Source organism: Citrobacter sp. CRE-46 (assembly GCF_059615875.1).
This window is the reverse complement of record NZ_CM184341.1, coordinates 3,160,569-3,217,281: the sequence shown is the minus strand read 5'-3', so window position 1 is coordinate 3,217,281 and position 56,713 is coordinate 3,160,569. Positions and strand designations below refer to the sequence as shown.

Genomic DNA, 56,713 nt, shown 5'->3' with positions numbered 1-56,713 from the left:
ATGCTATACATGGGGTACGTGGGTTTTTCCGTCGCCTTTGCTTTTGCCATCGCCTCGTTAATGACCGGGCGTCTGGACAGCGCCTGGGCGCGCTGGTCGCGTCCGTGGACGCTGGCGGCGTGGAGCTTCCTGACGTTGGGCATTGTGTTAGGTTCTGCCTGGGCATACTACGAGCTGGGCTGGGGCGGTTGGTGGTTCTGGGATCCGGTCGAAAACGCCTCGCTGATGCCGTGGCTGGCCGGCACGGCGCTGATTCACTCACTGTCAGTAACGGAGAAGCGGGGTAGCTTCAAGTCCTGGACCGTGCTGCTGGCAATCCTCGCCTTTTCGCTCTGCCTGCTCGGCACCTTCCTGGTGCGTTCCGGGGTGCTCATCTCTGTACACTCATTCGCCTCCGATCCGACGCGCGGCCTGTTTATTTTGGCGCTGCTGGTGATCACCATCGGCGGTTCGCTGCTGTTGTTTGCCATTAAAGGCGGGAAGGTGCGCTCTCGGGTACGCCATGAGCTGTGGTCGCGCGAGTCGCTGCTGTTGGGGAATAACGTCCTGCTGATCGCCGCGATGTTGGTGGTGCTGTTGGGCACACTACTGCCGCTGATTCATAAATTATTGGGGCTGGGTAGTATCTCAATTGGTGAACCATTCTTTAATTCGCTGTTTATCGTGCTGATGATTCCCTTCTCGCTACTGTTGGGGATTGGGCCGCTGGTGCGCTGGCGGCGCGATGAATTGCATAAGCTGCGTAAGCGGCTGCTGGTTGCGGCGCTGGTGTCGATTGTGCTGGCCGTGGTGCTGCCGTGGCTGATGCAGGACCGTATTAAGGCGATGACCGTGCTTGGTCTGCTGATGTCGCTGTGGGCGTTGGTTCTGACAGTGATGGAGGTAGTGGAACGCGCTACCGATCGCCATACCTTCTGGCGCGGGCTAACTCGCCTGGGGCGCAGCCACTGGGGGATGGTGGCTGGGCATGTCGGGCTGGTGGTGACGGTGATTGGCATCGCCTTTAGCCAGAATTATAGCATTGAGCGCGATGTGCGTATGAAGCCGGGCGATAGCGTCGATATTCATCAATATCACTTTGTCTTCCGCGACGTTCAGGACATTACAGGTCCGAACTATTTTGGCGGTGAAGCGGTGATTGACGTCTCGCAGGACGGGCGGCATATCAGCACGCTGCGGGCAGAAAAACGCGTCTACAGCAGCAGCCGGATGGAGATGACCGAAGCCGCCATCGACGGCGGGTTGGTGCGCGATCTGTATGCCGCGCTGGGTGAAGAACTGGATGACGGCAGTTGGGCGGTGCGCCTGTACTACAAACCGTTTGTTCGCTGGATCTGGTTTGGCGGAATGTTAATGGCGCTTGGTGGCGTATTGTGCATTCTGGACCCGCGCTACCGCTTACGTAAATCGCTGCCGGAGAACGCACAATGAACCGCAAAGTCCTTTATCTGCCGCTGGTTATCTTTCTGGTTCTGGTGGCAGCGCTAATGTGGCAACTGCTGCGCAATAGCGACGGCGATGACCCGACGGCGCTGGAGTCGGCGCTGGTTGGCAAACCGCTCCCCGCGTTTCATCTGGCGTCGCTGGAGAAGCCTGACATGATGCTGGACGCGTCCAGTATTATCAACGGTAAGCCGGTGCTGCTTAACGTCTGGGCGACCTGGTGTCCAACCTGCCGCGCGGAGCACCAATACCTGCGTTCCCTCGCGGCGCAGGGTATTCGCATCGTGGGCATTAACTATAAAGACGATCGCCAGAAGGCGCTGGACTGGCTGCAGGAGCTGGGTAATCCGTACGCGCAGGGGGTGTTTGATGGTGATGGTATGCTGGGATTGGATCTCGGTGTCTATGGTGCGCCGGAAACCTTTCTTATCGACGGCAAAGGCATTATTCGCTACCGCCATGCAGGCGATCTGAACGAACAGGTATGGCAGCAGGAAATCCTGCCGTTGTGGAATAAATACAGTCGGGAGGGCAGCGCGTGAGATTTTTGCTAATGACGTTGCTGACGGCGCTGCTATCGTTTCAGGCGCTGGCGGCGATTGACACTTATCCGTTTAAAAATGAGGCTCAGGAGCAACAGTTCCGCCAACTGACCGCGCAACTGCGCTGCCCGAAATGCCAAAACAACAGTATTGCCGACTCCAATTCGATGATTGCCGCCGATATGCGTAAAAAAGTCTGGCAACTGATGGAGGAGGGACAAAGCAATCAGCAAATTACCGATTATATGGTGGCGCGCTACGGTAACTTCGTCACCTATGAGCCGCCGGTAACGTTGGCGACGCTGATCCTCTGGCTGTTGCCCGCCTGTTTTGTACTGGGCGGCGCGCTGGTCATTTTCCGTTTAAGCCGTCGCCCGCGGGCAGCGCGGGAAACGGAACTTAGTCCGCATGAGCAGGCGCGTTTGCAAGCGCTTCTCGATGAAAACAAAAGGACCCTGAAATGATCGTCGCTTTTCTTATCATGATGATTTTACTGCTGGGGACGGCGGCACTGCTGTTTATTCCCTGGTCAGGCAGACAGCGCGTTGATCGTAACACGATGAATCATATGATTTTTCGTGCGCGTCTTCAGGAGCTTGATGAAGACATTTCTCCGGTAAATGCGGCTCAGCAACAGCAGTTGGTTGACGATTTACGCTTGAATTTATTGGAAGATTTGCCTGAGTCGCCAAAAACGGATAACAAAAATAGTAGCTATTGGATGTATATTCTCGGGGTTATTATACTAACCTCTTTATGCGTAGGGGTATTCGTCCGAACGAGTTACGTCCCCCGTGTAATTGAGTGGCAGCAGGTCGTGCAGCAAACGCCGCAACTGATGCAGCGCGTGATGGATCCCCAGGGGAAACCGCTGTCGGAAGAAGAGCTGTTTCGCCTGGCGCTGGGGCTACGTACTCGTCTGCAGCAATATCCGGCAGACCAGCTAAGCTGGACGATGCTCGGTAGGCTACAACTGGTGCTGAATAACCCCGGGGCTGCGTTACAGGCATTTGATAAAGCGCGACAGTTGGCGCCGGGAAATGCGGATGCGCAACTGGGCTATACCGAAGCATTGCTGCACTCTACGGATCCGAATGATAGCCGTGAAGCCCAGCAGTTGCTTGATACGTTGCTTAAAAATAACCATAACGATGTACGGGTACTCAGCCTTGTGGCGTTTAACGCCTTTGAGCATCAACAATATGATAAAGCGATAGCAGCATGGCAACTGATGCTGAAACTGTTACCGCCGGACGATAACCAACGAGAGATCATTATTCGTAGTATCGACCGCGCGAAAAAAGAACAAATCGCTACACTGAAATAATCAAAATATATCAACATTTGCGCGAAGGTTTGTTCGATTTGCAATGTGATACCACGCTGAAATTATCGGCTAATCAACCTCTGATGATTAGCCCGCAGAATCAAACTTCCATAAGCATTGTTGGAGTAGAAGATGACGGTAATCGCTATAAATATTTTTATATAGCGATTGTCATGTGGCAAGGACTATTGCGTCTTTATTTTAGGAAAAGGGTTAAATAATAAGATGAGAAAACTTTCACTGGAACGTTCAGGTAGGCGAAAAATTATATTTATCGCCCTGCTGGTTGGGATCATTATTGGTGTCGTGCTGCTGGCGGGTACGGCAACTATCATGCATAAAACCAGCGACACTGAATTCTGCGTGTCGTGTCATACCATGCAACAACCTCTGGCGGAATATCAGGGCAGTGTGCATTTCCAGAACAATAAAGGTATTCGCGCCGAGTGTGCCGATTGCCACGTTCCCCACCAACCGATCGATTATATGCTGACCAAAATTGGCGCCCTGAAAGATGTCTGGGGTGAAATGACCGGCAAAATCGATACCCCAGAAAAATACGAGGCACATAAGCTCGCGATGGCCCAGAGCGTCTGGGATGGGTTGAAGAAGAACGACTCGGCAACCTGTCGTTCCTGCCACGACTACAAAGCGATGGATATACTGGCGCAAACGCCTGAAGCCCGTAAGCAGCACCCGGTGGCGATCAAAGAGGGCCAAACCTGTATCGATTGTCATAAAGGCGTCGCGCACATTCTGCCAAACATGAGTGGCCTGGCGGCAGCAGGGGCGAGCGAACTGGCGAATGCGGCAGCGAAAACGCCGGCAACGGCGACCACGTTGTACACCATTCAAACCCAACCGTTCTGGCTTAGTGAGAAAACAACCGATCATAACGACGGTAACCTGATGGCTTCCACCGAAGTGCAGGTAGTGAAACGTGACGGTGATATGGTACTGGCTGACGTTAAAGGCTGGCAGCAGGATGGCGTCACCGAGGCGTTCTACGCCGCGCGTGGTAAACGCATCATGAGCGCCCTGCTGGGTGAGGAAGCGCGTAAGGCGTTGAAAGTGAACAGCACGGTAACCGATGAAGAGACGAAACAGGTCTGGCATGAAGTCGATCTGCAGGTCTGGCTGCCTGCGAAAAGTCTGATTGGCGATCAACAAAAAATCTGGAGCTACGCCTCCGAACTCATGGCTAACAACTGTACCGGTTGCCACGGTCTTACCGAGTTGAATCGCTTTAACGCCAACCAGTGGATTGGGGTGGTTAAAGGCATGTCCGGTCGTACGTCGCTGACGCAGGAACAGGTTCGTCTTCTGACCCAGTACGTACAAAAACACGCGAGCGACATGCCCGCAGCAGCCGATCAGGACAAAAAATAAGGAGCCATGATGAAAAAGAATAATGACCATGACATGGCGGAGCAGAGCCAGGAAGCAGGTATGAATCTGACTCGTCGCCGTTTTCTGGCTGGTGCCGGAGCTTTAATGGCGGCACCGCTGCTGGCGGGAATGTGGCCACGCTCGGCGCTGGCCGAAGCGATAAGCCAGGCGCTGCCGCAGTTTGTAGCGTTACGCCAGGCGGAAAGCGGCATTCTGACCGGCGCCCACTGGGGCGCGTTTGAAGCGATTATCCGCGATGGCAAAATGGTTGATGTTCGTCCGGTGAAAGACGATCCGTATCCGAACGAACTGATTACCATGGCACCTTATCAGGTGTATGCCGAAAACCGCATCAAGTACCCGATGGTGCGTAAAAGCTGGCTGGAAGGCGGCGCGAAAGACTGTAAACCAGAGCTGCGTGGCCGCGATGAGTGGGTGCGCGTGAGATGGGATAAGGCGCTGCATCTGGTGGCCGGTGAAATCAGCCGTCTGCAGAAAGAGCACGGACCGTCCTCTATCTATGCGGGCTCTTATGGCTGGAAAAGCGTGGGGATGTTCCACAACCCAAGAACGCTACTGCAGCGCATGATGAACCTGGCAGGCGGTTTTGTCGGCTACTCCGGCGACTACTCGACCGGTGCCGCACAGGTAATTATGCCGCATGTGGTGGGCTCTGTTGAGGTTTACGAGCAGCAGACCGCATGGCCGAACGTCATTGAAAACACCGAGCTGGTGGTGATGATTGGCTGTAACCCTATGATCACGCTTAAAAACAGCTGGAACCTGCCGGATCACGTCAGCCAGACTGGTTTTGAAGCGCTGAAGAAAAAAGGCACCCGGATGATCTGTATCGATCCGGTGCACAGCGACAGCGCCCGTATGCTGGGTGCCGAGTGGATTGGCCCGCACAGCTATACCGACTGTGCGCTGATGGCGGGGATTGCCCATACGCTGTTGGTGGAAAAACTGCATAACGCTGACTTCCTGAAAACCTATACCGTCGGCTTCGATAAGTTTGAAGCCTACCTGACCGGTCAGGACGACGGTATTGTGAAAGACGCCAATTGGGCGGCGGACATCAGTGGTGTGGACGCCGAGGTGATCAAACAGCTGGCGCGCGATATGGCAAAACACCGCACCATGATCATGGGCGGCTGGGGCATTCAGCGCCAACATCACGGCGAGCAGGCGCACTGGATGATGGTGACCCTGGCGTCGATGCTGGGGCAGATTGGTCTGCCTGGCGGCGGCTTCGGCTTTAGCTATCACTACTCTTCCGGCGGTAGTCCGACCGCGCGCGGCGGCATTCTTGCCGGGATTTCGGCGGGTAGCCCAACCTCTCCGGCGGCAAAAGACATTACACCGTTCCCGGTAGCGCGTATTGCCGATGCGCTGGCGAACCCTGGCAAGACCATTGATTATAACGGCACGAAAGTGACCTACCCGGATATTAAAATGGTCTACGTGGCGGGGGGGAATACCTTCCACCAGCATCAGGATACCAATAACCTGGTCAAAGCCTGGCAGAACCCGGAGACCGTGGTCGTCAACGAACCTTACTGGACGGCAACGGCGAAACATGCCGATATCGTGCTGCCGGTTACCACGACCTATGAACGTAACGATTTGGACATGGGCGGCGACTACTCGCAGCTCTACGTCTTCCCGCTACGCCAGTGTGTGCCGCCGCAGCATGAAGCGAAAAATGACTTTGACGTCTTTGCCGGTATTGCCGAGATCCTCGGCGTACACGACGCCTTTACCGAAGGTAAAGATGAGATGTTATGGTTAAAAGGCATGTATGACGACATGAAAGCCCAGGCGCGTAACGCACGCGTGGCGCTGCCGCCGTTTGATATGTTCTGGGCGTCCAACAACTATATCCGCTTCCCGATTCCGGAAGAGAATAAACAGTGGGTACGCTTTGCTGATTTCCGCGAGAACCCGCTGCTTAATCCTCTGGGTACCCCGTCCGGCAAAATCGAAATCTATTCTGATGCCATTGCCAAAATGGGCTACGAGGACTGTAAAGCGATCCCGACCTGGATGCCGCCTCACGAGTGGTATCGCGGGCCGGAAGCAGCGAAATACCCGCTGTCGCTGAATACCGGTCACCCGATTAACCGTCTACACTCTCAGCTCGACAACACGCCGCTACGTAAGAAGTATGCAGTAGCCGACCGTGAGGCTATCTGGATCCATCCGAAGGATGCCAGCGCACGTGGCATTAGTGCGGGCGATCTGGTTCGTGCCTTTAACGATCGCGGGCAGATCCTGGTTGGGGCAGTGATTACCGATAACGTCCGTGAAGGGGTGGTGCGGATCAGCGAAGGGGCGTGGTTTGACCCGGCCGATCCGTCACAGCCTGGTTCGCTGTGTAAGAACGGTAACGTCAACTGCCTGACCTTTGACGTCGGTTCCTCCAGCCTGGCGCAGGGGAACTGCGGGCAGATGTCACAGTTGCAGATCGAGAAATATACCGGACCGGTGCTGCAAAACACCGCGCATAATGTGCCAGTAGGCGCATAATCGACAGCCGGTTATAACGAACGGCCCCTCTTGCCAGTGGTGAGAGGGGCCGTTTCTTTTAATCCTCACTACGCCAGCAGTCGAACCCCACGGGCGTGCAATATGCGAAAAAAAAGCCCGTACTTGCGTACGAGCTCTTCTTAAAATATGGCGGTGAGGGGGGGGATTGACTCGCTTTGCTCGCCCCTTCGGGGCAGCCCGTTCGCGATGCTCCCGGTCTGTCCAACTGGCTACGCCAGTAGTCGAACCCCGGTCGGGGCTTCTCATCCCCCCGCAGGCGAGCAATATGCGAAAAAAAAGCCCGTACTTGCGTACGAGCTCTTCTTAAAATATGGCGGTGAGGGGGGGATTGACTCGCTTTGCTCGCCCCTTCGGGGCAGCCCGTTCGCGATGCTCCCGGTCTGTCCAGCTGGCTGCGCCAGCAGTCGAACCCCGGTCGGGGCTTCTCATCCCCCCGCAGACGTGCAACATGCGAAAAAAAAGCCCGTACTTGCGTACGAGCTCTTCTTAAAATATGGCGGTGAGGGGGGGGATTGACTCGCTTTGCTCGCCCCTTCGGGGCAGCCCGTTCGCGATGCTCCCGGTCTGTCCAACTGGCTACGCCAGTAGTCGAACCCCGGTCGGGGCTTCTCATCCCCCCGCAGGCGAGCAATATGCGAAAAAAAAGCCCGTACTTGCGTACGAGCTCTTCTTAAAATATGGCGGTGAGGGGGGGATTGACTCGCTTTGCTCGCCCCTTCGGGGCAGCCCGTTCGCGATGCTCCCGGTCTGTCCAGCTGGCTGCGCCAGCAGTCGAACCCCGGTCGGGGCTTCTCATCCCCCCGCAGACGTGCAACATGCGAAAAAAAAGCCCGTACTTGCGTACGAGCTCTTCTTAAAATATGGCGGTGAGGGGGGGATTCGAACCCCCGATACGTTGCCGTATACACACTTTCCAGGCGTGCTCCTTCAGCCACTCGGACACCTCACCATATTGTTGTTCCTGTGCTACCGGAACGGGCGCTAATTTAGGGAAATACCGTCCCGGCGTCAATCAACTTTTTGAAAAAAACGTGCATTTACACAAACTTCAAACAATCTGGAGCTTAAATAAGCGGGAATTGTTTTTTTTGCCAGCATCCTAAAATTTGCTACTCTGAGGATCCCTCGAAAAATGATGATAATAAGTGCGAGAAAGTTCCGCATAGCAATGCTCAGGAGACAAAATGGATATAATTTTTTATCACCCAACATTCGAAACAACCTGGTGGATTAATGCGCTGGCAAAAGCAATACCAGGCGCGAACGTCCGTGAGTGGAAAGCGGGTGATAATGCGCATGCTGACTATGCGCTGGTTTGGCATCCGCCGGTTGAAATGCTCGCGGGACGAAAATTAAAAGCCGTATTTGCGCTGGGTGCTGGCGTCGATTCCATTCTCAGTAAGCTAAACGCTCACCCGGAAATGTTGGATACCTCGATCCCGCTTTTCCGTCTGGAAGATACGGGTATGGGCCTGCAAATGCAGGAATATGCGGTAAGTCAGGTGTTGCACTGGTTTCGTCGCTTTGATGATTACCAGGCGTTAAAAAATCAGGCGAAATGGCAACCATTGCCAGAGTATACCCGCGATGAGTTCACCATCGGGATCATGGGGGCCGGGGTCCTGGGTGCGAAAGTTGCCGAGAGTTTGCAGTCATGGGGGTTCCCGCTACGCTGCTGGAGTCGTACGCGTAAATCCTGGCCTGGCGTGGAAAGCTTTGCCGGTACCGAAGAGCTGGGTGCGTTTTTGAGTCAAACTCGCGTGCTTATCAATCTTCTACCCAATACGGCAGAAACTGTGGGCATCATTAACGCTGGTTTACTTAGCCAGTTACAGGATGGCGCTTATGTGCTGAACCTGGCGCGTGGCGTTCATCTCAATGAAGACGATCTTCTGGCATCGCTGGACAGCGGCAAGGTGAAAGGCGCCATGCTGGATGTCTATAGCCGTGAACCGCTGCCGGAAACCAGCCCGCTTTGGAAACATCCACGGGTGGCCATGACGCCGCACATCGCCGCCGTTACCCGTCCGGCGGAAGCGGTGGATTATATCTCCCGTACAATTTTCAATCTGGAAAGTGGCAAAGCCGTTACGGGTCAGGTCGATCGCGTACGGGGATACTAATGCCAACCCGGCATCTGCCGGGTTTCAGCTAATAAATGGCGGCGATACCTGCTATCCTTGACGGAAAATGACTACAGGAGAGAGTTATGTATCCCGTTGACCTGCATATGCATACCGTCGCCAGCACCCACGCCTACAGCACCTTAAGTGATTACATCGCTGAAGCTCGTCGCAAAGGCATCAAGCTGTTTGCCATTACCGATCATGGACCGGACATGGCGGATGCGCCTCACCACTGGCACTTTATTAATATGCGCATTTGGCCTCGTGTCGTGGACGGCATAGGGATCCTGCGCGGAATTGAAGCGAATATTAAAAATATTGAAGGCGAAATTGACTGTTCAGGTCCGATGTTCACTTCCCTGGATCTGATTATCGCAGGCTTTCATGAGCCGGTTTTTGCGCCACACGATAAAGAAACGAATACGCAGGCGATGATAGCCACTATGGCCAGTGGCAACGTCCATATCATCAGCCACCCGGGTAACCCCAAATATCCCGTCGATATTACTGCGATTGCTCAGGCAGCGGCAAAATACCAGGTTGCGTTGGAAATCAACAACTCTTCGTTTTTGCATTCGCGTAAGGGCAGTGAGGACAATTGCCGCGCTGTTGCTGCGGCTGTGCGTGATGCCGGCGGCTGGGTCGCGTTAGGGTCAGATTCACATACCGCTTTCACCTTAGGAGATTTCGGTGAATGTCGTAAAATACTGGATGATGTGAATTTCCCGGAAGACCGAATTTTAAACGTTACGCCAAAGCGCTTGCTGACGTTTCTGGAATCGCGAGGCATGGAGCCGATCGCGGAATTTGCTGAACTGTAATTGTTACTAACTGGAATATATTAATGAACGAGTTTTCTATCCTGTGTCGTGTACTGGGCTCGCTGTTTTACCGCCAACCGCAGGACCCTTTACTGGTTCCTCTGTTTACCCTGATTAGCGAAGGTAAACTTTCCGCCAACTGGCCGCTGGAACAGGACGAATTGCTGGCTCGTCTGCAGAAGAGCTGCGATATGCCTCAGTTGGCTGCGGATTACAACGCGTTATTTGTGGGAGACGATTGCGCGGTGCCGCCTTATCGCAGCGCCTGGGTAGAAGGGGCTAAAGAAACGGATGTGCGTGCATTCCTTTCTGCTCGGGGAATGCCGTTGGCAGATACGCCGGCAGATCATATTGGCACGCTGTTGCTGGCGGCTTCATGGCTTGAAGACCAGTCTGCGGAAGATGAAAGCGAAGCGCTTGAAACCTTGTTTGTGGACTACTTGTTACCCTGGTGCGGCACGTTTCTGGGTAAAGTTGAAGCGCATGCGAATACGCCATTCTGGCGTACTATTGCGCCCCTGACACGTGATGCGATTGGTGCGATGTGGGACGAATTACAGGAAGAGACAGACGAATAAATGTGATTTAAATCACGCTAAACTGCAACGCAATTTATCAACTTGCATAATTTGTGTGCGCGATCTCATTCCAATGCCGTTTTTCTGCTAAGATGCGCGGCATGAACATACTTCTCTCAATTGCAATCACAACGGGCATTCTCTCCGGGATCTGGGGATGGGTGGCCGTTTCTCTCGGTTTACTCAGCTGGGCTGGGTTTCTGGGCTGCACTGCCTACTTTGCCTGTCCGCAAGGTGGGCTGAAAGGGCTGTGGATCTCGGCGTGTACGCTGCTAAGCGGTGTGGTGTGGGCGTTGGTGATTATTAACGGCAGTGCGCTTGCCCCGCATATGGATATTGTCGGCTATGTCATGACGGGAATTGTCGCGTTTTTGATGTGTATTCAGGCAAAGCAATGGTTGCTTTCATTCGTGCCGGGCACGTTTATTGGGGCTTGTGCAACGTTTGCAGGGCAGGGGGACTGGCGACTGGTCGTGCCATCTTTGGCGCTGGGTCTGGTATTTGGCTATGCGATGAAAAATAGCGGCTTGTGGCTGGCGTCACGCCGTGAAAACAGGATATCGCCAACCCCGACCAGTAAATAAAACAAGCGTGAGGCTTCCCTCACGCTTTTTATGCTGTAACGACCCATCAGGATTCTGGCGGTACCGACATATGGCGGTATTTAACCAGGATGTCATTATCAACTTGTTTCTTATCCTGCAAATCCCACAACCCGCGATCTATTCCGTCATTAATCAGGAAGATAACGCCGGTTTCAATTGCTGACATCAGACAAAGCATAACCGGTTCGTTAGAGGTATAACCAATTTCCCCCTCCAACAGACGCTGGTAGTCAATGAAGCGGAAAACCCCTGCCTGCACTTCATAAGACAGAATGGTTTTGCTGGTATTCACCGATGAGAGGATCTCACCGGTACTGACGTTAACCACACGCAGGTTTACCGCTATCTGGTCAAGCTGGTATTGCGTATCGGCGCCTATACCGAAATAGCGCGCGCCGACACCACCTGATTTAACGTTGCTTTCATAACCAATAATTGACCCTTCCACCATGACGTTTGCGGCGGTCAGAGACTGGAGCGGGATCCGGTTGTTAATGGCAACCGTACCGTTTTCCTGAGCCGCACGAATGATTTTTCGTTCGTTAAGCAAGTTCTGTAACCCCTGACGTTCCAGCGGGACGAACCAACGAGAATCCTTCAATGCGGTGACGAGCATAGCCGTGGCGCTTTGCGGGACGGCGGTAGAGAAGTTACTTGCCGGGTAAGGCTTAAACTGGCCAGTCTCATCCTGAATGTTGTATACCGACACAAATATCTTACCTGTAGGCATGGGTAGATGCGTCAAATCTTTATAGCTTTGGGCTCGGGGCATTAATGTCGGCTTAGCGGCCTCTTGAGGCGGGGCGGTTAAGCATCCGCTGAGTAAAATTACTGCCACCATGATAAGTAAGCGCTGCATGATATTTTCCTTTCGTGGCTCTCATTTAGAAATCGGTTGACTGGTTTTGTAAACCTGACACTTCAATAGTCGAAGTTCTTCCCGTTTTCCTGTCAGTGACATTCAATTGCAGTTGCCCATCCCGGTTGGCGATATCAACGATAAAGTCACTGGTTACCATCCTCCCCGGCTTACCTGTATTGATATTGGTGAGTAAGCCGCCGAGTATTTGCGACTGAATTGCCTGGGTAAAGTTATCCAGTGCTGTTGGGGTTTCGATCCCGTAGTCGCCAGCGCTCGGATCTTTATATGAGTTTTGCGCCTGAGCGCTATTTAATAAAAAAGAGCCGTTGTTTGGGTTGCCACCAAAGTTAGGGTTGCGGAACTGGAACGTCATGTTTCCGGCCCAACTTAATGGCGAAATTAGCATGAGCAAAACCACAGCATGTTTGACACGCATGAAAGCCTCCGGACAAAATCATGTTTTAGAATTCATCACGCGCTAAATCGCTTGTGCTTAATAGTGTTTGATCTATTTGCCGGCGATTTAATGCTTCCTCAGTTTCTGCCAATGCGAAGACCACTATTTTGTCGAAGTCTCTTTTCGTCGGGAATAAAAAGGTCTGGAAGATAACGTCCTGATTAACCGTTATCGTAATCCAACTTCCCCAACGTGCACTGGGCCTTTCATTAATGGTTAAGTTTCCTGTGTACTTGCTTTCCCACTTGTCACTAAAGGCGCGATAAAAATCATGGCCAATGGAAGAGACAGTGTGGTCAGTTAACAGTCCGGGAACCTCCACCTCTACAGCCGCGTGTAGATTCCCGGCAGCAAAGAACAAATTTGCTGCCACAATCCAGTTCAAATAGCGTTTCATGGCTTTATCGCCTGAGGTTATCATTGGCCCACGAGACCGCCTGCGTACGATTTTTGACAGCTATCTTTTTGAAAAGATTATAAAGGTGCGTTTTCACGGTATTTTCACTGATAAACAGCGAACGCGCGATTTCAATATTTGAGGCACCGATACGCAGTTTATTAAGGATCTCTTTTTCACGGTGAGTGAGTAGTGCCGACTCCGTGCTGTTATAGCGGTAATTTCCGGAATGCGTGATCAGGTAGCTGGCGAGCTTTTGCGAAAAGTAGCATTCACCGCGCAACACACCTTGCAAGCCGCTGACTACACGTTGTTCATCTTCGGTTGCGTAAAATACACCATTGATATGCGGCCAGTTTTCAATATCCCGATAGGGATAATCATCAGGGGTATTCAACAATAAAGTCTTTATATTGTTGTTTTTTCTGCTTAAATTATCTTGCCAGTAATGGATCAGTTTTTTATCTGCCTCCATCATATCCATTAAAACAATGCAGCCGGAGGAAATATCATCCAGAGAACGTTGAATATTATGTAGTTTTCCGGTTAACGCCAGTGATTGCTTTAAATGTTGTAATAACGCAGTTGCCTGCAGAGAAGGTTTAGTGATCAACAATAATGTATGACCATGAATACTATGGACTTCATTAAACATGATGAAACTCCACTTTTTAGTCGCACACCTGACAGCTGCCGCTACTAAAATAGAGGCACCAGAAGTACTGACAGATGTTGCACTGCTGTGTAGAAATAAAATATCAACCCAACGGGGTGAAAATATTAAAACAAATGGACTTCAACTGTTTTCAATCTAGCTATTACAAATCTTAAAGCAAGTGTTAAACATGTTACATAATGTAAATTTATATATTAAAATGTGATTTTTGGGTTTTAATTGAGTTTAGATTTGATAGTAAAGTTGTACATTTCAGCATTATTGCATAGATTTAAAAAATCATACAAATTATGCTATCGCATTGATATCAAATAAATAAATTTATGGTTTGTTAGTTTTACATTCCTAATGAATTCGGATTGTTTCGCCTGGATTCAACTTGGACAATTTTAGATAGAAAAAAATGATGCTTGTCACGACTTGTACCGATGCTTATCGCAGCACTAAGCTGGGAGGCGCGGAAATCGCGGGAAATGCACTTTTTTGTTACTGCATAGAAATTCACTTGCAGGGTTAAAAAAGAAATAGAACCTGCTGTCGCAACCGTGTTTTTTACTGTTAATTAATACTTTGGTGTGAATCAGGATATAAAAATACCACTGGCGGGTGAGTTATTTAAAATGTTTCAACGGACATACTCTTCATCGTAACGTGACGTTAACAAATGTAAGTCATGTTAACAACAATTTGAGTGGTAACTAATTTAACTTCATGTACGACCAGGTCCAGGGTGACAACATGAAAAACAAGTTGTTATTTATGATGTTTACAATACTGGGTGTGCCTGGGATTGCATCCGCAACAAGTTATGATTTAGCTAATTCAGAATATAACTTTGCGGTAAATGAATTAAGTAAGTCTTCATTTAATCAGGCAGCCATTATTGGTCAGGTTGGCACTGCGAACAGTGCAAATACTCGTCAGGGGGGCTCGAAGCTATTGTCGGTCATTTCGCAAGAAGGTTCTGGTAACCGGGCGAAAACGGACCAGACGGGATCATATAACTTTGCATATATTGATCAGGTGGGTAGTTCCAATGACGCGAGTATTAAACAAGGTTCTTATGGTAATACAGCTGTAATTATCCAGAAAGGCTCTGGTAATAAAGCGAATATTACCCAGTATGGTACACAAAAAACAGCAGTTGTGGTGCAGAGACAGTCGCAAATGGCAATTCGCGTAACTCAACGCTAATCCATGATCGACGTTTAAATCAATCCGATGGGGGTTTACCATGAAACTTTTAAAAGTGGCAGCATTCGCAGCAATCGTCGTTTCTGGCAGTGCTCTGGCTGGTGTTGTTCCGCAATGGGGCGGTAATCATCATGGCGGCGGTAGCAACTATGGCCCAGACTCTTCGCTGAGTATCTACCAATATGGTTCAAACAACGCTGCGAATGCTCTGCAAAGCGATGCGCGTAAATCAGATGTCACCATCACCCAACATGGGCGTGGTAATGGCGCGGTCGTAGGCCAGGGGGCTGATGACAGTACTATTAGCCTGAAACAGACTGGCTTCCAGAACAATGCCACCATCGATCAGTGGAATGCAAAAAATGCTGATATTAGCGTGACCCAGTTCGGTGGCCGCAACGGCGCGCTGGTTAATCAGACTGCTTCTGACTCCAATGTGCTGATTCAGCAAGTTGGTTTTGGCAACAATGCAACAGCTAACCAACACTAATTCAGTTTTCTGACTGATAATAAACAGGGCGTGAGCCCTGTTTTTTTTTCGGGAGAATATGATGCATACATTATTACTCATTGCCGCGCTGACAAATCAAATAACATTCAATACGACCCAACAAGGCGATATGTACACCATTATTCCTCAGGTGACGTTAGCCCAACCCTGCGTTTGTGAGGTCCAGGTCCTTACCGTTCGTAAGGGGGAGGGAGGACAAAGCCAATCGCAGCAGAAAACAAGCCTTTCGGTCCCCGCTAATCGGCCGATTGAACTAACCAAACTGAGCTTTAATATTTCACCGGGGGATTCGGTCAAAATTATCGTTACCGTTTCGGACGGGCAGTCTCTGCATTTGTCACAACAATGGCCTGACTCAACCAGTCAGCCATAATTTTTGCTGTATTTGCATTAAGGGTGTGGCTGGGAATGCGGCGCTGTTCTATGAATATAGAAACGTACAGCGTTTTTATTTGATCGTAACTCGCAGTGGTGAAGGATCATTCAGATCCCTCAAGGATGACTAATCATTGAGGAACCCTTATGTGCACATTTTTTAAACGTATTTTTAGCGCCAGTTTATGTACGTTATCTCTTTTCACTTTTCCCATAATGGCGCAACAGATCTCGCCCGGCGGCGTTATCCATTTTCGCGGCGCAATAGTTGAAGCGCCCTGCGACGTTAACACCCAACAACAACAGATCGAATTGTCTTGTATGCGCAATGGCACCACCCGTAATAGTCTCTATAATCATCAACAGGTCACGGCTGCCCCTCAGAATGTGCAGCAAATTGCTACTGTGAAAATGCATTACCTCAATGAACAGAAAAACATGGCGATCCTTAACATTGAATATAAATGAACCATTCTGGCTTAGACATGCAAACTTGTGGTTAAAAAGTGAGATTTCAAGGAAATCCCTGCTGTACACTTGATGAATCGTGTTTTGTCAGGGGGAATTTATGCATTCACGCGTGCATGTGTTACACGGCGATATTACGACGATCGCTGTTGATGTGATCGTCAACGCGGCGAATTCATCGCTACTGGGAGGTGGTGGTGTTGATGGCGCAATCCATCGCGCCGCCGGCCCCGCATTGCTGGAGGCCTGCAAACAGGTTATCCAGCAACAGGGAGAATGCCCGACCGGGCATGCCGTTATCACGCTGGCGGGGGCGCTTCCGGCAAAAGCGGTCATTCATACCGTAGGGCCTGTCTGGCAAGGTGGAGGTCATCATGAGGCTGAACGTCTTGAAGACGCCTATCTGAATTCGCTGCAACTGGCCCTGGCCAATGGGTATCAATCCATTGCTTTTCCGGCGATCAGTACCGGAGTCTACGGGTATCCCCGCGCCGCAGCGGCAGAAATAGCGGTAAATACGGTGTTAAAATTTATTACCCGTCGTACGCTTCCCGATCAAATATACTTTGTTTGTTTTGACGAAGAAAACGCTCAACTCTACAAGAGACTACTTTCCCGGCAAGGTGACAAGAACACGGATTGATATGACGCGACTTGAGCGGGCCATCACGCCACTTTGTGCTAACCATCCTGGAGATTGCGGCATTCTTACGTTGGATGACAGCCTGGATGCCTTTGCTGCTCGCTATCGACTAACAGAAATGGCGGAACGTACACTGGATGTGCAGTACTACATCTGGGAGAACGACATGTCCGGTCTGTTGCTGTTTTCAGTTCTGTTGGCGGCGGCGAAACGTGGAGTGAAGGTCCGCTTGCTGTTGGATGACAACAACACGCCGGGTCTTGATGACACGCTGCGGCTGCTGGATAGCCATCCTAATATAGAAATTCGTCTGTTTAATCCCTTTTCCTTTCGCATTCTGCGCGCCCTGGGCTATTTGACCGATTTTGCCCGGCTAAATCGGCGAATGCACAATAAAAGTTATACCGCTGACGGCGTGGTGACCATCGTGGGCGGGCGTAATATTGGTGATGCCTATTTTGGGGCGGGTGAGCAACCGCTGTTTTCCGATCTGGACGTCATGGCTATTGGTCCCGTTGTCAAAGATGTTGCGGATGATTTTGAGCGTTACTGGCACTGCCGCTCTGTTTCAACGTTACAGAACGTACTTGAGATGTCGGAGTCAGATTCTTCGCAGCGTATCGAGCTGCCTGAATCCTGGTATAACGATGATATTACTCGTCGTTATCTGCATAAGCTGGAAACCAGCCAGTTTATGACCAGCCTCGATCAGCAGTCGCTGCCGCTGATTTGGGCGAAAACGCGTTTGCTGAGTGATGATCCTGTCAAAGGTGAAGGGAAAGCGCCGCGCCATTCGTTATTACCGCAGCGTTTGTTTGATGTGATGGGGTCGCCGGGCGAACGCATTGATATTATTTCCGCCTACTTTGTGCCGACTCGGGCTGGGGTGGCGCAGTTGTTGAGAATGGTAAGGAAAGGCGTCAAGATTGCGATTTTAACCAATTCGCTGGCGGCAAATGATGTGGCTATCGTTCATGCGGGCTATGCGCGATGGCGAAAAAAACTGCTGCGTTACGGGGTAGAATTATACGAACTTAAACCTACCCGCGAACGCGTTTCGGTGGTCCACGATCGCGGATTAACCGGTAATTCAGGTTCCAGCCTGCATGCTAAAACCTTCAGTATTGACGGTCGAAAAGTATTTATCGGCTCGCTTAATTTTGATCCCCGTTCAACGCTGCTTAATACGGAAATGGGGTTTGTGATTGAGAGTGAAGTGCTGGCTGAAGTGATCCATAAACGTTTTATGCAGAGCCAGCGTGACATGGCCTGGCAACTGCGCCTCGACCGCTGGGGTAGAATTAATTGGGTGGATCGCGTTTCCGGCAGCGAACAGGTACTGAAAAAAGAACCCGCCACAGGATTCTGGAAGCGGGTTCTGGTGAAGCTTGCGTCGGTGTTACCCATTGAGTGGCTGCTCTGAACCACGCAATGAGAGAAAAATTAACCAGCGACAGCTTTATTTTTATCTTGCTTAACGGCCGGTTTACCCGAAAAGAGAAACTTCAGCACCGGTATGCGCAAATGGAGTTCGTACAGTATCACCGCAATCCCCACCACAAACAGCAGGCCGCACAAAAAGCCCAGTAGATTCGATGAGATATGCGGTGTGATATACGCGCCAAAAAACAGCGTCAAAGGGTGGTGCACTAAATAGATAAACAGTGACGCGTTGACAAAATAGGTCACGCGGGCCGACTGGAAATTCAGCAAACGGTGGCCAAGCGAAAAGACGACGTTCACCATCCACAGTCCCATGACCATGGTGATGACATATTCGGTTTCATACATCCAGGCATCGCCATTGCCATAACGTTGATTGAGCAGGTAAGCGACAAACGCCAATGCGGCGCCTATCGTGCAGCCACGCGATGACCTGGTAAACAGCGCTTTCAGATTAGGGTTGATAAACGCCAGCGCGCCGAGCATAAAGAAAGGTATATAGAACAGCGTTTGCATAACAATAAAATTAAACATGCCATCGCTGAGAATTGAAGGGTAGAGGATGAAAATCGTCCTTCTGACGGCGGCATAACCGACACCCAATAAAATAAAAATCAGCGTTAATTTGGTCATCGACACCGCAGAGGGGTTGGCACCTTCGCTACGCATCGTCTTATTTTTCATCTGGGTAAATACCCACATGCTTACGGTCGTTAACACCACCAGAACCAGTAAAAACCACAGATGGGAAATAAGCTCCCAAGCCAGCGTGTTGTACTTTTCGTACCCGCTGAGAGTATGCCAGCTGTCTGCTTTGCCCTTCACGTATTGCAGCATGATAAATTGCGGCAGCGTAAGCAATGGAATCGCCGTCAGCATCGGGATTCCCACGCGTTCGACACGCACCTTCCACCACCGCTTTAGCGGATAGCGCAAAAATAACATGTACGAAAAGTAACCCGAAATAACAAAGAAGACCTGCATGCGAAATGCATGGATAAAATCGTTAAAAAGGGTCAACCACCATGACGGCTCTGCGCTGTTCACATGCCAGGTATGAGTGGAGTAGATCAAAGAAATATGGAAGGGGATCCCTAACAACATTAGCCAGGCACGGATGGAGTCAAGAAAATATTCACGTGGTGGTGATACAGGGCTCATAGACAGTTACGTATTCTCAGACTTTTCGTCTTATCCCTAAGACGAATAATGGTTACATTCGAGGCCAACCCTACACGAAGTCCAACAACCTGTCTCCAGGATAAGCACGCAAAGTGAAAACAGCAGACAAAGCTGCTTAAAGCATGAGCCAGCGCGCGAACAATACAGGGATTCAGTTGTCGGAATACCCGATTATCCATTAAAATGGATCGGATCAATATAAGCACACAAAGGGGGAAGTGCTTACTAATTATGAAACATAAACTACAAATGATGAAAATGCGTTGGTTGGGTGCAGCAGTCATGTTAACGCTGTACACATCATCGAGCTGGGCGTTCAGCATTGATGATGTTGCAAAACAAGCTCAATCCTTAGCCGGTAAAGGCTATGAGGCGCCAAAAAGTAACTTGCCCTCCGTTTTCCGCGACATGAAATATGCGGATTATCAGCAGATCCAGTTTAATCGCGATAAAGCCTACTGGAGCAATCTCAAGACCCCATTTAAGCTCGAATTCTACCACCAGGGTATGTACTTCGACACGCCGGTCAAAATCAACGAAGTTACCGCAACTGCGGTGAAAAGAATCAAATATAGCCCGGATTACTTTAATTTTGGCGATGTTCAGCATGATAAAGACACGGTAAAAGATCTCGGTTTCGCCGGGTTCAAAGTGCTGTATCCGATCAACAGCAAAGATAAAAACGATGAAATCGTCAGCATGCTCGGGGCCAGCTATTTCCGCGTTCTCGGCGCAGGCCAGGTCTACGGTCTGTCTGCGCGCGGTCTCGCGATCGATACCGCTCTCCCTTCTGGTGAAGAATTTCCCCGCTTCCGTGAGTTTTGGATCGAACGTCCGAAACCGACTGACAAACGTTTAACCATATACGCCTTGCTGGACTCTCCGCGCGCAACCGGAGCGTATCGCTTTGTCATTATTCCGGGTCGCGACACGGTTGTTGATGTTCAGTCCAAAGTTTACCTGCGCGACAAAGTGGGCAAGCTGGGCGTGGCGCCGTTAACCAGTATGTTCCTGTTCGGCCCAAATCAGCCTTCTCCGGCAACGAATTATCGTCCGGAACTGCATGACTCTAATGGTTTGTCTATCCACGCTGGCAACGGCGAATGGATTTGGCGGCCGCTGAACAACCCGAAACATCTCGCGGTGAGCAGCTTTGCCATGGAAAACCCGCAAGGTTTCGGTCTGTTGCAGCGTGGCCGTCAGTTCTCGCGTTTTGAAGATATTGACGATCGTTACGACCTGCGTCCAAGCGCCTGGATCACGCCAAAAGGTGACTGGGGCAAAGGTAAAATTGAGTTAGTTGAAATTCCGACTAACGATGAAACGAACGATAACATCGTTGCGTACTGGACGCCGGATCAACTGCCTGAAGCGGGCAAAGAGATGAACTTCAAGTACTCCCTGACGTTCACGCGTGATGAAGACAAGCTTCATGCGCCGGAAAATGCCTGGGTACAACAGACTCGTCGTTCTACGGGTGATGTTAAACAATCCAATCTGATTCGTCAGCCAGACGGTACTATCGCGTTTGTGGTGGATTTTACCGGCGCAGACATGAAAAAGCTGCCACAGGATACCCCGGTTACCGCACAAACCAGCATTGGCGACAACGGCGAGATCGTTGAAAACACCGTGCGTTACAACCCGGTCACTAAAGGTTGGCGTTTGATGCTGCGCGTGAAGGTGAAAGACGTGAAGAAAACCACTGAAATGCGAGCAGCCCTGGTCAATGCCGATCAGACGTTGAGTGAAACCTGGAGCTACCAGTTACCTGCCAATGAATAAGACTACTGAGTATATTGACGCAATGCCGCTTTCGGATATCGAAAAAGCGGCTCTGCCGAAAACTGACATCCGCGCCGTTCATCAGGCGCTGGATGCCGAGCATCGTACTTACTCGCGCGAAGATGATTCACCGCAGGGTTCTGTGAAAGCTCGTCTTGAGCAAGCATGGCCAGATTCTCTGGCGAAAGAGCAGTTGGTTAAAGACGATGAAGGACGCGATCAGCTTCAGGCAATGCCTAAAGCAACGCGTACCTCGATGTTCCCCGATCCCTGGCGTACCAACCCGGTTGGTCGTTTTTGGGATCGTCTGCGTGGACGTGATGTGACTCCGCGTTATCTTTCGCGTTTGACGAAAGAAGAACAAGAGAGCGAGCAAAAGTGGCGTACCGTTGGCACAATCCGCCGCTATACGCTGTTGATCTTAACGCTGGCGCAAACGGTGGTAGCAACCTGGTATATGAAGACGATTCTTCCGTATCAGGGTTGGGCATTCATAAATCCGGTCGACATGATGGGGCAGGACCTGTGGGTCTCCTTTATGCAATTGCTGCCCTATATGCTACAGACCGGGATTCTGATTTTGTTTGCCGTGCTTTTCTGTTGGGTCTCTGCAGGGTTCTGGACTGCGCTGATGGGCTTCCTGCAACTGCTGATTGGGCGAGATAAGTACAGTATCTCCGCCTCAACGGTCGGGGACGAACCACTGAATCCTGAACACCGTACCGCACTGATTATGCCTATCTGTAACGAGGACGTTGACCGCGTATTCGCGGGGCTGCGCGCCACGTGGGAGTCAGTTAAAGCCACGGGCAACGCCGAGCATTTTGATGTTTACATCCTGAGCGACAGCTACAATCCTGATATCTGCGTAGCGGAACAAAAAGCGTGGATGGAACTGATTGCCGAAGTGCAGGGCGAAGGGCAGATTTTCTACCGTCGTCGTCGTCGTCGTGTGAAGCGCAAAAGCGGCAACATCGATGACTTCTGCCGCCGCTGGGGGAATCAGTACAGCTATATGGTGGTGCTGGATGCTGACTCCGTGATGAGCGGCGACTGTCTGAGCGGTCTGGTTCGTCTGATGGAAGCGAATCCGAACGCCGGGATTATCCAGTCTTCACCGAAGGCTTCCGGTATGGATACGCTGTATGCGCGTTGCCAGCAGTTCGCGACCCGTGTTTATGGCCCGTTGTTTACCGCCGGGCTTCACTTCTGGCAGTTGGGTGAATCGCACTACTGGGGTCATAACGCCATCATTCGCGTGAAGCCGTTTATTGAGCACTGTGCGCTTGCGCCGTTACCTGGCGAAGGCTCATTTGCAGGCTCGATCCTCTCCCATGACTTCGTGGAAGCGGCATTAATGCGTCGTGCCGGCTGGGGCGTATGGATCGCTTACGATCTGCCGGGTTCTTATGAAGAGCTGCCGCCAAACCTGTTGGATGAGCTCAAGCGTGACCGTCGCTGGTGTCATGGCAACCTGATGAACTTCCGTCTGTTCCTGGTTAAGGGGATGCATCCGGTTCACCGCGCGGTGTTCCTCACCGGCGTTATGTCCTATCTGTCAGCGCCGTTGTGGTTCATGTTCCTCGCGTTGTCTACCGCATTGCAGGTAGTCCATGCGTTGACGGAACCGCAGTACTTCCTGCAACCGCGGCAGCTATTCCCGGTCTGGCCGCAGTGGCGTCCTGAACTGGCGATCGCGCTGTTTGCTTCCACCATGGTGCTGCTGTTCCTGCCGAAGCTGCTGAGTATTTTGCTTATCTGGTGTAAAGGGACGAAAGAGTACGGCGGATTTATTCGCGTCACGCTGTCGTTGCTGCTGGAGGTTCTGTTCTCCGTGCTGCTGGCGCCGGTGCGTATGCTGTTCCATACCGTTTTCGTGGTGAGCGCATTCCTCGGTTGGGAAGTGGTGTGGAATTCGCCGCAGCGTGATGACGATTCCACCCCGTGGGGGGAAGCGTTTATGCGTCACGGTTCTCAGCTCTTGCTGGGGCTGGTGTGGGCTGTGGGTATGGCCTGGCTGGATCTGCGTTTTCTGTTCTGGCTGGCGCCGATTGTCTTCTCGCTGATCCTCTCGCCGTTTGTTTCCGTAATTTCCAGTCGTTCTACGGTTGGGTTACGAACCAAACGCTGGAAGCTGTTCCTGATCCCGGAAGAGTACTCTCCGCCGCAGGTGCTGGTGGATACAGATACCTATCTGGTAATGAACCGTAATCGTACGCTGGACGACGGTTTTATGCATGCGGTGTTTAACCCGTCGTTTAACGCGCTGGCTACGGCAATGGCGACTGCTCGCCACCGTGTGAGTAACGTACTTGAGATTGCACGCGACCGTCATGTGGAGCAGGCGCTGAACGAAACGCCGGAGAAACTGAATCGCGATCGTCGCCTTGTGCTGTTAAGCGATCCGGTGACCATGGCGCGTTTGCATTATCGCGTCTGGAATTCACCTGATAAGTATTCTTCGTGGGTGAATTACTATCAGGGCCTGACCCTGAATCCGTTAGCGCTCAGGAAAAAATAAGCGTTCTGTAATGTGAAAATACCGGCCTGGTGCCGGTATTTTTTTATACTGAATAAAAAGAGTCATGGGGTACCAGATGCGAATAGTGGCAGTGGCGATAATGGTCTTGTTGCTGAGCGGATGCGGCAGCATCATTAGCCGGACCATCCCAGGACAAGGGCATGGCAACCAATACTATCCGGGCATACAGTGGGATGTCCGGGATTCCGCATGGCGCTACGTCACCATCCTCGACCTGCCGTTTTCGCTGGTGTTTGATACGCTGTTGTTACCGCTCGACATTCACCATGGGCCTTACGAGTAGTTATCGTTCATCCCATTCATCAGCTGCGGTCTGACCCTCTTCGGTATCAAGGGGAGGCTCCAGCTGAAATTCACCTTCGTCCCATTCGTGAAGCGTGTTTTCTTCCTGCCACTCCTGACGAATTTCAATCTCATCATAATCACCATCAAAAACGCTTTGCGCCGCTTCACCGCTTAGCATTGGCAGACATTCGCCATCGACATCATCCTCATCGGCAAAGAATTCTGCTTGCCACATAATGTCGCCATCCTGTAGCACGTATTTTTGTACGCTTAGCTGCTGAACACTGGCATCGTCAGCCTCCAGACCTGGGTTATCTGCCAGAAACACTTCACGAGCAGCATCAATAGCCTCTTCCAGCGTGGCATAAAAATACATGTCATTCTTTGCCATAATCTTCTCCTAAGGTGAACAATAAATGGTGATGATTCAATCTATAGACCTCGATCCGCGGAGCGTCAAACCCATTGACTGCAGAGCTAACCTAAATGAATGCCAGCCGTTGGTAGCGACGACAGGGTTTTATGATGACGTCTTCGATTGGTATGGAAAAATTTACAATGCGAGATACTGAAGTTGGCGTAATGGACGACCGCGAATTTGAGAAAAAAAGGTAATGTGTGTGGTTAGCAGTGGCGTAATGAAAATCAAATAAATAAACGATACTGTTATATAAATGAATCTTCAGATTTAATACGTATTTACTCGTGTTTTTGCTTGCGGTAATGCCCATTGTACTGATGAGGGGATGTCTAACCTTATCAAAATAAAGGAAAAAATATTTATTAATGTGAAAAAATCACAGAGGTAATTATTGAGAGATACTGAACTCAAGAGCCGGAAAGGTAATGACTAAGTATCCGCTATGTGCAACATCTGTTAATGGCGTGAGGCGTTTTAAAAAAGGACACATAATAATAGATGATTAATACCAGGTGTTATAAATGGATAAAAAATCATTAAATAATAAATGAATAAATATCACTGAAGTTGTACGGCTATATAGATTGCAAATGCTTATACTTTATTATATAAAATGCCAACTCAAGAATACTCCTAAGGATGTTATGGAAAACAGTAATTCAAATAACAGGAAGTTGATGGCGTTCTATATAACTAGCTTAATCAGCTATATTCTTGGTGGGTTATGTCTTACGCAGTTTAAATTAACAATACAAAGTGTTCCGCAAACAATATATTTGATTATCATAGTAGGTTTATTCTTTTTATATGGAATTATTTTCCTGTTTATGTTGTTTCAGTATTTATGCAGAAAAGATCTAACATGTCTCATAGTCTTAGGTATGGCATTTCTTAGCAATAATATTTTCTTTGTGGAAACTATCTATATCGTTCAGGATTTAATCAATGATCACACTTCGATAGAAAAAAGAACTAACGATATCGCTATATTCTATTATTTTCGCCAGCTGAGTTTTATTGCTTTATTATTTGTATCCTTGAAATCTTATAAAGCATCTTCGACAATCCTTGAAACCAAAGAAAGAGAACCATGCTATATAGCGGTAGCATTTTTGATCATGTTGGCTATCGCTGTCCTGGCACATAGCCTGGCCAGTTATAACCCGGGCATGACCCTTGAGATTACGAGCTTAAAATCCGACAACATAACCGTACACTGGCATATTGGCTACATTTACTCTCTGATTGTTGCCTGGGGATTGGTTCTACTCTATTTGGTCATTAAAACCAAAACGCATAACATCTTATGGAAAAGTATCGGCTTACTGTGTTGCTCAGGAATATTAACCAATGTGCTGCTATTAAGTTTAGATGAATATAGTATGTATATTTGGTATATCAGCAGAGGGATTGAGGTGATCAGTACCCTTTGTATAATATCGATCTTAATGTATAACACTTTTATCATTCTAAAAAAAGAAACGGATTCGGCTATCAAAGATGCCATGACCAAAATATACAACCGGAAACTGTTCTATAGATCGTTAAAAGCATCGCTAGCGAAAGGCGTGGTTTGCGTAATGGTTTTGGATATCGACAAATTTAAACGCATTAACGATACCTATGGGCATCAGGAGGGGGATCGGGTAATCATTAGTATTGTTGATATAATCAACAAGTCAGTTAGAGATTCGGATATCTTTGCGCGCATCGGCGGCGAGGAGTTTGCGATTCTTCTTAAGTGCAAGGATAAAGATGAAGCTATTGTCGTTGCAGAACGAATCAGAAGAAATGTTGAGCATGGAACGACTATACCCAATGCCTATGATTTAAAAGAAAAGATGACGATCAGCATCGGTGTATATTGTACTAAAGTTGATGATGACTCAGCGGATAAAGTTGTTTCTTATGCGGATGCTGCGCTGTATGACGCCAAAAACTCTGGCAGAAATAAGGTGTGTTACTACTATCATTAAAAGTAAAATGAATACTGCCTGAAAACGCAAAGTTTACTCTTCGGGTTCAGGCAATATATACAAATTATCCAGCGAGCTCGGCACTCCGGCGACGGCGCAGACTATTCCACGAGTAGATCGCGTTAAACAGTACAACCCCCGCGGTCACGCAGAAGACCGCGCGAAAGCCGTAGTTGGCGGATATTGCCGCCCCCATTAATGGTCCCGTTACGTTGCCGATGTCGCGAAATGACTGGTTATAACTGAAAATACGCCCGGCTATTTGGTTGGTTGAGTTATAAACCAGCAGCGTTTGCACCGCCGGGAGCAGAGCGCCGTCGGCAGCACCCAATAAAAAACGCAGAACGCCCAATTGCCAGGGAGTTTGTACAAATGACATCGGGATCAGCAGTAGCACGGAAATAATCAGCGCGACGATTAGAATCTTCTCCGGGCCAATCCGGTCACCGAGTTTGCCAAGCCTTGGGGCACTGATTAACGCTGCTACGCCGGGTACGGAGGCAATCATCCCACTAATGAACGCGATATTACTGACGTTCCCGGCTAACTCCCGCACGTATAACGTCAGGATTGGCGCAATAGAACCGGTCGCCACCTGAATGATTAAGGTAGTGACAAACAGGCTCAGCACCAGTTTGGGGTTTTTTAACGAGGCCACGACTTCGCGTATGTGCAGCATCTCTTTCTTGCTTACCGGCTGAAAACGCTCGCGGATAAAAAATAGCGTCAGGATAAAACAGACCAGCAGTACGCTGGCGGTAATGAAGAACACGGGACGCAATCCATAATGGTCCGCGAGTAGTCCACCTGCCAGCGGCCCTAGCAGTGCGCCGCTGACACCGCCGGTAGAGAGCGTTCCCAGCGCCCAGCCGCTTTTATTGCGTGGAACCTGGGTGGCGATCAACGCATTGGCGTTGGGAATGAAACCGCCGAGCAGACCGAGCAGCGCGCGCAGAACCAGGAACTGCCAGATATTTTGCGCCAGGCCCATCAGTAGCATCACAATAGCCATACCCAACGCGGAACGCAGCAGCATGATTTTTCGCCCTTTGCGGTCGGCAAGGCCACCCCAAAAAGGGGAGGCGATGGCTGAAAACAAAAAGGTGATGCTGAAGACCAGACCTGACCACATGTTCAGGGCGCTATGCCCCGTGACGCCGAGACTCTCGACGTACAAGGGTAAAAAGGGCATGACCAGGCTAAATGCTGCGCCGGTTAAAAAACAACCTATCCAGGCAACGGTGAGGTTGCGTTTCCAGTTTATGGGGGCATCTGAGGGTGACATAACGATCCACAGTGTGATGCGCTGTATGCGCTATCGATTGAATATAAGTAAGCAGACTAATTATGCGCCCGGTTGATAGTTGCTGCAATGCGGATAGCAGTTAAACCTAAAGCGAGTCAGGAGAGGGTTGCAGCCCACTGGACTGCAACCGGGTTTTAGTACAGGGAAGGGGCGCCTTCAGGACGGGTCTTGAAGCGACGATGCAGCCACATATATTGTTCTGGGGCCATCATGATGCATTGCTCCACGATCTTATTCATCCATGCAGCTGTGGTCTCCGCGTCGTCTAATGGCGGTGAACATTCTGGCGGCAGCATAATCAATTGATACCCTTTCCCGTCGGGCTTACGACGAGGAACAAATGGCACCAGGCACGCATTCGACATGCGTGAAAGCATCCAGGTCCCGGAGGTCGTGGCGGCCTGTTCAACGGCAAACAGCGGCACAAACACGCTGGCGCGAGGACCGTAGTCATGATCCGGCGCGTACCAGACCACTTCGCCTTTTTTCAACGCTTTAATCATTCCTTTCAGGTCTTTACGATCAAGCATTGATTTATTAGAGCGCATGCGTCCCCAGGTCTGTAACCAGTCGAGCAGCGGGTTGTCATTAGGACGATACACACCGATACCAGGCTCCTGCAGACCAAACTGACGCGCACCCAGTTCCAGGGTCAGAAAGTGCAGACCGACTAACAGGATCCCCCGCTTTTGCGCCTGAACGTCACGGATATGTTCCATCCCAATCACTTCTGTCCAGCGTGAAATGCGCTTATCGGACCAAAACCAGGCCATCCCGGTTTCCATCACGCCCATGCCGACGGACTCGAAGTTCCTGACGACCATCTGCTGGCGTTCCTGCTCACTCATCTGCGGGAAGCATAGCTCCAGATTACGTGAAACTATTTTTGCCCGGCGTTTCATCAAACGCAACGCCAGACGACCTAATGCACAGCCCAACTTATAAAGTACCGGGTAGGGCAACTGCACGATTAACCAAAGGATGCCAATACCCAGCCAGGTCAACCAATAACGTGGATGCAGTAGCGCAGCCGAAAACTTGGGTAAATTCGTCATGTCTATCCTGTCTTCAAACGACCAATTCCCTGTATTGTCGCATTTTTTCGCGCGTATCAAAAATTTGTGACGGGAGAACGGTGATTAAATCGGCAATTGTTGTTGCGTTTTTATCGTGAAGTAAGAAATGTAGCGTAAAATGTGTGGATGTAAATTGGCGATGTTTGCTTTATGATGCCGCCGATTTTCATTTACTCCCTATTTGCAGGATACGTACACCATGCCAGTGTTACACAACCGCATTTCGAACGACGCGCTCAAAGCCAAAATGCTGGCCGAGACTGAGCCGCGCACGACGATCTCGTTTTATAAATATTTCACCATCGATGACCCGCAACATACGCGTGATGCGTTGTACCAACTGTTCACTGCGCTGAATGTGTTCGGGCGTGTATATCTTGCCCATGAAGGCATTAACGCGCAAATCAGCGTGCCGCAAAGCAACGTGGATGCATTCCGCCAACAGCTGTATGCGTTCAATCCCGCACTGGATGGATTACGTCTTAATATCGCCCTGGACGATGACGGGAAATCATTCTGGGTGCTACGCATGAAAGTTCGCGAACGTATTGTGGCGGATGGCATTGATGATCCTGACTTTAACGCCAGCGACGTGGGTGATTACCTGAAGGCGGCAGAAGTGAACGCCATGTTGGACGATCCTGAGGCGGTATTCATTGATATGCGCAACCACTATGAATATGAGGTGGGGCATTTCGAGAACGCGCTTGAGATCCCGGCAGACACATTCCGTGACCAGTTGCCGAAAGCGGTTGAAATGATGCAGGAGCATAAAGATAAAAAAATAGTTATGTACTGCACGGGCGGGATCCGCTGTGAGAAGGCCAGCGCCTGGATGAAACACAACGGATTTAGCAAAGTCTGGCACATTGAGGGGGGGATTATTGAATATGCCCGCAAGGCGCGTGAACAGGGGCTTCCGGTACGTTTCATCGGCAAAAATTTCGTTTTTGATGAGCGTATGGGCGAAAGGATCTCTGAAGATATTATCGCGCATTGTCATCAGTGCGGAACCGCATGCGACAGCCACACTAATTGTAAAAATGATGGCTGCCATCTGCTGTTTATCCAGTGCCCGGCTTGCGCGCAGAAGTATAAAGGCTGCTGTAGTGAGCTGTGTTGCGAAGAGAGTGAGTTGCCGGAAGAAGAGCAACGACGTCGTCGCGCCGGGCGTGAAAATGGCAACAAAATCTTTAATAAATCCCGCGGTCGTCTGAATACCAAACTGGGTATTCCGGATCCCGCGCAATAAAAACGTTGCCGGATGATGGCTATCGCCTCATCCGGCAACATTTATGCGTTACTTCTGCTGCACACCTTCCACTGAGATGATTAAATCGACTTCCTGTGAAGCAGGGCCGAGATCGGTGGTGATATTGAAGTCTTTCAGTTTAATCTTACCTTGCGCTTCAAAACCGGCGCGCGTACCACCCCATGGATCGCCACCCTGACCGATCAACTTCGCGTCCAGCGTCACTGGTTTGGTGACGCCATTCAGCGTCAGGTTACCGGTGATATCGAGGTCGTTCCCCTCTTTTTTCACGCTGGTGGAGCTAAAGGTCGCCTGCGGGAATTTGGCCACGTTAAGGAAATCCGCGCTACGCAGATGCTTATCGCGTTCGGCGTGGTTGGTGTCAACACTGTTGGTGTTGATGGTGACGTTAACCTTATCGGCTGCGGGATTTTTTTCATCAAAGGTGAACGTACCGTCGAAATCTTTAAAGGTGCCGTACAGCCAGCTGTAACCCAGATGCTGAATACGGAAATTAACAAAGGCATGCTGTCCCTCTTTGTCAATTTTGTAATCTGCCGCCATAGCCGATCCGGTCGTGAATAACAGAGAGGCGAGTGTCAATCCCAGCAGGTTTTTTTTCATTTTAAGCTCCATAGTCAGATGACGATTTTCCCAACATGCGATTCAGGGTATCGTCGTTATCGATAAAGTGATGTTTCAGGGCCATAAGCCCATGAAGAAGCGATAAAACCACCACGGTCCATGCCAGCCACAGGTGCAGGCTGCCGGCAAGGTCGGCCTGAGCGCCCGCGTTGGCAAGGGTGGCGGGAATATCAAACCAACCAAATACGCTTATCGCTTTGCCATCTGCGGTCGAGATCAGATAACCGCTGATAACAATCGAAAAGAGCAGGGCGTAGAGCGCAAGGTGACCCAATGCCGCTGCGATGCGGGTTAAACGGGAATAGCTTGTCAGCGCAGCTGGGGGAGGGGAGAACAACCGCCAGACAACGCGAATGACCAGTCCCATCATGAGCAGGATCCCGATGCTTTTATGCAGTTCAGGGGCCTGGTGATACCAGCCGTCGTAATAGCTGAGCGTGACCATCCATAAACCCAACGCAAACATGCCATATACAGCAATCGCCATCAGCCAGTGCAATGCGACAGACACCACGCCATAGCGCTGTGGACTATTAGTGAATTGCATAAGTACACCGTTAGATATTTCAGGAGTAAATGAAAATGGCGCGTAAAAGACATTAATGCAACTAATAAATAACAATGATGATGATATTTATTTTCATATTCAATAAAATTGATTGAATATTGATGTCATCATCAAGGTATTAGAGAGAATGGGCAAAAGGTGGGCATTATTACACGGTGTTGATAGGGTTTTCTTATTCAGTTTATTGCAATAAAATTTAAGTAAATATCAGTTTTTGTCAATTAGTGTCAGTGCGATCTGGTCAGAAAAACATAATATATATCACATCCATAATTGCCAGCAGCGACCATAAAATAATGTAGAGCATAAGATGCTCACGAATATTATTAACCAGATAGTGAAAGATGCGCCGCATCGATGTTATTCCTGTCATTAAAAATGGCCTCACCACGAGGCCATTAATCATTATCGCGTAAAGCGACTCAGCCTGAATGGCGTCAGGTCAAAGGCTGGCGGTTTGTCCTGCGCAAAGTCCGCGGCTATTTCCCCCAGTACGGAGGCAAACTTAAAGCCATGTCCGCTCAGTCCGGTGATGATCAGGGTATTGTCATGTTCAGGTAGCGTATCAATGATAAAGTCTTCATCCGGCGAATTATCGTAAGTGCAGGATGCACCGTGCAGACAACAGCCAATGCCTGGCAGAACTGTACGCAGGAATGGGAAAGCTTCGGAGCCATCGCTGGCCACAGCGGCAAACGGCTTGCGCTCTTCGGCTGCGTGAATTACCTGTCCGCCGTTGTGCTTACCAATTTTTAGTTCGTCGTTTTCTGCCGGAAAACCGTAGTACTGATCGCCATTTGGCAACTCGCCGGTAAAGGCCGGGAAGTTATTTTTAACGCTATAGCGGCCATCGGCCTGATACCATGCGAACACTTTGCGGACTGGCTGTATCGGCAGTTTCGGTACTAATGCCTGCACCCATGTCCCGGCGCTGACCAGGGCTTTTTTGGCGTGGTAGTCACCGTCGGCGGTTTCTACTGTGACGCCATCTTCACTATGATGAATAGCCGTGACCGGGCATTTAAACAGCTGTGCGCAGCCAGCTTCTTCAGCCAGACGAATCCAGGTTTTAATCGCTAACTCACTACGCAAAAAGCCCGACTCAGCTTCAAACAGACCAATATAATTTTCAGGTACGCGAATCTCGGGCCAGCGAGCCATGATGGCGGCGGCATCAAGATGTTCGACGTTGAGTTGCCACTGTTTCGCGCTTTGCGCTGCGGTAGCTAAAAAAGTTGAATCTGCCGGGCCCAGATTGATAACCCCGGTGCGTACAAAAATCGGTTCTTCATTTTGAGTGGAAAGTTCATCCCACAATGTCTGCGCGCGCAGCACCAGCGGAACGTATTTCTCACCTTCGCCATAAGCATGACGAATTAATCGTGTGTCGCCGTGGTGGCTGCCCTGTTGATGCGGTGGCATATGCGCATCGATCATCAGAACGTTCAGACCGGCGCGAGTGGCATAGTATCCGGCTGCGGCACCCACGGAACCGCTGCCAATAATGATTAAGTCGTATTTCATCCGCTTCTCTCTGCAATCGCGATAGTAGCAGGGTAAATAACTGACCTGGAATATTCAACCGGGAAATAAGAAAGGCACCGTTAAGGTGCCTTTTGATGGTTGGATGTATCAGATTTAATGGCGCTGATACTCATTTACCTGGTAATCGCCGGATTCAATTTTGGCGATTCCTGCTTCTAATATCGAAATAAATTGCCTGGCAACATCAGTGGTTAACCAGAGCGTTTGACCAACTTCAGTCCCATCCGGGTCCGGTCGATTCGGGGTCTGGTAGTGCAAACGCAGCATCAGCGCGTCGTAGCTATCAACGGTGCTGATGTCCCATCCTACAAGCGGATGAGTCTGAATGACTTCATTATTCTTTTCCATCATGCCCCCTAATTCGTGTTACTAGACAACGGTTTTCGAGGTTCAATGCATTTTTTTTCTGAAGCAACTTCAGTATATCAATAAATAAGGGTATTCATTGAAAATTTAAAGAGGGCAGCGCATAAATTTATAGTTTTCAGCGTTATCTGACTAATAAAGCAACATGTCATTCATTTTTTTTTAGCAAGTTGCACAATTATTTTGTTGTTCTGGTTAAAAGATAACCAGGAAATGAATATTAAATTAAATGGCCGCCAGGGGGAGTCTGCATTTTTTTTAAAATGGCGTGTAAAAAAAAGCCGGGGCGACCCGGCAAACAAATATCACTGCATATCATTATTTATTCATTGATAAACCAGTCATCCGCGCTTTCCCAGGTCTCCTGCAAGATCTCGCTGATGCGTTCTTTGTCCTCTTTGGTCGCGCCAATTACCGACAGATTGTTAGCTCCGGCATAACGGACGGTAACGTTACCCTCATTATCCGGAAAATGATGATGAATACGGCGGGAGAGTTCACCTGCCAATGCGTCAATCGCACCGGCAGGCAAAGGTGAAGTTTTGGCAATAGTGACTTCAATACGCATAATAGCCCCCTGTTGAATATACTGTTTATTTATACAGTTATTCAGATCGGTTGGCTACACTTTTTTTTAGCTTTTTACTGACCAGCGTACCGTTTCGCCACCCAGGAAAGGCACCAGCGAGTCATCTGCTAGCGCAATGCTCTCCGGGACATGGTGCTCCACGCGTTCAAGCTCAATAAAAGTCTCATTCACCGGCAGACCATAGAATTGCGGACCATTGAGGGAGCAGAAGGCTTCAAAATGGCTCAGCGCATTCATCTCTTCAAATACGGTGGCATAGCTGCCCAGCGCGGTCGGGGCGTTAAAACACCCAGCACAGCCGCAACTGGATTCTTTGCGATGACGGGCATGCGGCGCTGAGTCGGTACCAAGGAATGCGCGGCTAAATCCGCTGGCGACCAGCTCACGTAGCGCCTGTTGGTGGACGTTACGTTTAAGGATTGGCAGACAATACAGGTGCGGACGAATGCCGCCGACCAGCATGTGGTTGCGGTTAAACATCAAATGTTGTGGCGTAATGGTGGCGGCGAGAAGCTCGTTACCATCCCGCACATATTCGGCAGCATCTTTAGTGGTGATATGTTCAAACACGACTTTCAGCGCAGTCAACCGCTGACGCAGCGGTTCCATCACCGTCTCAATAAAGCGTGCTTCGCGATCGAAAATATCGATATCCGCATGCGTCACTTCACCATGCACCAATAGCGGCATACCCAATTTTTCCATCCGTTCCAGCACAGGCATGATGGCCTCAATAGAGGTTACGCCATGCGTTGAGTTGGTGGTGGCATTCGCCGGGTAGAGTTTCGCGGCGGTAAACACGCCTTCGTTGAAACCTCGCTCCAGCTCATTGGGATCCAATGTATCCGTTAAATAGCAGGTCATTAAGGGCGTGAAGTCGTGTCCGGCAGGTACCGCATCAAGAATGCGTTGGCGATAAGCGATAGCTGCATCAACTGTGGTGACGGGCGGTGCCAGGTTCGGCATGACAATGGCGCGGCCGTAAATTTCGCTGGTATAGGGCACGACAGTTTTTAACATGTCGCCATCGCGAAAGTGAAGATGCCAGTCGTCTGGACGGCGGATCTTTAAAACCTGGGATGGTGCAGTCATCAATATGCTCCGGCTGAGGATTGTCTTTTTTGCCGGAAACAAAGGATAAGCGGAAACGTTTTCGTTTGCACGAAAAAAAAGGGCGCATCAGCGCCCTCTGGTTTATTAGTCGGTGAATGGGATGATGATTTCGCCCGGTTTCACTTCTATACCTTTCGCCAGTTTTTTCGCCAGCGCTTCACCCTGACTGCTGTCGTCCTGCAGAACATAGGCAGGCTGTTGGTTAAAGTAATTACGCAGCGACTGGTTTAAATACGGCATCAGCGTTTGTAGCACCGACTGCATTTTTTCAGGTGTGACGGTCGCGTCCACGACTTCCATCTCTTGCAAGTAAATCGCGCCTTTCTCTTTATTGAAGACCGGTAGCGCTTTAAGTTTCAGCTTCATGGTGGCTTTCTGACTGCCAAACAGGGAATTCATGTCCAGATTGGCATCACCCGTCAGAGTCACTTTATTAGGCTCTTCACGCCCTATCTGACTGGCGAGATTGCTCAGTACGATGTGTGCTTCAGCGACGCCGGGCAAACCGATATCTTTTGAAAAGTTATTATGTTTCGCCAGCGCCTGATTAATCTCTTGCTCGCTAACCGTATATTGCGTGAGTTGATTACAACCAACCAACAGGCCGCCGACAATCAGTGCAGCGGCAAAAAAAAGCTTTTTCATGGGAGTCCTCAACATGATGCATATGGCGTAATCGTGACACAAAGCATCATCGAGTACCAGCGCCCCGGGCACCAGCAGAAAAAACTGAAAAGTGCTCGTGCGCCGGATTAGCTATCAGGCATCGGGTTCCAGCATGCCGCGCGTCGGGCGTTTGTGGCTGAATTGCCAGCCCAAAGCCAGGAAGGTGATGAAGCCGATAATACCGAGCATCATCCATGGCAATTCAGGCTGCGCCAGGGCTTTGCCCATATCAAACAGCCAGCCGCCGCCGACATACCCAATTGCGCCGCCGATGGCGAGCCCAAGTCGGCTGAAGCCCATGTAACTTCCTCGCGCGCGTGCATTAGCCAGCGAGGCGCTCAGGGTTTCACGCGCCGGTTCGGCGATGATCGAGCCGATATAGAAGGTGCAGATCAGCGTGAATAGCTGCTGTAAATTGCCGACAAGACCGATGGGCATCATGCTCAGAGACATCACCAGCAGACCGGCCATCAGGCGATGTTCCAGGCGAAAACGTTTTTCACTCCAGCGGGCAATAGGATAGAGCAGCGTTAACGAGAGGCATGCTTCGATGGCATACATCCATTTCACGGCGGCAGGCGAGCCAGCGATGTCGTTCACCATGATTGGCAGCATTAACATGACCTGTACCGCCAGCATGTAATAACCCGCCAGTGTCAGCACATAGGTGACAAAACGTTTGTCATGCATCACGTGGCCCATCCCTTCACGTACCGGAATTTTCACCGTCGACAATTTCCATGCCGGGAGTAGCCAGGCGTTAAACGCCGCGCACAGAACAAACAAAATGGCTCCTGTCGCGCAGACCAGGCGGAAATCGTACTGTAACAGCCAACTGCCAAGTAACGCGCCAACCACGGCGCCTGCGCTATCCTGCATCATCAGGATAGAGAAAAAACGCCCGCGCTTTTCCGGGCGGATCAGTTTGACCACCAGCGCCGAACGGGGAGGGTCGAACAGCGTGCCGCCCAGCCCGGAAAGAAAACAGGAAAACCACAGCAGCCAAGGCTCGTGGGCAATACCCATGGTGGCGAACCCGGCGGCGCGCATCAGCATACCGGTGACGATCATCGGTTTTGCGCCGAAACGGTCAGCAATAGCGCCGCCAAAAATACCCAGACCTTGCTGAATAAATTGACGCAATCCTAACGCGATCCCGACCATAACGGCAGCCCAGCCCATTTGGTCGACGAAGCGAATTGAGATCAGCGGGAAAACGACGAAGAAGCCCAGCACGACCAGCATATTATCAATGAGAAGGAAGTATTTACCCAGGTTCCTTGCCTGCGAGACTTGCGACATTTCCCCTCCCGGGAAAAACTCGTCACTCTGGTTAGAGTTTAAAAGATAAGCATCTCCTATTCTGCGGTGTCGTCATCGCTTTTCCCACCCTTCGCGGGACAATATTTTTTTATCAAAAGCCCGTCTTGATAGAGAGTTTTCATCAAAATGTGTGAATAATTCAAAAAATGGCAATTTGCTCTTTTCAAAGGGCATATTTGCACAGGTATAGTATCGCGAATAGCGTATTGAAGACGTTACGGGAAGGAGTAGGTATAGAATGTTTGGCTATCGCAGTAACGTGCCAAAAGTGCGCTTAACCACGGACCGCCTGGTCGTGCGTTTGGTGCACGAGCGTGATGCCTGGCGTCTGGCAGATTATTACGCAGAAAATCGTCATTTCTTAAAACCCTGGGAACCTATTCGCGATGAAAGCCACTGTTATCCCTCCGGCTGGCAGGCGCGTCTGAGTATGATCTCTGAGTTTCATAAACAAGGCACCGCGTATTATTTTGCGCTGCTCGATCCGGAAGAAAAAGAGATTATCGGCGTCGCGAACTTCTCGAACGTGGTGCGGGGATCTTTCCACGCTTGTTATCTCGGTTATTCCATTGCGCAAAGGTGGCAGGGGCAGGGGCTGATGTACGAAGCTTTAACCTCGGCCATTCGTTATATGCAGCGCACGCAGCATATTCACCGCATTATGGCGAACTATATGCCGCACAATAAACGTAGTGGTGACTTGCTGGCGCGACTCGGTTTTGAAAAAGAAGGGTATGCCAAAGATTACCTGCTGATTGACGGGCAGTGGCGCGATCATGTGCTGACGGCGTTGACCACATCAGAATGGACCCCAGGCCGCTAAGTTTCAGGTTAGCCTGAATAATGGAGAAGACGATGAAATACGAATTAACCGCCACCGAAGCACGCGTGATTGGCTGTTTACTGGAAAAACAAGTCACCACGCCGGAACAGTATCCGCTTTCTGTCAATGGCGTCGTCACCGCCTGCAATCAAAAAACGAATCGTGAACCGGTGATGAATCTGTCGGAATCGGAAGTGCAGGATCAGCTTGATAACCTGGTGAAGCGGCATTTTCTGCGTACGGTGAGCGGCTTTGGCAATCGCGTCACGAAATATGAGCAGCGTTTCTGCAACTCTGAATTTGGCAATCTGAAACTCAGCGCAGGCGAGGTGGCGCTGGTCACCACGCTGTTGCTGCGCGGCGCGCAAACGCCGGGCGAACTGCGAAGCCGTGCTTCGCGAATGTACGAATTCCGCGATATGGCTGAAGTGGAGTCGACGCTGGAAAAACTGGCGACCCGTGAAGATGGCCCTTATGTGATCCGTCTGGCGCGCGAGCCGGGTAAACGCGAAAGTCGCTATATGCACCTGTTTTGCGGTGATGTTGATGAGCCCATCGCTGCGGCAGATGAACTCCCGGTGGCGTCTGGCGATCTGCAGGCGCGCGTTGAAGCCCTGGAAACAGAAGTCGCGGAACTTAAGCAGCGGCTGGATTCTTTGTTGGCGCACCTGGGAGACTAACGTGAATAAATTACGTATCGGTGTTGTCGGTCTGGGTGGCATTGCGCAAAAAGCCTGGCTGCCCGTACTGGGCAGTTCCGCTGACTGGACGCTGCAAGGCGCGTTTTCACCTTCGCGGGAAAAAGCGCTGCGTGTCTGTGAGACCTGGCGCATACCCTACGTTGACTCCCTGGTGAATCTGGCGAAAACCTGCGACGCGGTTTTCGTCCATTCCAGCACCGCGACGCATTTTGCGGTGGTCAGTGAACTACTGAATGCCGGGGTCCATGTGTGTGTGGATAAACCGCTGGCGGAAAATCTGCGTGAGGCTGAACAACTGGTCGAGCTGGCCGCGCGGAAAAAACTGACGTTGATGGTCGGCTTTAACCGCCGATTTGCGCCGCTGTATCAGGATCTCAAAGCCATGTTGGGCAACGCAGCGTCTGTGCGTATGGATAAGCATCGTTCGGACAGCGTGGGGCCGCATGACCTGCGTTTCACTCTGCTGGATGACTATCTGCACGTGGTCGATACTGCGTTGTGGTTGGCAGGAGGGAGGGCGCAGTTAAATAGCGGTACTCTGCTGACTAATGACGCTGGCGCGATGCTCTACGCCGAGCACCATTTTTCTGTCGATCAGCTACAGATAACAACCAGTATGCATCGGCGTGCAGGTAGCCAGCGGGAGTGCGTTCAGGCGGTGACCGATGGGGGACTGATTGACGTCACAGATATGCGGGAATGGCGGGAAGAACGCGGGCAAGGTGTCGTACACAAGCCGATAGCAGGCTGGCAAACGACCTTAGAACAGCGAGGTTTTGCCGGATGTGCGCGGCATTTCATGGAGTGTGTGCAAAATCAGACGGTTCCTCAGACGGCAGGCGAGCAGGCGCTACTGGCCCAGCGTGTTGTCGAAAAGCTATGGCGGGAGGCGATGGCTGAATAACCGCCTGTAACATCTGGCGGTAGTAATTCATTGTAATCCAGGTACTATATGCCAACTCAAAATAACACCTCTTTTCAACCATAGGCTGGCTTGTAGGCCTGATAACACGCTGCGGCGTCGCCATCAGGCACAGTGACATTGCCGGATGGCGATGTTGGTTATACGGGGTTTTGCCTCAGGGTCTGGAATACAACATAGATGAATTTATTAAAGTCGCTGGCAGCCGTCAGCTCGATGACGATGTTTTCACGTGTGCTGGGTTTTGCGCGTGATGCGATTGTCGCCAGAATCTTTGGCGCAGGGATGGCGACCGATGCCTTTTTTGTGGCCTTCAAACTTCCTAACCTGCTGCGCCGAATTTTTGCTGAAGGCGCATTTTCTCAGGCGTTTGTGCCTATTCTGGCTGAATACAAAAGTAAGCAGGGTGAGGATGCTACCCGCGTGTTTGTTGCCTATGTTTCAGGGCTGCTGACGCTGGCGCTGGCCGTGGTGACGGTTGCCGGGATGCTGGCTGCGCCGTGGGTCATTTTAGTCACTGCGCCAGGGTTTGCCGACACCGCCGACAAATTTGCCTTGACGACCCAACTGCTGCGGATCACCTTTCCTTATATCCTGCTGATTTCACTGGCCTCGCTGGTCGGCGCAATCCTTAACACCTGGAACCGCTTTTCTATTCCGGCGTTTGCGCCGACCTTTTTGAATATCAGCATGATCGGTTTTGCGCTGTTTGCCGCGCCTTATTTTAATCCTCCGGTACTGGCGCTGGCATGGGCCGTGACCGTTGGCGGCGTGCTGCAGCTGGTGTATCAACTGCCGCATCTGAAGAAAATTGGCATGCTGGTGCTGCCGCGCGTGAACTTCCGCGATGCGGGGGCGATGCGTGTCGTCAAGCAAATGGGGCCGGCGATCCTCGGGGTTTCCGTCAGCCAGATTTCACTGATCATCAATACGATTTTCGCCTCGTTTCTGGCCTCCGGCTCGGTTTCCTGGATGTATTACGCCGACCGTTTGATGGAGTTCCCGTCCGGTGTCCTTGGCGTGGCGCTGGGGACTATCCTGTTGCCATCGTTATCAAAAAGCTTTTCCAGCGGTAATCATGATGAGTATTGTCGTCTGATGGACTGGGGGCTGCGTCTGTGTTTTCTGCTGGCATTACCCAGCGCTGTGGCGTTGGGTATTCTGGCAAAACCGCTGACGGTTTCTCTGTTTCAGTACGGTAAATTTACCGCCTTTGATGCCGCCATGACCCAGCGCGCGCTGGTGGCATACTCGGTCGGTTTGATTGGTTTGATCGTGGTGAAAGTTCTGGCCCCTGGCTTTTACTCGCGCCAGGATATTAAAACGCCGGTGAAAATTGCTATTGTGACGCTGATTATGACTCAGGTGATGAACCTGGCGTTTATCGGCCCGCTGAAGCATGCCGGGCTGTCGCTGTCGATTGGTCTGGCGGCATGTCTGAACGCGTCACTGCTTTACTGGCAGTTGCGTAAACAGAAAATCTTTACCCCGCAACCGGGCTGGGCCTGGTTTCTGGCGCGTCTGGTGATTTCCGTCGTGGTGATGTCAGCGGTCCTGTTCGGGATGCTCTATATCATGCCGGACTGGTCGCAGGGAACGATGTTGTGGCGTTTACTGCGTCTGATGGCCGTCGTGGTGGCTGGGATTGCAGCTTACTTCGCCGCGCTTGCTGTGCTGGGTTTTAAAGTGAAAGAGTTTGTGCGCCGGACGGCGTAACCGATAATTGCCGGATGGCGGCGTTACGCCGGATCCGGCCTGCAGAACGCGCTGGCCTGAAAGCTGCGAGCGATCAGGCTGGCATTAAATAGAGAATTTTTTCCCGCCGCGGTGCGCAGCAGAGGTTTGACCGTTTGCGCCATACAGCGCCGGCTCCTGGTGCGGTTTCAGCACTTGAATCGCTTGTTGATTACGCTCAATTTGCCCTTCCAGCAGCCATCCGTTGTGCTGGTTGAGGTCGCGCAAATGCTGCGTTTTTTGGGTGATCGTCTGCCAGCGTTCAGCAATCTCATCGTTGGCGCTGCGCGTGGCGTCATGCTCCAGACGGCGCTGCTGCTCCAGATAATCAAGGGTTGCCAGCAAAGAGCTTTTTTCTTCTGTAATACGCTGTAGCTGGCTGCCGTTGATGTATCCGGCGGAAAGCTGCTGCTGCTCAGCATCCATTACCGTTTTCAGGTCATTGAGGACGGTTGTCATCTGATCAAGTATTTCTGACAAACGAGTCATACTTTATTTACTCTGTAAGTAGCTCTGCGCCTCGCGAATGAGCGAGTCGGCAATTTTTCCGGTATCCATTTTCAACTCACCGTTACGGATCGCGGTTTTCAATGCTTCGACGCGTTCCATATTGATGTCATTGGTGCCGGGCTGCATCAGTTTGGCCTGGGCGTCGCTCAGCATGACGCTGGTGCTGGTGGTCGCGGTGGTTTTTTCCTTCCGCGCTTTTTGTACCGGCGCATCGCTGGTTTCACGTGGCTGAACGGTACTGACTGGCTTCAATGGTGAGGTACGATCAATGCTCATTTTGTTTATCCTCATCGAGGGGGTACGCTATAGCGGCCCGCTGTAATCATTGGTTGTTTATCTATCGGCACACGCTAAAAAATCTTTAACCTATTATAGGTTAATAAGAATATTCCCATCAGAATCGACGATGCCGCTCACCACCTGGCCGGAAATCATCCGCACTCGCGCATTCTGTGCGACGGCGGCATTGTTCAGCGCTTTACCTTCGGCATTCACCCGAAAGCCATCGCCATTGGCGATAACCAGTACGCGTTGGCCAGCTTTGATCCGCCAGGCCTGGCGCAACATTGAAAGCTGTATCGGCTGACCGGGAACCAGATCGCGCAGACTCACCGCGTCCTGCACCTGATTCAAATCTAACACGACGCGCGGCGGCAGTTGGTCCAGCCGGCCTCGCTTTAACGTCACGCTGGTCGGGGTTAGCGCACTGCCCCGGGCGACGGGCGCGGCGGCAACCACGTAGTTTCCCGTGGCCTGCACATTCACCTGCAAATAACGTTTCTCGTTGGCGCAGCGGGCCAGCACGTTCACATTCCCCCACAGTTTCGCGTTGCCTGACACGCTTAATGCGGGTTGCTCGCAACTGGGCAGTAGGTTAGGCGACGTACGGATAGTGACGACCACCTCATCGCTAAATCCGGCCAGACGTTGGGAAAACCATGCCGTCAGCTGTGAATTCAGGTCTTGCGCCAGCGTCATAGGGCTGAACAGCAGTGCTGCCACAACTATTCCACGTTTAAACGTTTGCATCAAAACCTCGCGCTTTTTCAGGTAGTGGCAGGATTTTACCTGTGTGACGCAGTCATCAACGCAACAAATAGCGACGCATTTTGCGTTTATTCCGGCGATAACGCGCGCGTAATGGGATTTAAGCTGTCGGCTGAATTTTGTCATTTGCGGAGGAGATATGCTCGATAAGCTCGACGCCGCCTTACGTTTTCAACAGGAAGCGCTGAATTTGCGCGCCCAGCGCCAGGAAATATTGGCCGCCAACATTGCCAATGCCGACACGCCGGGGTATCAGGCGCGCGATCTGGATTTCGCCAGTGAATTGAAAAAAGTCATGGTGCGTGGACGGGAACAAACCGGCGGCGTCTCGTTGACGCTGACCTCTGCACAACATATTCCGGCCCAAACCGCTTCTGCTCCCGCTACGGAATTGCTCTATCGCATTCCTGACCAGCCGTCTCTGGATGGTAATACGGTAGATATGGACCGGGAACGTACGCAATTTGCAGACAACAGCCTCAAATATCAAATGGGGCTGACCGCGTTGGGCGGACAAATCAAAGGCATGATGAACGTGCTGCAAGGAGGGAACTAATTCGTGGCGCTGTTAAATATTTTTGATATCGCAGGCTCTGCGCTGACGGCGCAGTCTAAGCGTCTGAACGTGGCGGCCAGCAACATGGCGAATGCGGATAGCGTCACCGGACCCGACGGTCAGCCGTATCGCGCCAAACAGGTTGTTTTTCAGGTTGATGCCGCGCCAGGGGCGGCTACAGGCGGCGTAAAAGTGGCTGACGTTATTGAAAGCCAGGCGCCGGATAAGCTGGTGTATGAGCCGGGTAATCCGCTGGCCGATGCGAACGGCTACGTAAAAATGCCGAATGTGGACGTCGTCGGCGAGATGGTCAACACCATGTCCGCTTCGCGTAGCTACCAGGCAAACGTCGAAGTGCTCAACACCGTGAAAAGCTTGATGCTCAAAACGCTTACGTTAGGCCAGTAAAGGAGACGCACATGTCTGTTGCTGTAACCATGAATGACCCGAGCAATGCAGGCGTTAAAGCCGCTACCGGGAATAGCTCCCTGACGGGCAGTAATGCCGCTGACCTGCAAAGCAGTTTTCTGACGCTGCTGGTCGCACAGTTGAAAAACCAGGACCCAACCAACCCGCTGCAAAACAACGAACTGACCACCCAACTGGCGCAAATTAGCACCGTGAGTGGGATTGAGAAACTGAACACCACGCTGGGGTCTATTTCCGGGCAGATCGACAACAGTCAGTCGCTGCAGGCCAGTACGTTGATTGGTCACGGCGTCATGATCCCAGGCACCACCATCCTGACCGGTAAAGGTACGGAAGAGGGCGCGAAAACCACCACCACGCCGTTTGGCGTTGAGCTGCAGCAGCCAGCAGATAAGGTCACTGCAACGATTACCGATAAAGACGGCAAAGTGATACGCACTATTGATATCGGCGGCTTGAAAGCAGGAGTTCATACCTTTACCTGGGACGGCACCATGACCGATGGCACGGATGCGCCAAGCGGTTCTTATAACGTCTCAATTGCTGCCAGCAATGGCGGAACGCAACTGGTGGCGCAGCCGCTTCAGTTTGCGCTGGTGCAGGGTGTTATTCGCAGTAACGGCGGTAATACGCTGGACCTGGGCACCTATGGAACCACCACCCTCGACGAAGTACGGCAAATAATCTAAGCCCTCACACTTATCAGGAGTAAGTCATGGCCTTTTCTCAAGCGGTCAGCGGTCTGAACGCTGCAGCGACCAACCTCGATGTCATTGGTAATAACATCGCCAACTCCGCTACCTACGGTTTTAAATCTGGTACGGCTTCTTTTGCCGATATGTTCGCCGGTTCTAAAGTGGGCCTGGGGGTTAAAGTTGCGGGTATTACTCAGGACTTTACCGATGGTACTACCACCAATACCGGACGCGGACTGGATGTGGCTATCAGCCAGAACGGATTTTTCCGTATGGTAGACAGCAACGGCTCTGTATTCTACAGCCGTAACGGTCAGTTCAAGCTCGATGAAAACCGCAATATCGTTAACATGCAGGGGTTGCAACTGACAGGTTATCCTGCTACCGGTACACCGCCGACAATACAGCAAGGTGCTAACCCGGCACCGATCACGATTCCGAATACGCTGATGGCGGCGAAAACCACGACTACCGCGTCAATGCAGATCAACCTGAACTCCACTGACAAGGTACCAAGCAAAACGCCGTTTAATCCAAACGATGCGGATTCCTACAACAAAAAAGGCACTGTTACCGTTTTCGATAGTCAGGGTAACGCCCATGACATGAATATTTTTTATGTCAAAAACGCGCAGAGCAACACCTGGGAAATTCACACTCAGGATGCCTCAACCGGCGACCCTGCAAAATCAGCCGGGTTTATGCAGTTTAACGAAAATGGTGCGTTTTTAGGGATTAGCGCTACGGCAACCGGTACGCCAGCAGGAACGGACATCAACATCGAAACAGGGCAAATTAACGGTGCAGATACCGCAAAATTCTCCCTGAGCTTCCTGAACTCCATGCAGCAGAACACCGGTGCCAACAACATCGTCGCCACGAATCAGAACGGCTACAAGCCGGGCGATCTGGTGAGCTACCAGATTAACAATGACGGTACCGTGGTCGGTAATTACTCCAACGAACAGCAACAGGTACTGGGCCAGATCGTGCTGGCAAACTTTGCCAACAATGAAGGTCTGGCGTCTCAGGGCGACAACGTCTGGGCGGCTACACAGGCTTCCGGCGTGGCGCTGCTGGGTACCGCAGGCGAAGGTAACTTCGGCAAACTGACCAACGGCGCGCTGGAAGCCTCAAACGTGGATTTGAGTAAAGAACTGGTGAATATGATCGTCGCTCAGCGTAACTATCAGTCGAACGCGCAGACCATCAAAACCCAGGATCAGATCCTCAACACGCTGGTCAACCTGCGCTAAGCGCCTGACGGGATGGCTTAATGGATCACGCAATTTATACCGCTATGGGCGCGGCCAGTCAGACGCTGAATCAACAGGCGGTGACGGCCAGCAACCTGGCAAACGCCTCCACGCCGGGCTTTCGTGCGCAGCTTAATGCGCTGCGTGCGGTTCCCGTTGAAGGTTTGTCTTTACCGACGCGTACGCTGGTGGTGGCCTCCACGCCGGGGGCCGACATGACGCCGGGCCAGATGGACTATACCTCACGCCCGCTGGACGTGGCGTTGCAACAGGACGGCTGGTTGGCTGTCCAGACCGCAGACGGTAGCGAAGGATATACCCGTAATGGCGCCATTCAGGTAAGCCCTACGGGTGAACTCACTATTCAGGGGCATCCGGTAATCGGTGAAGCCGGGCCGATAGCCGTACCGGAAGGTTCCGAAGTCACCATTGCGGCTGACGGGACGATCTCGGCGCTTAACCCAGGCGATCCGGCTAATACGGTTGCGCCCGTTGGGCGTCTGAAACTGGTGAAGGCGACGGGGAATGAAGTGCAACGTGGTGATGACGGTATGTTTCGTCTGACCCAGGCCGCGCAGGCTACCCGTGGCGCGACGTTACAGGCCGATCCGAGCATCCGCGTTATGTCGGGCGTGCTGGAAGGTAGTAACGTCAAGCCGGTTGCCGCGATGAGCGACATGATTGCCAACGCCCGCCGCTTTGAAATGCAGATGAAGATTATCAGTAGCGTGGATGATAACGCGGGCCGCGCTAACCAACTGCTGTCGATGAGTTAACACAGGACATTTTATGATCAGTTCATTATGGATCGCCAAAACCGGCCTGGATGCGCAGCAAACCAACATGGATGTGATTGCCAACAACCTGGCAAACGTCAGCACCAACGGATTTAAGCGCCAACGTGCGGTGTTTGAAGATCTGTTGTATCAGACGATTCGCCAGCCTGGCGCCCAGTCTTCTGAACAAACCACACTGCCGTCCGGTTTGCAGATTGGTACCGGTGTGCGTCCGGTGGCAACCGAGCGTTTACACAGCCAGGGGAACCTGTCGCAAACCAATAACAGTAAAGATGTGGCGATTAAAGGCCAGGGCTTTTTCCAGGTCATGCTGCCTGATGGTACGTCAGCTTATACCCGTGACGGTTCTTTCCAGGTGGATCAGAACGGTCAGTTAGTGACGGCGGGTGGTTTTCAGGTTCAGCCTGCCATCACCATACCGGCTAACGCGCTCAGCATCACCATTGGACGTGACGGTATTGTCAGTGTGACCCAACAGGGTCAGGCTGCGCCTGTTCAGGTCGGGCAGCTTAACCTGACCACCTTTATGAACGACACCGGCCTGGAAAGTATTGGTGAGAATCTGTACACCGAAACGCAGTCATCCGGCGCGCCGAATGAGAGCACGCCGGGGCTGAATGGCGCGGGTCTGTTGTACCAGGGTTATGTTGAAACCTCTAACGTCAATGTGGCGGAAGAACTGGTAAACATGATCCAGGTTCAGCGCGCTTACGAAATCAACAGTAAAGCGGTATCGACCACCGATCAGATGCTGCAAAAACTGACGCAACTCTAAAGTGGAGTCCGGTGGGGTGAGAACCTCACCGGCACACTGATTTTGAAGATGACCGCAATGCGAAAATACGCGCTTCACCCATACCCAATTTTAGCTCTGCTGGTGGTTTCACTGACAGGGTGCGCCTGGATCCCAGCCACGCCGCTCGTGCAGGGCGCGACGTCGGCTCAACCGGTTCCAGGCCCGACGCCGGTGGCGAATGGCTCAATCTTCCAGTCGGCGCAGCCGATTAACTACGGTTATCAGCCGCTCTTCGAAGACCGCCGTCCGCGCAATATTGGCGATACGCTGACCATCGTATTGCAGGAAAACGTCAGCGCGAGCAAAAGCTCCTCGGCAAATGCCAGTCGCGACGGCAAGACCAACTTTGGTTTTGATACCGTACCGCGCTACCTGCAAGGGCTGTTTGGTAACGAACGTGCCGACGTAGAAGCCTCCGGTGGGAACACCTTTAACGGTAAAGGCGGCGCGAACGCCAGCAATACCTTCAGCGGTACGTTGACCGTAACGGTCGATCAGGTCCTGGTGAATGGCAATTTACATGTCGTGGGTGAAAAACAGATCGCCATTAATCAGGGCACTGAGTTCATTCGCTTCTCCGGGGTCGTTAACCCGCGCACCATCAGTGGCAGCAACTCCGTACCGTCAACTCAGGTTGCGGATGCGCGTATTGAGTACGTCGGTAACGGCTACATCAATGAAGCGCAAAATATGGGCTGGTTACAGCGTTTCTTCCTTAACTTGTCGCCGATGTAAGCGAGGTACCCGGTGTTTAAATCTCTTGTTGGAATGGTACTGGTACTGGCAACCGCCTTTGCGCATGCCGACCGTATTCGTGACCTGACCAGCGTGCAGGGCGTGCGGGAAAACTCGTTGATAGGTTACGGGCTGGTGGTCGGGCTGGATGGTACCGGTGACCAGACCACACAGACGCCGTTTACGACGCAAACGCTCAATAACATGCTGTCGCAGTTGGGGATCACCGTACCAACCGGCACCAATATGCAGCTGAAAAACGTGGCGGCGGTGATGGTTACCGCGCAGTTCCCGGCTTTTGGTCGCCAGGGGCAAACCATTGACGTGGTGGTCTCTTCCATGGGGAACGCCAAAAGCCTGCGCGGCGGAACGCTGCTGATGACTCCGCTGAAAGGGGTCGATAGCCAGGTATATGCCTTGGCGCAGGGGAATATTCTGGTTGGCGGTGCGGGCGCGGCTGCGGGGGGCAGTAGCGTGCAAGTTAACCAGCTCAATGGCGGACGCATCACCAACGGCGCGACCATCGAACGTGAGTTGCCCAGCCAGTTCGGCGGCGGCAACACTATTAATCTGCAGCTCAATAATGAAGATTTCACTATGGCGCAGCAGATTACCGACACCATTAACCGCTCGCGTGGTTTTGGCAGCGCGACGGCGCTGGATGCCCGGACCATACAAGTGCGTGTGCCAAGCGGCAACAGTTCGCAGGTACGCTTCCTTGCCGACATCCAGAATATGGAGGTGAACGTCACGCCGCAGGACGCGAAGGTCATTATCAACTCGCGTACGGGATCTGTAGTCATGAACCGTGAAGTCACGCTGGATAGCTGTGCCGTAGCGCAGGGTAACTTGTCGATTACGGTAAACCGCCAGGCAAACGTCAGCCAGCCGGATACGCCGTTTGGCGGCGGGCAGACCGTAGTGACGCCACAAACGCAGATCGATCTGCGCCAGAGCGGCGGCTCGCTGCAAAGCGTACGTTCCAGCGCCAATCTGAACAACGTCGTGCGCGCGCTGAATGCGCTGGGGGCGACGCCGATGGATCTGATGTCCATTCTGCAATCGATGCAGAGCGCGGGTTGCTTACGCGCCAAACTGGAAATCATCTGATGATTGGCGACAGCAAACTGCTGACCAGCGCCGCCTGGGATGCGCAAGCACTGAACGAACTGAAAGCGAAAGCGGGTCAGGATCCGGCGGCGAATATTCGCCCCGTGGCCCGTCAGGTTGAAGGGATGTTCGTGCAGATGATGCTGAAAAGCATGCGTGAAGCGTTGCCGAAAGATGGCGTGTTTAGCAGCGATTCAACGCGTTTGTATACCAGCATGTATGACCAACAAATTGCGCAGCAGATGACCGCAGGCAAAGGTCTGGGACTGGCTGAAATGATGGTTAAGCAGATGACGCAAGGACAAGCGCAACCTGCTGATGATGCGCCACAGGTGCCGATGAAGTTTCCGCTGGAAACGGTGACCAGCTATCAAAACCAGGCGCTGACGCAACTGGTGCGCAAAGCCATCCCGAGGACGACGGAAAGTAATGATGAGCCGCTGTCGGGCGACAGTAAAGACTTCCTCGCCCAGCTGTCGCTGCCGGCAAAACTGGCGAGTCAGCAAAGCGGCGTTCCGCATCATCTGATTCTGGCGCAGGCGGCGCTGGAGTCCGGATGGGGCCAGCGGCAAATTCGCCGGGAAAACGGCGAACCGAGCTTCAACATTTTTGGCGTGAAGGCTTCGGGAGGCTGGAAGGGACCAACGACCGAAATCACCACAACCGAATATGAAAACGGCGAGGCGAAAAAGGTGAAAGCCAGATTCCGCGTCTATAGCTCTTACCTTGAGGCGCTGTCGGATTATGTCGGGCTGATTTCCCGTAACCCGCGCTATGCGGCGGTGACCGCAGCTGCAACCGCAGAGCAGGGCGCGCAGGCCCTGCAAAATGCCGGTTACGCTACCGACCCTAACTATGCGCGGAAATTAACCAGCATGATCCAGCAGTTGAAATCGATGAGTGAAAAGGTGAGCAAAACCTACAGCACGAACATCGATAATCTCTTTTAAATAGCTCAAGTCTACCGACCTGCTGCCGATAATAACGAGTATTGAAGGATTACAAGGAACCTCCATGTCCAGCTTGATTAATAACGCGATGAGTGGACTCAGCGCAGCGCAGGCCGCGTTGAACACTGCCAGTAATAACATCTCCAGCTATAACGTTGCCGGATATACCCGACAAACGACAATTATGGCGCAAGCGAACAGCACGCTGGGTGCGGGGGGCTGGGTAGGCAATGGCGTCTATGTTTCTGGCGTGCAGCGCGAGTATGACTCGTTTATCACCAATCAGCTGCGGGCAGCGCAAAACCAGAGCAGCGGTCTGACGACCCGTTATGAGCAAATGTCGAAAATCGACAACCTGCTGTCCAGCAAAACCAGTTCGATTTCGACCTCAATGCAGGACTTTTTTACCAGTCTGCAAACGCTGGTCAGCAACGCCGAAGATCCGGCGGCACGCCAGGCGCTGATCGGTAAAGCTGACGGTTTGGTGAATCAGTTTAAAACGACCGATCAGTATCTGCGCGATCAGGATAAGCAGGTTAATACCGCTATCAAAGCCAGCGTCGATCAGATCAACAACTACTCGAAACAAATCGCCAGCCTTAACGACCAGATTTCTCGTCTGACCGGTGTTGGGGCGGGGGCATCCCCTAACGATCTGCTCGATCAGCGCGACCAACTGGTCAGTGAACTGAACCAGCTTGTCGGCGTGGAAGTCAGCGTTCAGGACGGCGGCACTTACAACGTAACCATGGCGAACGGTTATTCATTGGTGCAGGGCAGCAATGCGCGCCAACTGGCGGCAGTGCCTTCCAGTGACGATCCTTCGCGTACAACCGTTGCGTATGTGGATGGCGTTGCCGGAGCGGTTGAGATCCCTGAGAAACTGCTGAATACCGGTTCATTGGGTGGACTGCTCACCTTCCGTTCGCAGGAACTGGATCAAACGCGTAACACGCTGGGCCAACTGGCGCTGGCGTTTGCCGATGCGTTTAACACCCAGCATAAAGAAGGTTTTGATGCTAACGGCGATGCGGGTAAAGATTTCTTTGCTATCGGCAGCCCGTCCGTACTGAGTAACGCTAAAAATACCGGTAAAGCAGAATTAAGTGCTGAAGTTGATGACAGTTCGAAAGTGCAGGCTACCGACTATAAAGTTGTGTTTAGCGGCGGCAAATGGCAGGTGACGCGTCTGGCCGATAACACCACGTTTGAAGCTAAACCTGATGCGAACGGTAAACTGGATATTGATGGTCTGAAGGTAACGGTTAAGGCTAATCCAACCGGCGCTAACGATAACGACAGCTTTATTCTGAAACCCGTGAGCAACGCTATCGTTGATATGAAAGTCATGGTGACAGACGAGTCGAAAATCGCCATGGCGTCAGAGAAAAACACTGATCCTGCTGCAGATACAGGTGCAAGCGATAACCGTAACGGTCAGAAACTGCTGGATCTGCAAACCAAGGCAACTGTTGGTAATAAAACCTTTAATGACGCTTACGCCACCCTGGTGAGTGACGTGGGCAACAAAACGGCGACGCTGAAAACCAGCAGTACCACGCAAAACAATGTGGTCAAGCAGCTTTATAACCAGCAGCAGTCGGTTTCCGGGGTAAACCTCGACGAAGAATACGGTAATTTGCAGCGTTATCAGCAGTATTACCTGGCTAACGCACAGGTATTGCAAACTGCGAATGCGCTGTTTGATGCATTGATTAATATTCGCTAAGGGAGAGGGACACAATGCGTATCAGCACCCAGATGATGTACCAGCAGAATATGCGTGGCATCACTAACTCTCAGGCTGAATGGATGAAGTTCGGCGAGCAGATGTCGACCGGCAAACGCGTGATCAGCCCGTCTGACGATCCGATTGCCGCGTCGCAGGCCGTAGTGCTTTCTCAGGCTCAGGCGCAGAACAGCCAGTACACGCTGGCGCGCACCTTCGCGACGCAGAAAGTCTCGCTGGAAGAGAACGTATTGAGCCAGGTAACAACGGCTATTCAGGCTGCGCAGGAGAAAATTGTTTATGCCGGTAACGGTACATTAAGTGATGATGACCGTGCATCGTTGGCCACTGATTTGCAGGGTATCCGCGATCAACTGATGAACCTGGCGAACAGCACCGACGGTAATGGGCGCTACATTTTTGGCGGATATAAAACCGAATCGGCCCCGTTTGCCCAGGCTGATGGTTCCTATAGCGGTGGAACAACAAATGTGACCCAGCAGGTTGATGCTTCCCGTACCATGGTCATTGGTCACACGGGCGACAAAATCTTCGCCAGCCTGACCAGCAACGCCGTACCGGAACCACCGGGTAGCACCCAGGAAAAGAACCTGTTCAAAATGCTGGACAGCGCGATTGAAGAGCTAAAAATTCCTATTGCGGGTGATGATGTGGCAAAGGATAAGGCCGCCGCCGCTATCGATAAAACCAATCGTGGCTTGAAAAACTCACTGAATAACGTGCTTTCCGTTCGCGCAGAATTGGGTACCCAACTGAGTGAACTGAGCTCACTGGATTCACTGGGAGCCGATCGTGCGTTAGGCCAAACCCAACAGATGAGCAACCTGGTGGATGTCGACTGGAATGCGGCGATTTCGTCCTACGTCATGCAGCAGGCCGCACTTCAGGCTTCTTATAAAGCATTTACCGATATGCAGGGAATGTCGTTGTTCCAGCTTAATCGGTAATATCTCTTTTTGAACATATCTTGAAACTGGGTATGTTTGTCTGCCCGCTCCCTTAACACCCAGGAGCGGGCATTTTTTTAGGCTACTGTTGTTTTGCTAAGCGACAGATTTCCCGTCAGCCTTATTACCAGCGCAAGCGCACCGCTGATGGTTGCCAGCGTCACCACACCTTCCCAGTTTGCCAGCGCATAGACCTGACTCCCGAGAACGGAACCCAGCGCCATACCAATGAACACCATAGTAAACAGCAGCGCATTCAGACGGCCCCGGGCCTGAGGCTCCAGGCCATAAACCAGGTTCTGGTGGGCAACCAGGCTGGATTGCAATCCGAGATCAAAACCGACCGCCGAAACAGCAATCAGCAGCCACTGCCCCTGTACTGGCAGGGCGGGTAACAAGAACATCAGTGCGAAAGAGACGGTTACCAGCAAAGCACCTAACTGCGTCACTTTTGCTGCGCCCACTTTATCGGCCAGATGACCCGCCAACGGCGCGGCAAGCGCACCGGCGGCTCCCGCGATACCAAACGCGCCCGCCATCGCGCTACCCATGTGATAATGTTCAGATAACATCACCGCCAGCGTGGACCAGAAAGCGCTGAAGGCTATGGACAGAAAGCCCTGTGCCAGCGCCGCGCGGCGCAATGCGGGATACCGTTGCCAGAGCTGCGCCATAGAGAGCATCAATGACGGGTAGCTCAGCGTAGAATGGGCCGTAAAACGAGGCAGTACCTTCCACATAATTACGGTAATCATGGCAATACTGGCGGCGGCAAGTTGGTACATCTCACGCCAGCCAAACGCTTCACCCACCAGTCCGCTAACGGTACGCGAGAGTAAAATCCCCAACAGCAGGCCAGTCATCACCGTGCCCACCGTTTTTCCCTGTTTGCCTTCCGGCGCCAGAATAGCCGCCGCGGGAACGATATCCTGCGCCATTGTTGCCGCCATGCCCATCAACAGGCTCACTATTAGCAGTGAATGTAACTGCCCGGTAAAGCTGCATGCCAGAAGCAGTACGGCAAGAGAGATACTTTTCAGCAGGATCAATGTCCGGCGGTCATAACGATCGCCCAATGGCAATAAAAACAGAATACCCAGCGCGTATCCCGCCTGGGTCAGCGTCGGAACCAGTCCCATGCCGGTAATACTTAAGTTCAGATCCTGACCCATTAAAGGCAGAAGGGGCTGGGCATAGTAGATAGCGGCAACGCTGAATCCGGCACCTGATGCCAGAACGAAAATGACCCAACGGGAAAGTGCGGTGTGTGTGTTCACAAATGATTCCTCAATCACAGGATGTGCGGCTATTTTTATCCTTCTGCGGGTGGTGCGGTAGCGAGCGCAGTGGTAAAACAGTTATACGTCAGACGTATGAAGAAACTGGTAATGATAAAAACTGAACGTATAGATAGGGTGGAATTGATGCGCACGTTTGTGCGTATCGTTGAAGCAGGGTCGCTTTCGGCAGCGGCAAAACAGATGGGGACAACGCAAGCGACGGTAAGCCGACGGTTGCAATCCCTGGAAACTCTGCTGGGTGTGAAACTGATCATGCGTACCACGCATGCGATGAAATTAACCGACGATGGAGAGCGCGGTTACCAGCATGCCAAAAATATCATTGATGCCTGGCTGGCGCTGGAAGATGGACTTAATGTCACGGAAGATGAACCGGTGGGGACGTTGCGCGTACGGGCGCCGCATGCGTTTGGACAGCAACAGCTCCTTGAGCCGCTGTTACAGTTTCTTTCGCGCTATCCACAGTTATCGGTGGAGTGGATGCTTAACGACAAAACCGTTGATTTCCTGAGCGATAATATTGATTGCGCGATTCGGGTTGGCGCGGAAGTCGATCCGGCCACGGTTTCCGTTTTACTGGCTGAAGTTCCCCGTAGCATGGTGGCGAGTCCTGTATTGCTGGAGCAATATGGCGAAATTTCGCACCCTGAGCAGTTATCCGCGCTGCCGTGGATTGCAGTGAACACGTTTTTTCAGCATAGCGTTTCGTTGCTACACCAGGCGCGTAATGAACCTGCCACGCTGACTATTTCACCCAGATTAAGTACGGACAGTATTTATGTGGCAAGAAATGCCGCGCTGGCCGGGCTGGGAGTGACGATTGTTTCCAGCTGGATGGTTGAAGAAGATATCGCCAACGGACGTTTAGTTATGCTGCTACCCGAGTGGCGGGCAGCCTCGTTGCCGGTGCATCTGGTTTATCCATGGGCGCGCTACTATCCGACACGGTTGCGCAAATTTTTAGCGTTAATGAAGGATGTGATGCCACAATTAACCGGGATGAAACGCGTCGAGCCGATATAAAAAAGCCGACCCTAAGGTCGGCTTTGATGTTGATTATGACTTATTCAACCGGCTGCGGGCGTGTTGCCGGCGCAGTGGCCTGATGCGTGGCGCTGTGTCCACCGGCGGCGCCTTTGCCTTCAAAGGTGAATGGCGGGCGCTGCCAGTCGCTATGACGCGGCGCTTCTGGCACATAATCCGGCGCGGGAGCGCGGGTCATCGGCGCAGTCGCATGGCTGTGAAGGTGCTCGGCGTCAACGCTTGTTGCGACAACGTCAGACTTAACGACTTCAGCTTCTACAACCGGCGCAGCAACAACTTCCTGCGGCGCAGCGACTTCTTCCACAACAGGTGCTGCTTGCGCGACTTGTGCGACTTCTTCAACCACCTCCGGCCGGGAGACAACGATTTCCGCAGGCTCTTCAGCCGGGGTTTCAGCGACCGGTTGAGCTTCAGCGGCGATCTCTTCAGCTACAGGTGCGTCAGATTCAGCGATAATTTGCGGTTGTTCTTCAACCGGGGTCGCAATGACTTCCGGATGCGTGGTTTCAACAACGGCAATCTGAGGTTCCGCTACAACTTCCTCTGGCTGCACGGCTTCAACCGGCGCAGGAGTGTCCGCAATGTGCTCAACGGCAGCCGCAGCAACCTGAGGCTCTACTGCGACAGAAGCAGTTTGCTCCTGGTGAATTTCCTGCTCGCGTTGTTCTTCAACCTGCTGATCCTGCGAACGAACGACAGGGTAGCTGATCCATACTTTACCGGACGCCAATTCAGGAGAAGCACAGGCGACGGTCAGCGGCATTGGCGACTGAGTCGGATAACGCTCGTCACGATAACGACGACGACGCTGTCCACTTACGCGCAGATGGCGAGGGGAACGGCGGGAACGACGTGGCATACCGTTGGAGTCACGCGCTTCGCTGTTGTCTTCCTGCTCAGGTGCGACAACGGCTGGCAGATCAACTTTCGCCAGTTCGGTACGCGGAGTCGGTACGGACTGCTCAACGGCTTGAGCGACAACGACCTCAGCTGCCGCAGCGGTAGTTGCCACTTCGGCTTCAACCGCCGTGCTGTCTGTATAACGCACTTTCTGGTTCAACTGACGCTGTTTACGACGGGTCTGAGGCTGACGTACGCGCTCTTCCTGCTCGGTATCCTGCGCTTGTTGTTCAGCCAGGTTCAGCTCTTTAACTTCCTGCTGCGCCTGACGCTTGTCATCGTTGCGGCGACGGTTGCGCTCGCGACGCGGGGTCTGCTGCTCATCACCTGATTTCGCTTTGTCAGCGACATCACTGGATTGCTGGCGATTATCGCGCGCTTCCGCATTTTGCTGCTGTGCCTGACGACGGTTACGACGATTGTCATCGCGGTTTTCGCCGTTTTCCGCACGTTCGTTACGGTTGTCACGATCGCCACGGTTATCGCGGTTATCACGACGATCGTTACGATCGCGACGATTATTTTGACGTGGTTTACGGCGGTCCTGCTGACGTTCCGTCTTCTCTTCAGCTTTCGGTGCAGGTTGTTCAACCGGCTTCGCTTCTTCGTTACCGCCGAAGATAGACTTCAGTGCGCTGAAGAAACGGCTAATCAAACCAGGCT

At 51.7% G+C, this 56,713-nt stretch carries 59 protein-coding genes, 1 tRNA gene and 2 other RNA genes (2 of these 62 only partly in view); 37 read left to right on the top strand and 25 right to left on the bottom strand.

The features are described 5' to 3' along the window. From AC534G_RS15735 to torA, 6 genes are all read left to right on the top strand, one after another. A protein-coding gene (locus tag AC534G_RS15735; RefSeq protein ID WP_110498391.1) for a heme lyase CcmF/NrfE family subunit crosses the window boundary here: on the top strand, positions 1-1,431 show its 3' portion. It extends 525 nt beyond the left edge of the window; only the last 1,431 of its 1,956 coding nucleotides appear in the window; the start codon falls outside the window, past its left edge; its stop codon occupies positions 1,429-1,431. Further along, on the top strand, positions 1,428-1,985 hold the full coding sequence (locus AC534G_RS15730) for a DsbE family thiol:disulfide interchange protein (protein WP_038639592.1): 558 nt from the start codon (positions 1,428-1,430) through the stop codon (positions 1,983-1,985). Before AC534G_RS15735 ends, AC534G_RS15730 begins: the two co-directional genes overlap by 4 nt. Then, a complete protein-coding gene (locus AC534G_RS15725; protein WP_077223854.1) occupies positions 1,982-2,449 on the top strand; it encodes a cytochrome c-type biogenesis protein in 468 nt (155 codons plus the stop codon). Before AC534G_RS15730 ends, AC534G_RS15725 begins: the two co-directional genes overlap by 4 nt. After that, positions 2,446-3,312, top strand: a complete 867-nt coding sequence (gene ccmI, locus AC534G_RS15720; RefSeq protein WP_496594424.1) for a c-type cytochrome biogenesis protein CcmI — start codon at positions 2,446-2,448, stop codon at positions 3,310-3,312. The genes AC534G_RS15725 and ccmI overlap by 4 nt, the downstream gene beginning before the upstream one ends. Before the next feature lie 225 nt (positions 3,313-3,537). Further along, a complete protein-coding gene (locus AC534G_RS15715; RefSeq protein WP_069323301.1) occupies positions 3,538-4,701 on the top strand; it encodes a NapC/NirT family cytochrome c in 1,164 nt (387 codons plus the stop codon). 9 nt (positions 4,702-4,710) lie between these two features. Then, on the top strand, positions 4,711-7,230 hold the full coding sequence (gene torA / locus AC534G_RS15710; RefSeq protein ID WP_496594608.1) for a trimethylamine-N-oxide reductase TorA: 2,520 nt from the start codon (positions 4,711-4,713) through the stop codon (positions 7,228-7,230). Between the two features lie 332 nt (positions 7,231-7,562). On the opposite strand, the gene AC534G_RS15705 is transcribed toward torA, so the two are convergent. The 3 genes from AC534G_RS15705 to AC534G_RS15695 form a co-directional block, all read right to left on the bottom strand. Further along, a non-coding RNA gene (locus AC534G_RS15705) (RtT sRNA) lies at positions 7,563-7,701 on the bottom strand. 228 nt (positions 7,702-7,929) lie between these two features. After that, a non-coding RNA gene (locus AC534G_RS15700) (RtT sRNA) lies at positions 7,930-8,068 on the bottom strand. Positions 8,069-8,112: 44 nt separating this feature from the next. After that, positions 8,113-8,200, bottom strand: a tRNA-Ser gene (locus tag AC534G_RS15695). Positions 8,201-8,435: 235 nt separating this feature from the next. Between AC534G_RS15695 and ghrA the strand changes: the two genes are divergently transcribed. The 4 genes from ghrA (at position 8,436) to AC534G_RS15675 (ending at position 11,360) form a co-directional block, all read left to right on the top strand. After that, the gene (ghrA, locus tag AC534G_RS15690) at positions 8,436-9,374 is read left to right on the top strand and encodes a glyoxylate/hydroxypyruvate reductase GhrA (protein WP_085048539.1); all 939 of its coding nucleotides are present in this window, start codon (positions 8,436-8,438) and stop codon (positions 9,372-9,374) included. An 86-nt stretch (positions 9,375-9,460) separates the two neighbouring features. Then, entirely contained in the window at positions 9,461-10,198 is a 738-nt protein-coding gene (locus AC534G_RS15685; RefSeq protein WP_038639608.1) for a phosphatase, read from the top strand. Positions 10,199-10,221: 23 nt separating this feature from the next. Beyond that, on the top strand, positions 10,222-10,776 hold the full coding sequence (locus AC534G_RS15680) for a TorD/DmsD family molecular chaperone (protein ID WP_110498387.1): 555 nt from the start codon (positions 10,222-10,224) through the stop codon (positions 10,774-10,776). Positions 10,777-10,877: 101 nt separating this feature from the next. Continuing rightward, entirely contained in the window at positions 10,878-11,360 is a 483-nt protein-coding gene (locus AC534G_RS15675; RefSeq protein ID WP_038639615.1) for a DUF1097 domain-containing protein, read from the top strand. 46 nt (positions 11,361-11,406) lie between these two features. Here the strand turns inward: AC534G_RS15675 and csgG are convergent, their stop codons facing one another. The 4 genes from csgG to csgD are packed head-to-tail and all read right to left on the bottom strand — an operon-like array spanning position 11,407 to position 13,752. Continuing rightward, positions 11,407-12,240: a curli production assembly/transport protein CsgG gene (gene csgG / locus AC534G_RS15670; protein WP_003036082.1), complete on the bottom strand. Its 834-nt coding sequence runs from the start codon at positions 12,238-12,240 to the stop codon at positions 11,407-11,409. 25 nt (positions 12,241-12,265) lie between these two features. After that, complete coding sequence (csgF, locus tag AC534G_RS15665; protein ID WP_016152599.1) at positions 12,266-12,679, bottom strand: curli production assembly/transport protein CsgF; 414 nt, start codon at positions 12,677-12,679, stop codon at positions 12,266-12,268. 25 nt (positions 12,680-12,704) lie between these two features. Beyond that, positions 12,705-13,097, bottom strand: a complete 393-nt coding sequence (gene csgE / locus AC534G_RS15660) for a curli production assembly/transport protein CsgE (RefSeq protein WP_038639617.1) — start codon at positions 13,095-13,097, stop codon at positions 12,705-12,707. Between the two features lie 4 nt (positions 13,098-13,101). After that, the gene (gene csgD, locus AC534G_RS15655) at positions 13,102-13,752 is read right to left on the bottom strand and encodes a biofilm master transcriptional regulator CsgD (RefSeq protein WP_069323303.1); all 651 of its coding nucleotides are present in this window, start codon (positions 13,750-13,752) and stop codon (positions 13,102-13,104) included. Positions 13,753-14,511: 759 nt separating this feature from the next. On the opposite strand from csgD, the gene csgB reads away from it, so the two are divergent. The 6 genes from csgB to AC534G_RS15625 all read left to right on the top strand — a co-directional run bounded on the left by csgB (position 14,512) and on the right by AC534G_RS15625 (position 18,387). Beyond that, a complete protein-coding gene (gene csgB / locus AC534G_RS15650; RefSeq protein WP_032939898.1) occupies positions 14,512-14,967 on the top strand; it encodes a curli minor subunit CsgB in 456 nt (151 codons plus the stop codon). Positions 14,968-15,007: 40 nt separating this feature from the next. Further along, positions 15,008-15,457: a curli major subunit CsgA gene (csgA, locus tag AC534G_RS15645; protein ID WP_006685125.1), complete on the top strand. Its 450-nt coding sequence runs from the start codon at positions 15,008-15,010 to the stop codon at positions 15,455-15,457. A 61-nt stretch (positions 15,458-15,518) separates the two neighbouring features. Then, positions 15,519-15,851, top strand: a complete 333-nt coding sequence (gene csgC / locus AC534G_RS15640; RefSeq protein ID WP_110498384.1) for a curli assembly chaperone CsgC — start codon at positions 15,519-15,521, stop codon at positions 15,849-15,851. Between the two features lie 149 nt (positions 15,852-16,000). Further along, positions 16,001-16,321, top strand: a complete 321-nt coding sequence (locus tag AC534G_RS15635; RefSeq protein ID WP_110498382.1) for a YmdA family protein — start codon at positions 16,001-16,003, stop codon at positions 16,319-16,321. Between the two features lie 100 nt (positions 16,322-16,421). Then, positions 16,422-16,964: an O-acetyl-ADP-ribose deacetylase gene (gene ymdB / locus AC534G_RS15630; protein WP_038639630.1), complete on the top strand. Its 543-nt coding sequence runs from the start codon at positions 16,422-16,424 to the stop codon at positions 16,962-16,964. Continuing rightward, entirely contained in the window at positions 16,897-18,387 is a 1,491-nt protein-coding gene (locus AC534G_RS15625; protein WP_369709115.1) for a phospholipase D family protein, read from the top strand. The genes ymdB and AC534G_RS15625 overlap by 68 nt, the downstream gene beginning before the upstream one ends. 20 nt (positions 18,388-18,407) lie before the next feature. Here AC534G_RS15625 and mdoC read toward each other — a convergent pair whose 3' ends face one another. Then, positions 18,408-19,568 (bottom strand): glucans biosynthesis protein MdoC, encoded by a 1,161-nt coding sequence (gene mdoC / locus AC534G_RS15620; protein WP_069323306.1) that lies wholly within the window; start codon positions 19,566-19,568, stop codon positions 18,408-18,410. 270 nt (positions 19,569-19,838) lie between these two features. Between mdoC and mdoG the strand changes: the two genes are divergently transcribed. From mdoG to AC534G_RS15605, 3 genes are all read left to right on the top strand, one after another. Continuing rightward, entirely contained in the window at positions 19,839-21,374 is a 1,536-nt protein-coding gene (gene mdoG, locus AC534G_RS15615; protein ID WP_087857802.1) for a glucans biosynthesis protein MdoG, read from the top strand. After that, positions 21,367-23,895 carry a glucans biosynthesis glucosyltransferase MdoH gene (gene mdoH / locus AC534G_RS15610; protein ID WP_038639642.1) on the top strand — a complete coding sequence of 843 codons (2,529 nt, stop codon included), beginning with the start codon at positions 21,367-21,369 and terminating at the stop codon, positions 23,893-23,895. Before mdoG ends, mdoH begins: the two co-directional genes overlap by 8 nt. Positions 23,896-23,971: 76 nt before the next feature. Beyond that, entirely contained in the window at positions 23,972-24,199 is a 228-nt protein-coding gene (locus tag AC534G_RS15605) for a YceK/YidQ family lipoprotein (protein WP_085048535.1), read from the top strand. Here the strand turns inward: AC534G_RS15605 and AC534G_RS15600 are convergent, their stop codons facing one another. After that, the gene (locus AC534G_RS15600; protein WP_038643106.1) at positions 24,200-24,577 is read right to left on the bottom strand and encodes a MysB family protein; all 378 of its coding nucleotides are present in this window, start codon (positions 24,575-24,577) and stop codon (positions 24,200-24,202) included. 689 nt (positions 24,578-25,266) lie between these two features. Here AC534G_RS15600 and AC534G_RS15595 point away from each other — a divergent pair. Continuing rightward, on the top strand, positions 25,267-26,598 hold the full coding sequence (locus AC534G_RS15595; protein WP_110498836.1) for a sensor domain-containing diguanylate cyclase: 1,332 nt from the start codon (positions 25,267-25,269) through the stop codon (positions 26,596-26,598). A gap of 64 nt (positions 26,599-26,662) precedes the next feature. On the opposite strand, the gene mdtG is transcribed toward AC534G_RS15595, so the two are convergent. Beyond that, on the bottom strand, positions 26,663-27,883 hold the full coding sequence (gene mdtG, locus AC534G_RS15590; RefSeq protein WP_038639648.1) for a multidrug efflux MFS transporter MdtG: 1,221 nt from the start codon (positions 27,881-27,883) through the stop codon (positions 26,663-26,665). Positions 27,884-28,038: 155 nt separating this feature from the next. Next, the gene (locus tag AC534G_RS15585) at positions 28,039-28,959 is read right to left on the bottom strand and encodes a Kdo(2)-lipid IV(A) acyltransferase (protein ID WP_038639653.1); all 921 of its coding nucleotides are present in this window, start codon (positions 28,957-28,959) and stop codon (positions 28,039-28,041) included. A gap of 220 nt (positions 28,960-29,179) precedes the next feature. Between AC534G_RS15585 and trhO the strand changes: the two genes are divergently transcribed. Continuing rightward, positions 29,180-30,232 carry an oxygen-dependent tRNA uridine(34) hydroxylase TrhO gene (gene trhO, locus AC534G_RS15580; RefSeq protein WP_110498380.1) on the top strand — a complete coding sequence of 351 codons (1,053 nt, stop codon included), beginning with the start codon at positions 29,180-29,182 and terminating at the stop codon, positions 30,230-30,232. Between the two features lie 48 nt (positions 30,233-30,280). On the opposite strand, the gene AC534G_RS15575 is transcribed toward trhO, so the two are convergent. The 9 genes from AC534G_RS15575 to mdtH all read right to left on the bottom strand — a co-directional run bounded on the left by AC534G_RS15575 (position 30,281) and on the right by mdtH (position 37,026). Further along, entirely contained in the window at positions 30,281-30,856 is a 576-nt protein-coding gene (locus tag AC534G_RS15575; RefSeq protein WP_038639660.1) for a YceI family protein, read from the bottom strand. A gap of 1 nt (position 30,857) precedes the next feature. Then, positions 30,858-31,424: a cytochrome b gene (locus AC534G_RS15570; RefSeq protein ID WP_038639662.1), complete on the bottom strand. Its 567-nt coding sequence runs from the start codon at positions 31,422-31,424 to the stop codon at positions 30,858-30,860. A gap of 262 nt (positions 31,425-31,686) precedes the next feature. Further along, complete coding sequence (locus AC534G_RS15565) at positions 31,687-31,800, bottom strand: YceO family protein (protein ID WP_003036148.1); 114 nt, start codon at positions 31,798-31,800, stop codon at positions 31,687-31,689. Between the two features lie 50 nt (positions 31,801-31,850). Continuing rightward, positions 31,851-32,969 (bottom strand): N-methyl-L-tryptophan oxidase, encoded by a 1,119-nt coding sequence (solA, locus tag AC534G_RS15560; RefSeq protein ID WP_110498378.1) that lies wholly within the window; start codon positions 32,967-32,969, stop codon positions 31,851-31,853. A 114-nt stretch (positions 32,970-33,083) separates the two neighbouring features. Next, on the bottom strand, positions 33,084-33,338 hold the full coding sequence (gene bssS, locus AC534G_RS15555) for a biofilm formation regulator BssS (RefSeq protein WP_003036154.1): 255 nt from the start codon (positions 33,336-33,338) through the stop codon (positions 33,084-33,086). Positions 33,339-33,678: 340 nt separating this feature from the next. Beyond that, the gene (dinI, locus tag AC534G_RS15550) at positions 33,679-33,924 is read right to left on the bottom strand and encodes a DNA damage-inducible protein I (protein ID WP_006685106.1); all 246 of its coding nucleotides are present in this window, start codon (positions 33,922-33,924) and stop codon (positions 33,679-33,681) included. A gap of 66 nt (positions 33,925-33,990) precedes the next feature. Beyond that, positions 33,991-35,037, bottom strand: coding sequence for a dihydroorotase (gene pyrC, locus AC534G_RS15545; RefSeq protein ID WP_110498376.1), 1,047 nt, complete (start codon positions 35,035-35,037; stop codon positions 33,991-33,993). A 105-nt stretch (positions 35,038-35,142) separates the two neighbouring features. Continuing rightward, complete coding sequence (locus tag AC534G_RS15540; protein ID WP_038639673.1) at positions 35,143-35,703, bottom strand: lipoprotein; 561 nt, start codon at positions 35,701-35,703, stop codon at positions 35,143-35,145. 114 nt (positions 35,704-35,817) lie between these two features. Next, the gene (gene mdtH / locus AC534G_RS15535; RefSeq protein ID WP_038639676.1) at positions 35,818-37,026 is read right to left on the bottom strand and encodes a multidrug efflux MFS transporter MdtH; all 1,209 of its coding nucleotides are present in this window, start codon (positions 37,024-37,026) and stop codon (positions 35,818-35,820) included. Positions 37,027-37,285: 259 nt separating this feature from the next. Here mdtH and rimJ point away from each other — a divergent pair, with 259 nt between their 5' ends. From rimJ to murJ, 4 genes are all read left to right on the top strand, one after another. Continuing rightward, a complete protein-coding gene (gene rimJ / locus AC534G_RS15530; RefSeq protein WP_110498374.1) occupies positions 37,286-37,870 on the top strand; it encodes a ribosomal protein S5-alanine N-acetyltransferase in 585 nt (194 codons plus the stop codon). Positions 37,871-37,902: 32 nt separating this feature from the next. Continuing rightward, entirely contained in the window at positions 37,903-38,550 is a 648-nt protein-coding gene (locus AC534G_RS15525; RefSeq protein WP_069323312.1) for a YceH family protein, read from the top strand. A gap of 1 nt (position 38,551) precedes the next feature. Beyond that, on the top strand, positions 38,552-39,475 hold the full coding sequence (locus tag AC534G_RS15520; RefSeq protein ID WP_199951608.1) for a Gfo/Idh/MocA family protein: 924 nt from the start codon (positions 38,552-38,554) through the stop codon (positions 39,473-39,475). 198 nt (positions 39,476-39,673) lie between these two features. Beyond that, positions 39,674-41,209 carry a murein biosynthesis integral membrane protein MurJ gene (gene murJ / locus AC534G_RS15515; RefSeq protein ID WP_038639684.1) on the top strand — a complete coding sequence of 512 codons (1,536 nt, stop codon included), beginning with the start codon at positions 39,674-39,676 and terminating at the stop codon, positions 41,207-41,209. An 84-nt stretch (positions 41,210-41,293) separates the two neighbouring features. Here murJ and flgN read toward each other — a convergent pair whose 3' ends face one another. The 3 genes from flgN to flgA all read right to left on the bottom strand — a co-directional run bounded on the left by flgN (position 41,294) and on the right by flgA (position 42,766). After that, positions 41,294-41,716, bottom strand: a complete 423-nt coding sequence (gene flgN / locus AC534G_RS15510; protein ID WP_069323314.1) for a flagella biosynthesis chaperone FlgN — start codon at positions 41,714-41,716, stop codon at positions 41,294-41,296. A gap of 3 nt (positions 41,717-41,719) precedes the next feature. After that, positions 41,720-42,013, bottom strand: coding sequence for a flagellar biosynthesis anti-sigma factor FlgM (flgM, locus tag AC534G_RS15505; RefSeq protein WP_003832153.1), 294 nt, complete (start codon positions 42,011-42,013; stop codon positions 41,720-41,722). Positions 42,014-42,106: 93 nt separating this feature from the next. Beyond that, positions 42,107-42,766, bottom strand: coding sequence for a flagellar basal body P-ring formation chaperone FlgA (flgA, locus tag AC534G_RS15500; protein WP_110498369.1), 660 nt, complete (start codon positions 42,764-42,766; stop codon positions 42,107-42,109). A 157-nt stretch (positions 42,767-42,923) separates the two neighbouring features. On the opposite strand from flgA, the gene flgB reads away from it, so the two are divergent. The 11 genes from flgB to flgL all read left to right on the top strand — a co-directional run bounded on the left by flgB (position 42,924) and on the right by flgL (position 52,805). Continuing rightward, positions 42,924-43,340, top strand: a complete 417-nt coding sequence (flgB, locus tag AC534G_RS15495) for a flagellar basal body rod protein FlgB (protein ID WP_038639692.1) — start codon at positions 42,924-42,926, stop codon at positions 43,338-43,340. Positions 43,341-43,343: 3 nt separating this feature from the next. Next, the gene (gene flgC / locus AC534G_RS15490; protein WP_006685091.1) at positions 43,344-43,748 is read left to right on the top strand and encodes a flagellar basal body rod protein FlgC; all 405 of its coding nucleotides are present in this window, start codon (positions 43,344-43,346) and stop codon (positions 43,746-43,748) included. A gap of 11 nt (positions 43,749-43,759) precedes the next feature. Continuing rightward, positions 43,760-44,458, top strand: coding sequence for a flagellar hook assembly protein FlgD (gene flgD, locus AC534G_RS15485; protein ID WP_038639698.1), 699 nt, complete (start codon positions 43,760-43,762; stop codon positions 44,456-44,458). 26 nt (positions 44,459-44,484) lie between these two features. After that, complete coding sequence (gene flgE, locus AC534G_RS15480; protein WP_085048530.1) at positions 44,485-45,720, top strand: flagellar hook protein FlgE; 1,236 nt, start codon at positions 44,485-44,487, stop codon at positions 45,718-45,720. A gap of 20 nt (positions 45,721-45,740) precedes the next feature. After that, positions 45,741-46,496: a flagellar basal body rod protein FlgF gene (locus AC534G_RS15475; protein WP_038639704.1), complete on the top strand. Its 756-nt coding sequence runs from the start codon at positions 45,741-45,743 to the stop codon at positions 46,494-46,496. A 13-nt stretch (positions 46,497-46,509) separates the two neighbouring features. Further along, on the top strand, positions 46,510-47,292 hold the full coding sequence (gene flgG / locus AC534G_RS15470) for a flagellar basal-body rod protein FlgG (protein ID WP_006685087.1): 783 nt from the start codon (positions 46,510-46,512) through the stop codon (positions 47,290-47,292). Positions 47,293-47,349: 57 nt separating this feature from the next. Next, positions 47,350-48,048, top strand: coding sequence for a flagellar basal body L-ring protein FlgH (gene flgH / locus AC534G_RS15465; RefSeq protein ID WP_016152630.1), 699 nt, complete (start codon positions 47,350-47,352; stop codon positions 48,046-48,048). A 33-nt stretch (positions 48,049-48,081) separates the two neighbouring features. Next, positions 48,082-49,158 carry a flagellar basal body P-ring protein FlgI gene (locus AC534G_RS15460; protein ID WP_087857787.1) on the top strand — a complete coding sequence of 359 codons (1,077 nt, stop codon included), beginning with the start codon at positions 48,082-48,084 and terminating at the stop codon, positions 49,156-49,158. After that, complete coding sequence (flgJ, locus tag AC534G_RS15455) at positions 49,158-50,108, top strand: flagellar assembly peptidoglycan hydrolase FlgJ (protein ID WP_085048529.1); 951 nt, start codon at positions 49,158-49,160, stop codon at positions 50,106-50,108. The genes AC534G_RS15460 and flgJ overlap by 1 nt, the downstream gene beginning before the upstream one ends. Before the next feature lie 64 nt (positions 50,109-50,172). Further along, complete coding sequence (gene flgK, locus AC534G_RS15450; protein ID WP_110498367.1) at positions 50,173-51,837, top strand: flagellar hook-associated protein FlgK; 1,665 nt, start codon at positions 50,173-50,175, stop codon at positions 51,835-51,837. 14 nt (positions 51,838-51,851) lie between these two features. Further along, a complete protein-coding gene (gene flgL / locus AC534G_RS15445) occupies positions 51,852-52,805 on the top strand; it encodes a flagellar hook-associated protein FlgL (protein WP_110498365.1) in 954 nt (317 codons plus the stop codon). Positions 52,806-52,882: 77 nt separating this feature from the next. Here the strand turns inward: flgL and AC534G_RS15440 are convergent, their stop codons facing one another. Then, positions 52,883-54,082 (bottom strand): MFS transporter, encoded by a 1,200-nt coding sequence (locus tag AC534G_RS15440; RefSeq protein WP_110498835.1) that lies wholly within the window; start codon positions 54,080-54,082, stop codon positions 52,883-52,885. A 21-nt stretch (positions 54,083-54,103) separates the two neighbouring features. Between AC534G_RS15440 and AC534G_RS15435 the strand changes: the two genes are divergently transcribed. Continuing rightward, positions 54,104-55,129, top strand: a complete 1,026-nt coding sequence (locus AC534G_RS15435) for a LysR family transcriptional regulator (protein ID WP_110498363.1) — start codon at positions 54,104-54,106, stop codon at positions 55,127-55,129. 40 nt (positions 55,130-55,169) lie between these two features. Here the strand turns inward: AC534G_RS15435 and rne are convergent, their stop codons facing one another. Next, a protein-coding gene (gene rne, locus AC534G_RS15430; RefSeq protein ID WP_110498361.1) for a ribonuclease E crosses the window boundary here: on the bottom strand, positions 55,170-56,713 show its 3' portion. Its footprint extends 1,693 nt past the window's final position; only the last 1,544 of its 3,237 coding nucleotides appear in the window; its start codon lies beyond the right edge, outside the window; its stop codon occupies positions 55,170-55,172.

What these genes read in the sequence shown, in the direction of transcription:
- AC534G_RS15730 (WP_038639592.1), top strand. Translation starts at nt 1,428, where the DNA reads ATGAACCGCAAAGTCCTTTATCTGCCGCTGGTTATCTTTCTGGTTCTG.
- ccmI (WP_496594424.1), top strand. Translation starts at nt 2,446, where the DNA reads ATGATCGTCGCTTTTCTTATCATGATGATTTTACTGCTGGGGACGGCG.
- AC534G_RS15715 (WP_069323301.1), top strand. Translation starts at nt 3,538, where the DNA reads ATGAGAAAACTTTCACTGGAACGTTCAGGTAGGCGAAAAATTATATTT.
- torA (WP_496594608.1), top strand. Translation starts at nt 4,711, where the DNA reads ATGAAAAAGAATAATGACCATGACATGGCGGAGCAGAGCCAGGAAGCA.
- ghrA (WP_085048539.1), top strand. Translation starts at nt 8,436, where the DNA reads ATGGATATAATTTTTTATCACCCAACATTCGAAACAACCTGGTGGATT.
- AC534G_RS15685 (WP_038639608.1), top strand. Translation starts at nt 9,461, where the DNA reads ATGTATCCCGTTGACCTGCATATGCATACCGTCGCCAGCACCCACGCC.
- AC534G_RS15680 (WP_110498387.1), top strand. Translation starts at nt 10,222, where the DNA reads ATGAACGAGTTTTCTATCCTGTGTCGTGTACTGGGCTCGCTGTTTTAC.
- AC534G_RS15675 (WP_038639615.1), top strand. Translation starts at nt 10,878, where the DNA reads ATGAACATACTTCTCTCAATTGCAATCACAACGGGCATTCTCTCCGGG.
- csgG (WP_003036082.1), bottom strand. Translation starts at nt 12,240, where the DNA reads ATGCAGCGCTTACTTATCATGGTGGCAGTAATTTTACTCAGCGGATGC.
- csgF (WP_016152599.1), bottom strand. Translation starts at nt 12,679, where the DNA reads ATGCGTGTCAAACATGCTGTGGTTTTGCTCATGCTAATTTCGCCATTA.
- csgE (WP_038639617.1), bottom strand. Translation starts at nt 13,097, where the DNA reads ATGAAACGCTATTTGAACTGGATTGTGGCAGCAAATTTGTTCTTTGCT.
- csgD (WP_069323303.1), bottom strand. Translation starts at nt 13,752, where the DNA reads ATGTTTAATGAAGTCCATAGTATTCATGGTCATACATTATTGTTGATC.
- csgB (WP_032939898.1), top strand. Translation starts at nt 14,512, where the DNA reads ATGAAAAACAAGTTGTTATTTATGATGTTTACAATACTGGGTGTGCCT.
- csgA (WP_006685125.1), top strand. Translation starts at nt 15,008, where the DNA reads ATGAAACTTTTAAAAGTGGCAGCATTCGCAGCAATCGTCGTTTCTGGC.
- csgC (WP_110498384.1), top strand. Translation starts at nt 15,519, where the DNA reads ATGCATACATTATTACTCATTGCCGCGCTGACAAATCAAATAACATTC.
- AC534G_RS15635 (WP_110498382.1), top strand. Translation starts at nt 16,001, where the DNA reads ATGTGCACATTTTTTAAACGTATTTTTAGCGCCAGTTTATGTACGTTA.
- ymdB (WP_038639630.1), top strand. Translation starts at nt 16,422, where the DNA reads ATGCATTCACGCGTGCATGTGTTACACGGCGATATTACGACGATCGCT.
- mdoC (WP_069323306.1), bottom strand. Translation starts at nt 19,568, where the DNA reads ATGAGCCCTGTATCACCACCACGTGAATATTTTCTTGACTCCATCCGT.
- mdoG (WP_087857802.1), top strand. Translation starts at nt 19,839, where the DNA reads ATGATGAAAATGCGTTGGTTGGGTGCAGCAGTCATGTTAACGCTGTAC.
- mdoH (WP_038639642.1), top strand. Translation starts at nt 21,367, where the DNA reads ATGAATAAGACTACTGAGTATATTGACGCAATGCCGCTTTCGGATATC.
- AC534G_RS15605 (WP_085048535.1), top strand. Translation starts at nt 23,972, where the DNA reads ATGCGAATAGTGGCAGTGGCGATAATGGTCTTGTTGCTGAGCGGATGC.
- AC534G_RS15600 (WP_038643106.1), bottom strand. Translation starts at nt 24,577, where the DNA reads ATGTATTTTTATGCCACGCTGGAAGAGGCTATTGATGCTGCTCGTGAA.
- AC534G_RS15595 (WP_110498836.1), top strand. Translation starts at nt 25,267, where the DNA reads ATGGAAAACAGTAATTCAAATAACAGGAAGTTGATGGCGTTCTATATA.
- mdtG (WP_038639648.1), bottom strand. Translation starts at nt 27,883, where the DNA reads ATGTCACCCTCAGATGCCCCCATAAACTGGAAACGCAACCTCACCGTT.
- AC534G_RS15585 (WP_038639653.1), bottom strand. Translation starts at nt 28,959, where the DNA reads ATGACGAATTTACCCAAGTTTTCGGCTGCGCTACTGCATCCACGTTAT.
- trhO (WP_110498380.1), top strand. Translation starts at nt 29,180, where the DNA reads ATGCCAGTGTTACACAACCGCATTTCGAACGACGCGCTCAAAGCCAAA.
- AC534G_RS15575 (WP_038639660.1), bottom strand. Translation starts at nt 30,856, where the DNA reads ATGAAAAAAAACCTGCTGGGATTGACACTCGCCTCTCTGTTATTCACG.
- AC534G_RS15570 (WP_038639662.1), bottom strand. Translation starts at nt 31,424, where the DNA reads ATGCAATTCACTAATAGTCCACAGCGCTATGGCGTGGTGTCTGTCGCA.
- AC534G_RS15565 (WP_003036148.1), bottom strand. Translation starts at nt 31,800, where the DNA reads ATGCGGCGCATCTTTCACTATCTGGTTAATAATATTCGTGAGCATCTT.
- solA (WP_110498378.1), bottom strand. Translation starts at nt 32,969, where the DNA reads ATGAAATACGACTTAATCATTATTGGCAGCGGTTCCGTGGGTGCCGCA.
- bssS (WP_003036154.1), bottom strand. Translation starts at nt 33,338, where the DNA reads ATGGAAAAGAATAATGAAGTCATTCAGACTCATCCGCTTGTAGGATGG.
- dinI (WP_006685106.1), bottom strand. Translation starts at nt 33,924, where the DNA reads ATGCGTATTGAAGTCACTATTGCCAAAACTTCACCTTTGCCTGCCGGT.
- pyrC (WP_110498376.1), bottom strand. Translation starts at nt 35,037, where the DNA reads ATGACTGCACCATCCCAGGTTTTAAAGATCCGCCGTCCAGACGACTGG.
- AC534G_RS15540 (WP_038639673.1), bottom strand. Translation starts at nt 35,703, where the DNA reads ATGAAAAAGCTTTTTTTTGCCGCTGCACTGATTGTCGGCGGCCTGTTG.
- mdtH (WP_038639676.1), bottom strand. Translation starts at nt 37,026, where the DNA reads ATGTCGCAAGTCTCGCAGGCAAGGAACCTGGGTAAATACTTCCTTCTC.
- rimJ (WP_110498374.1), top strand. Translation starts at nt 37,286, where the DNA reads ATGTTTGGCTATCGCAGTAACGTGCCAAAAGTGCGCTTAACCACGGAC.
- AC534G_RS15525 (WP_069323312.1), top strand. Translation starts at nt 37,903, where the DNA reads ATGAAATACGAATTAACCGCCACCGAAGCACGCGTGATTGGCTGTTTA.
- murJ (WP_038639684.1), top strand. Translation starts at nt 39,674, where the DNA reads ATGAATTTATTAAAGTCGCTGGCAGCCGTCAGCTCGATGACGATGTTT.
- flgN (WP_069323314.1), bottom strand. Translation starts at nt 41,716, where the DNA reads ATGACTCGTTTGTCAGAAATACTTGATCAGATGACAACCGTCCTCAAT.
- flgM (WP_003832153.1), bottom strand. Translation starts at nt 42,013, where the DNA reads ATGAGCATTGATCGTACCTCACCATTGAAGCCAGTCAGTACCGTTCAG.
- flgA (WP_110498369.1), bottom strand. Translation starts at nt 42,766, where the DNA reads ATGCAAACGTTTAAACGTGGAATAGTTGTGGCAGCACTGCTGTTCAGC.
- flgB (WP_038639692.1), top strand. Translation starts at nt 42,924, where the DNA reads ATGCTCGATAAGCTCGACGCCGCCTTACGTTTTCAACAGGAAGCGCTG.
- flgD (WP_038639698.1), top strand. Translation starts at nt 43,760, where the DNA reads ATGTCTGTTGCTGTAACCATGAATGACCCGAGCAATGCAGGCGTTAAA.
- flgE (WP_085048530.1), top strand. Translation starts at nt 44,485, where the DNA reads ATGGCCTTTTCTCAAGCGGTCAGCGGTCTGAACGCTGCAGCGACCAAC.
- AC534G_RS15475 (WP_038639704.1), top strand. Translation starts at nt 45,741, where the DNA reads ATGGATCACGCAATTTATACCGCTATGGGCGCGGCCAGTCAGACGCTG.
- flgG (WP_006685087.1), top strand. Translation starts at nt 46,510, where the DNA reads ATGATCAGTTCATTATGGATCGCCAAAACCGGCCTGGATGCGCAGCAA.
- flgH (WP_016152630.1), top strand. Translation starts at nt 47,350, where the DNA reads ATGCGAAAATACGCGCTTCACCCATACCCAATTTTAGCTCTGCTGGTG.
- AC534G_RS15460 (WP_087857787.1), top strand. Translation starts at nt 48,082, where the DNA reads ATGGTACTGGTACTGGCAACCGCCTTTGCGCATGCCGACCGTATTCGT.
- flgJ (WP_085048529.1), top strand. Translation starts at nt 49,158, where the DNA reads ATGATTGGCGACAGCAAACTGCTGACCAGCGCCGCCTGGGATGCGCAA.
- flgK (WP_110498367.1), top strand. Translation starts at nt 50,173, where the DNA reads ATGTCCAGCTTGATTAATAACGCGATGAGTGGACTCAGCGCAGCGCAG.
- flgL (WP_110498365.1), top strand. Translation starts at nt 51,852, where the DNA reads ATGCGTATCAGCACCCAGATGATGTACCAGCAGAATATGCGTGGCATC.
- AC534G_RS15435 (WP_110498363.1), top strand. Translation starts at nt 54,104, where the DNA reads ATGTGCGGCTATTTTTATCCTTCTGCGGGTGGTGCGGTAGCGAGCGCA.